The following is a 50,653-nucleotide window of genomic DNA, read 5'->3' as shown; positions in this document are numbered from 1 at the left end:
GATTATGCCGACTCATATCTATGTCGAGCCCGCCAGTGAAGCGTGGGCGGTTCTCAGCGACCTCAGTGACAACCCGATGATCTTCGCTACCGGCGCGAGCGCCGAGCAGGCCGCGCGTGCGCTCGCCCATCGCCTGGCTGACGCCGGCGAACCTGTCGTCCTGGAAATCAAGCTGCGTGACGGCGCCACTGCGGGGCGGTTCTTCTTTCCGCCACGTTCCATGGACGACGACATCGCCGCCTGACGAGCGGGTTATGTCGGCGCCAAGGCCATTCTTGGATGAGGCGCCGCACGGGGGCCTGGACTTGGGCCGCGGTGGCGATCGGGCGCGGGGGGCTCAGCTCCGAGCCGCGGCTTGGGACAGTTCGAACCGCTTCGGCGGGGCCCAGTCGTGATCGAAACCGGTCCGAAGTTCAAAGCCACGCGCCTTCAGGCGCTCCAGGGTTTCGTCGTCAACATCGCTGAGCCACAGCAAGTCCTCCCACGCGCGAAAAGGACCCCAGAACATCAATTGGCGCGCGATGTGCGCCTCTATGCCCGTGGCGGTGATGTCTTCGAGGCTGGCGCGGTTCAGATCGCTCATGGCGAGGAAGCGGCCTGCCAAGGCAAAGGTTCCCTCGAAGCCGCCGTTGTGGACCCGTTCCAGCGGCACATTTTCCGGTCCGGAGAAACCTTGGCTTTAGCTCGTGAGTTAAAAGGCCGTGCAAAGCCCTTGAGGCGCTTGCCGATAAGTCCGAGACCCCGTGCCAGGAGCGCCTATGCAGATTGATCCGACCGCCAGCCAGTCCGAGCCGCGTGTGGCCACCGGGGTCCCTGGCCTGGATGAAATCCTGGGCGGGGGGCTGACGCGCGATCGCATCTATCTGATCGAAGGCACGCCGGGCTCGGGCAAGACCACCCTGGCCCTGCAGTTCCTACTCAAAGGCCGCGAGCTGGGCGAAAGCGGGCTCTACATCACCCTGTCGGAAACCGAGACCGAGCTGCGGGCCGCCGCGGCCAGTCACGGCTGGTTGCTCGACGGCATCGACCTCTTCGAGCTGGTCAGCGAAGAGGGCTTGGATCCCGACAGCGAACAATCGGTGCTGCATCCTTCCGACGTCGAGCTGGGCGAGACTACGCGCGGCGTTATGCGTCAGGTCGAGGAGACCAAGCCGCTGCGGGTGGTCTTCGACAGCCTGTCGGAAATGCGGCTGCTGGCGCAGAACCCGCTGCGCCATCGCCGACAGATCCTGGCGCTCAAGCACTTCTTCGCCACCCGTAAGTGCACGGTGCTGCTGTTGGATGACATGACCGCCGAAGATGGCGACCTTCAGCTCCACAGCATCGCCCATGGCGTCATCAGCCTGCAGCGCACCCCTCAGGAGTACGGCTCGCAGCGTCGGCGCCTGGAAGTGGTCAAGATGCGCGGCGTCAAGTATCGCGGCGGCTTCCACGACTTCGAGCTGGACACCGGCGGCGTCACCGTCTTCGAGCGGCTGGTGGCGGCCCATCATCATGCTGACTTCACGCACGAAGTCGTGTCGACCGGCACGCCGGGCCTGGACGCCCTGGTCGGCGGCGGCCTGTCGCGCGGCACCAACACCCTGATCAGCGGGCCCTCGGGCGTCGGCAAGACGACCACGGCGGTGCGCTGCGCTCTGGCCGCCCTGGAGCGCGGAGAGAGGGTCGCGTATTACCTGTTTGACGAGGGCCTGCCGACCTTGCTGGCGCGTTCAAAGTCGCTGGGAATGGATCTGCAGCCCTTCCTCGACAACGGCCAGCTGCTGATCCGCGCCATCGATCCGGCCGAGCTGTCGCCAGGCGAGTTCGCCTTCCACGTCCGCGACGCGGTCGAGCAGGTCGGCGCGACCCTGATCGTCATCGACAGCCTCAACGCCTATCTGCAGGCCATGCCGGGACAGAAGTTCCTGCTGCTGCAGATGCACGAGCTGCTGACCTATCTGAACCAGCAGGGCGTGGTCACGCTGTTGATCCTCGGTCAGCACGGCTTCATCGGCGAAGTTCGCAGCGATATCGATCTGAGCTATCTGTCAGACAGCATCCTGCTGTTCCGCTTCTTCGAGGCGGCCGGCGCGATCCGCACGGCCATCTCGGCGGTCAAGAGCCGCACCACTGAGCATGAGAAGACCATCCGCGAGATCCGCCTGACCCATGATGGCATCGAGGTGGGCGAAGCCCTGACCGACTTCCAGGGCGTGATGTCGGGCCTGCCGTCCTACGAAGGCAAGGTGCCCATGCTCGGCCAAGGCGACGAGCCGCGCGCGCATGGATGAACGTATCCTGATCCTGGCGCCGCGAGGCAGGGACGCGCCGGTGATCGCCGAGACCTTGGCCAATCTGGGCCACCGAACGCTGATTTGTCCCAACCTGTCGGCGCTTACGCAGGCGCTGCGGGAGGACGCAGGGGCGGCCGTCCTGACCGAGGAGGCATTGGCCGCCGACGCCACCGATACCTTGACCGCGTGGCTCGCCGCGCAACCGGCATGGTCGGACTTTCCGTTTATTGTCCTGGTTACCAAGCAGCCGGGCAAGCGCACCCAGGCCGATGCGGCGCGGTTGAGCGCGATCGGCAACATCGTGCTGCTCGAGCGGCCGATCAACGCCGAGACGCTGATCAGCGCGGCGGCCTCGGCGGTGCGTGCGCGTCGACGCCAGTACGTGGCCCGGGATCACTTGGTCGAGCAGGCCAAAGCCGAAGAGAAGCTTCGTTTTGCTCTGGACGCCGGTCAGCTCGGCGCCTGGGACCTCGACCTCGACAGTCGCCAGATCGCGGTGTCGCCCATGACCAAGGCCCACTTTGGGCGTAGCCTCGATGCCGAACTGACCCTGGCGCAGGTTGAGGCCGCGGTTCATCCCGATGACGCGGAACGGCGTCAGGGCGGGCTGGACGCCTCGATCAACCGGGGCGAGGACTACGGCGTTGAATATCGCGTCGTCTGGCCCGACGGCTCCGTTCACTGGCTTCAGGTTCGCGGCCGCCCAGCCCCAGGCTTGCCAAGGCGCCTGTCGGGCGTGACGCTCGACATCACCGAGCGCAAGGCCGCCGAGGCGGCCTTGATGGCGATGAACGAAACCTTGGAAAAGCGGGTCGCCGAGAGCGTCCATGAGCTGCAGCGCTCCAATGCGCGGCTGCTCAACGAGATCGGCGAGCGCGAGCAGGCCCAGGCCGCCCTGGTCCAGGCCCAGAAGATGGACGCTATCGGCCAGTTGACCGGCGGCATCGCCCACGACTTCAACAACCTCCTGACCGCTATCGTCGGCAATATCGATATGATCGAGCGGCGCAGCGACGACGAGCGGATCAAGCGCATGGCCGCCAACGCCCGCGAGGGCGTGGAACGGGCCACCAAGCTGACGGCCCAACTCCTGGCCTTCTCCCGTAGCCAGCAGTTGGATCTGCAGCCCGTCGAGGTCGATGCGCTCATCCTGGGGATGGACGACCTTCTGACCCGCACCCTGGGGCATACGGTCGAGGTTAGAACGAATCTGCGCGCTGGAATGACGCGCGCCAACGCCGACCCCAATCAGTTGGAACTGGCGATCCTCAACTTGGCGATCAACGCCCGCGACGCGATGGGGGAGGGCGGAACGGTGACGGTGTCCACCCGCTTGGCCGACGACTGGCACGAGGGCCTGCAGCCGGGCCATCATGTGGTCATCGCCGTCAAAGACACGGGGCATGGCATTCCGGCCGAGCTTTTGGCCAAGGTCTTCGACCCCTTCTTCACCACAAAGAGCGTGGGCAAGGGCACGGGCCTTGGCCTCAGCCAGGTCTACGGCATCGCCACCCAGTCTGGGGGCACTGTGCGGATCGACAGCACCGTGGGCACGGGCACGACCATCGAGATCTGGCTGCCGGTCAGTGACGCGGCCGAGCGCCTTAAGCCTAGTGAAATCCCCGCCGCGGAGACGCCGCTCAGCCAGGGCGAGCGAGTCTTGGTGGTGGATGATGATCCCGGTGTGCGGCGGTTCATCGTTCAATGCCTCAAATCGCTAGGCTACCACGTCACCGAAGCGTCCGGCGGCCAGGCCGGTCTGGATCGCATCGCCGAGGACCGCCCCGACCTGATGGTGGTGGATTTCGCGATGCCGGGCGTCAACGGCGCCCAGGTTGCGGTCCAGGCGCGTCAGGTCCTTCCCGCGCTCGCCGTCCTCCTGGTCACCGGCTACGCGGATGCGCAGGCGATCAAGGACTTGGTTCGTTCTGAGGCGGTGCTTCGCAAGCCGTTCAAGGTCAGCGACCTGGCGCTCGCCGTTCGACGCACGCTCGAGGAAAGCGAGCGCCATTCCGCATAGGTCATTTGCTCGATCGCCAGGCTCGTCTAGCGCCTTTGGAATGTCAGGTCTCAGCAGTGAGTCGGGAGTCCGCTGTTGGCGCCATGTTACCTTCACAAGCGGCGGCTGCGTTGCGTTGCCCACTTTGTTTGACGGAAACCTGCTCGCCGTGCATCGCTTCAGAAAAGACCCAAAGCCAGGCGAGGAAACCGGTTGCAGGATGGACGTGGGCGCATTGTTGCGTGGCTGGGGCGGGAGATTCTGCCCCATGAAGCCGACGTGCGCGCATGGCTTCGGCGATCCCTGGCCGCGGCGGGCGACGCCGACGACGTGATCCAGGAAGCCTATTGTCGGCTGGCCAACCTCGCCTCGATCGACCACATCGAGAATCCGCGGGCCTATTTCTTCCAGGCCGCGCGGAGCGTCGCCCTGGAGCAGATCCGGCGGGCGCGGGTGGTCCGCATCGAGACGGTGACGCAAATCGACGCGCTGAACGTCGAACTGGATGAGCCTTCGCCCGAGCGGATCGCCGGTGGGCGGCGGGAACTGGCCCGGGTGCAGCGCCTGATCGCGGCCTTGCCCGAACGGTGCCGACGCATCTTCGAGATGCGCAAGATCGAAGGCTTGCCGCAGCGCGAGATCGCCCGCCGCATGGGCGTGACCGAGCACGTGGTCGAGAATGAATCCGTGAGGGGGCTGCGCGCCATCCTCGCCGCCCTCGCCGAGGGCGAAACCAACCAAGACGCTGTCCCAAGGAGGTCGAGCTCTCATGATCGAACGCGAAAGCGCCGCTGACATCGAGGCGCAAGCCGTCCGATGGGTGGTTCGCGCCGATCAGGGCGAGCTGACCCTGGCGGAGCGAACCGAACTGGACGCCTGGCTGACGGGCGATCCTCGCCGCCAGGGCGCCCATGTGCGGGCCGAGGCCGCCTGGTTGATGCTGGACCGGGCGAAGGCGCTGGGCGGCGCCCCGGCGGAACGCTCGTTGTCCGAACGCGGACGGATGGGGCGCCGTCGCCTGCTGGCCGGACTGGGCGTGGCGGCGGCGGCCTGCGCGGCGATCGTCATCGCGCCTCGACTGCTGTCGGCGCGCTACGGCACCGCGCTGGGCGAAATCCGCCGGGTGCCGCTGTCGGACGGCTCGATGGCCGCGATCAACACCGACACCGTCCTGGACGTGACCATGCGGCCTCGGCTGCGGCAGGTGAAGCTGGACAAGGGCGAGGCCTGGTTCCAGGTCGCCAAGGACCCGCAGCGTCCCTTCGTGGTCGAGAGCGGGCCGGTGCGGGTGCGGGCCGTGGGCACGGCCTTTTCGGTGCGCCGCCGCGAAGGCGGATGCGATGTCCTCGTGACCGAAGGCGTGGTCGAGGCCTGGTCGCAGGACGTCGGCGGCGCGCCCCGCCGCGTCGGGGCCGGCGAGCGGATCTTCGTCAGCGACGAGGTCGGGCCCGCCAACCCCGCCGTCGCGCCGATCGACATCACCCGCAACCTGGCCTGGCGGGAAGGGCAGATCGTGCTGGACGGCGAAGCCTTCGCCACCGCCGCCGCCGAATTCAACCGCTACAACGCGCGCAAGATCGTCATCGCCGATGACTCGATGGCCGACGAAAAGCTGGTCGGCTGGTTCCGCACCAACGAGCCGGAAAGCTTCGCCCGGGCGGCCGCCAGCAGCTTCGGCGGCAAGGTGACGGTGCGCGGCGACGTGATCCTGGTCGAGGCCGGCGAATAATTTTTTTGCCGGTGTCTGACGGAAACCGGTTTCCGCCGCATCGCTCAAGACAGGTGCTCCAAGAGGCGCCGTCGGAAAAACAGATCATAGGGAGGGCGCCGCATGGGTCATTCGCGGTACGAGTACACCAGAACATCCTTGATGCTGGCCGCGGGCGCGACTGCCCTGCTGGTCGCCAGCCAGGCGCAGGCGCAAGCGCAAGCGCGCAAGTTCGACGTGCCGGCCCAATCGGCGGCCACCGGCATTCCCCAGTTCGGCAAGCAGGCGGACCTGCAGATTCTGGCGCCGCAGGCCGTGGTCCAGGGCAAGCGCGTGAACGCCGTGCGGGGCGCCTATTCAGTGCCGGACGGCCTGACCCGTCTGCTGCAAGGCGGCGATCTCGTCGTGGTCTCCAATGACGGCCGCACCGCGGTGCTGGGGCAGAAAGCCAGCGTCCAACTGGCCTCGACGGCTCCCGTCGCGCTGCCGCAGGACGCCGCTCCCGCGTCGGCCCCGGTCGCCGACGACCAGAGCTCCGAGGTCGAGGAAGTGGTGGTCACCGGCTTCCGCGCCAGCCTGGGCAGCGCCCTCAGCGTCAAGCGCCACGCCAACGGCGTCGTCGACGTCATCAAGGCCGAGGACATCGCCGATTTCCCCGACGCCAACCTGGCCGAGTCCATCCAGCGCGTGCCGGGCGTCTCGATCGCCCGCGACGCCGGCGAAGGGCGTCAGATCACCGTCCGCGGCCTGGGCCCCCAGTTCACCCGTGTGCGCATCAACGGCGTCGAGGGGCAGAGCACGACCAGCGGCACCGACAGCTCGGGCGGCGCGAACCGTAACCGCTCGTTCGACTTCAACGTCTTTGCCTCGGAGCTGTTCAACAGCATCACCGTGCGCAAGACCGCCTCGGCCCAGACCGAGGAAGGCTCGCTGGGCGCGACGGTCGACCTGCAGACCGGTCGCCCGTTCGACTACAAGGGCAGGACTTTCGTGGTCTCGGCCCAGGAGGGCTACAACGACCTGTCCAAGTCCTGGGACCCGCGTCTGGCGGTCCTGGCGTCCGACACCTGGTTCGACGGCAAGCTGGGCGCGCTGGTCTCGGTGGCCTACACCGAGCGCAACCTGCTTGAGGAAGGCCACGGATCGGGCGGCTGGCTGAACGGCACGGAAGTGGGCGGCTACAGCCCCGCCTCGACCTTCACCCAGGCCAGCCAGGCCAACGTCTTCTCGCCGCGCTTCCCGCGCTACGGACGCCTGACCCATGACCAGAAGCGCCTGGGCGTGACCACCTCGGTGCAGTTCCGCCCCGACGAGAACACCCTGATCAGCGCCGACTTCCTTTATTCGGACTTCAAGGCGACGCGCGAGGAGAACTGGCTGGAGGCGCTGTCCTTCGCCCGTAACGCTTCACAGGGCGGCCGGCCCGAGATCATCGTCCGCGACGGCGCCGTCAACGCCAAGGGCGACATGGTCTACGGCCTGTTCGACGACGTCGACATCGAGAGCGAAAGCCGTTTCGACAAGCTGGACACTAAGTACACCCAGGCCACTTTCAACGTCGAACATCAGTTCGGCGAACGGCTGAAAGTCACCGGCCTGGTCGGGTTCTCCAAGTCCGACATGGACAATCCCGTCCAGACCACGGTGATCATGAACCGCGAGAACTCCGATGGGTTCTCGTACGACTACCGTCCCGATTCCAACCTGCCGCTGATCAACTACGGCTTCGACGTCAACGATCCGCTGGCCTACAACTTCGGCGCGGCGCGCTCGGAAATCCGCCTGCGCCCGCAAGGCGTGGTCAACAAGATCGGCACCGCCCAGCTCGACGGCGACTATCGCCTGAACGACAGCCTGCACCTGAAGGTCGGCGTCAACTTCAAGGACTACAACTTCGATTCCTGGGCCATGGCCCGGGTCAACGAGTCGGTGGTCCCGACCCTGCCGGCCGGCGTCACCCTGGCCAGCCTGACCAAGACGGTCTCGGGCTTCGGCAAGAACCTGGGCGCGCCGTCTGGCGTGCCGACCTCGTGGTCCGCCCCGGACCTGAACGCGTTCGCCAAGCTGTTCAACATCTATAACGGCCAGGGCCTGTTCGAGCTGAGCGGCGCCAGCAACGCCAACGCTCGCGGCAACATCCGCAGCGTCGAGGAGAAGGACTCCGCGGCCTACGCGCAGCTGGACTTCAACAGCGACCGCTTCGCCTGGCCGATCCGCGGCGACGTCGGCGTGCGCTACGTCAAGACCGAGCAGAGCTCGACCGGTTACCAGCTGGTGGCTGGCGCGGCCCAGCAGGCCACCGTCGATCGCGAGTACGACGACTGGCTGCCGGCCCTGAACGTCACGGCCGAGGTCACGCCCGACTTCCTGCTGCGCTTCGGCGCGGCCAAGGTGATGACCCGTCCGAACCTGGGCAGCCTGACGCCGGGCGGCAGCCTCAGCACGGTGGGTGTGTTCAGCGTAAGCTCGGGCAATCCGAACCTCGAGCCGATCCGGGCTACGACCTACGACCTGTCGGCCGAATGGTATTTCGCCAAGGACGCCCTGCTGTCGGTCGGCCTGTTCTACAAGGACATCGACACCTACATCCAGACGTCGCGGATATCGCAGCCGTTCAGCGCTTCGGGGCTGCCGGCCAGCCTGCTCGACGGCCTGGGCGTCTCGGTCAACGACACCTTCCTGTTCAGCCAGCCGGTCAACACCAAGGGCGGCCCGCTGAAGGGGATCGAGATCAGCTACCAGCAGCCCTTCACCTTCCTGCCGGGCTTCCTGACCCACACCGGGGCGATCTTCAATGTCACCGTGGTCGATTCCAAGATCGACTACATCTCGTCGCGCTCGCCGACGGGCTTCGTGCAGGACGACCTGGTCGGCCTGTCGAAGAACGCCTTCAACGCGACGATCTACTACGAGGATGATCGGTTCAGCGCGCGGGTGTCTGGCGCCTATCGCGACAAGTATCTGACGGCGGTGCCCAGCGGGACCAGCACCAACGACGTCGACGGGGTGCGCGACACGTTCACCGTCGACGCCTCGGTCAGCTACGCGATCAACAAGCGCCTGAAGCTGACGTTCGAGGGGCTGAACCTGACCGACGCGTTCAACGACCAGTACACCGACAGCCAGCGGGACAGTGTCTACGTCTACTCGCACACCGGTCGGCAGTACAATTTCGGTCTGCGATACGCGTTCTAGGCTTCCTCCTCCCGAGGAATGGGCGTCGGCCGCTTGTCCCGGTCGGCGCCCGCCTTTTTACCTTTGAGGCTCTAATGCGAACTGTTCCTGTGACGCGACGCGGGCTTCTGGCGGGGGCGGCCCTGGCCGTCACGCCGAGCCTGGCCCTGGCTGGGCCGCGCTATGACGCGGTGCTCAAGCGCGCCGACGATCCCCGCCGGTTTTCAACTCCGACCTTCGCCAAGCTCTCGGAGGCGGTCGCCGCGGCGCCGGCCGACGGGACGCGGCCCTTCCAGATCCTGGTCACGCGCGGGCTTTGGGACGAGCAGGTCGTGATCGACAAGCCGTTCGTCCATCTGATCGGCGAGGACCGCAAGGGCTCCGTCATCAGCCACCTGGCCGCGTCCGGCCTGACCGCGCCCGACGGCAAGCGCTGGGGCACCTTCCGGACGCCGACCCTGTTCGTGCGCGCGCCGGACTTCGTGGCGCGTAGTCTGACCATCCAGAACACCTTCGACGGCCTGGCCGAGATGAGCAAGCCGGGCGGTCTGCATTCGCACGACGGCGCGGGGCCGCAGGCCGTGGCGCTGATGCTGGACAAGGGCAGCGACCGGGCACGCCTGACCGAGGTCGACATCCTCGGCTATCAGGACACCTTGTTCCCCGACGCTGGCCGCAGCCTGTTCGAGCGCTGCCTGATCGCCGGCAGCTACGACTTCATCTTCGGCGCGGGCCGGGCCTGGTTCGAGCAATGCGAGATCCGCTCGCGCCCTCGGCCGGTCGATCCTGTCGACGGCTACATCGTCGCGCCCAGTACGCCGATCGAGCAACCCTTCGGCTTCGTCTTCCATCGCTGCCGGTTGACGGCGGACCCGGGCGTGAAGCGCCACAGTGTCTATCTGGGCCGGCCCTGGCGTCCCTCCGGCGTCTTCCCGGACGGCCGCTACGGCGACCCCCGCTTCGTGGGCGCGACGGCGTACCTCGACTGCTGGATGGACGACCACATCGCGCCGGAAGGCTGGACCGAGATGTGGTACACGGGCCGGGACGGCAATCCGCGTACGATGCTGCAGCCCGAGAGCGTTCGGTTCTCGCAGTTCGCCGCCCATGGCCCCGGCGCCGCCGCGCTCGGTCGGGGGCGCTGGCTGTCCCGCGGCGAGGCTCGCGCCTATCGGGTCGATACGGTGCTTTCGGGCTGGAGGTGAACGGCAGGATTGCGGCCGGATATTAGGGTCCGCTATTGGCGCTGCGCGGTCGGCAATGCAGACCTCCGGATCGGCGGAGATGGGTGGCTAGCGGAAGTTCACATTTGCCTGCCATGCGGCCCCATGAACGTCGGGCGTCAGCAACTCGCTCATGACGCTAAGCAGTTTCAATGGAGAGTAGGGCTTGCATAGGAAGCGCACTCCGGGCGGAAGATCGCTCGAGCGCGGCGTGTATCCGCCGCTGGTGACCACGATCTTAACCTCAGGCCTGCGATTGGCGACCTGACGCGCCAAGCCTAGGCCGTTGAGCGTCCCGGGCATGTCGACGTCGGTGAGGATGGCGCCGATATCCGGCTTGGCCATTAGAAGCTCCAAGGCTTCCTGTGCATTTGCGGCCTCCAGGCTGGAGAAGCCGCCAACCTCAAGAAAGTCGCAAGCAAGCAGGCGTGCGAGCGCCTCGTCTTCTACAACGAGGACGGAGACCGTCGCCCTGGCCGGGCCGACTGCATCGGTTGTCATGATAGCGCCCCGCCGACAATGACTTGGAATTCCAAACGCAAAGAGTCGGATACCCGACAAACTCCCGTATTGGCTTTTGGTTGCGGCGGATTTCAAATGGTCGGGCGAGACGTCGCTGGGCCAACGCGCAACTAACCAGCGATGCGGACGCCCGCAATGGGTCGATCTCGCCCATGCGTCTGGGGCGCTGAATGTCCGGTTGCTGGAGGTGCATCAACGTCAGCAACTGGCGCCAAGCGAGCAGAGGGCGGCCAGCGCTGGCCGCCCCCAATTCCCAGCTGCACCTAAGCCTGCTTCATCTCAGCCGCCAATTCGAGGGCGAAATCGCGATAGCTGTACAGCGGGCGGCCCAGGATCGCGGTCAGGCGCTCGATGTCGCCGTTCTCCGGGATCATGCCGTCGCTGACGAAGCGTTCGGCCATCAGGCGCATCTCGTAGGCCATCCACTTGGGCATGAAGGCCGCCGCGTTCTGCTCGAAGCCGCTGGGATCGTCACCGCCGTAGACGACCGGCCGGCCCAGTACGTCCGACCAGATCGCCGCCACGGCCGCCCCCGTCAGCGTGTCGGGCCCGACGAGGTTCAGGGTTTCGACCGGCAGCCTGCTCGGCGACTGGTCGTGGCGGATCAGCTCGATCGCGGCGACCTCGGCGATGTCTCGCGCGTCGGCCATGGCGACGCCCTTGGCCCCGATCGGCATCGGATAGACGCCGTGGTTCAGGACCACGTCCTTGATCGTCAGGTCGTTGTCGATGAAGTAGGCCGGCCGCAGGATCGTGGCGGAAAAGCCCATCTGCTGGATCATCCGCTCGGCGCCGAACTTCACGGCGAAGTGCGGCACGTCCACGAACCGGTCGGCGTGCAGCACCGACAGGTAGACGACCCGCTCGACGCCGCACTCGCGAGCGATGTTCAGGGTGATCAGCGCCTGGGTGAATTCGTCGCCCGCCACGGCGTTGAGCAGGAACAGGGTGCGTACGCCCTTGAAGGCGGACCGCAGGGCGTCGATGTCGAGCAGATCGCCCTTGGCGATCTCTACGCGGGTGTCGAAGTCGGCCTTAGCGGGATCGCGGACCAGGACGCGGACCTTGGCGTCGCGCTGGATCAGTTGCTGAACGACTTGTCGGCCGACACGGCCGGTGGCGCCCGTAACGAGGATGGTCATGGGAAATCTCCGGGTTGGGGTGGGTGGACACCCGGAAAATGATCGATCCACCCGGAAGCCAATAGTCGCTAGATTTGGACAAACCGTCTCACTGGTGGAACACATGGACCTGCTCGCCCTCGCTGATTTCAACTTGGTCGCTAGGCATGGCGGCTTCGGCCGCGCTGCCCGCGAAACAGGCCGCCCCAAGGCCACGCTGTCACGGCGGGTCTCCGAGCTGGAAGCCAGGCTGGACCTGCGCCTGTTGGAGCGCGGCGGGCGGACGTTGAAGCTCACCGAGGAAGGCCGAGCGCTCTTCGCTCGTACGGGCGCTCTGCTGGCCGAGTTGGACGAAGCCGCCGCCGCGATCGCTTTCGGCGGCGGGACGCCGCGCGGCCGCCTGCGGATCAGCGCGCCGCTGCTGTTCTCTCAAACAGCCATGGGCCGCCTGGCCGCCGCGTTCGCCCTGGCGTTCCCCGAGGTGCGACTGGAAGTGACGACCGACGACCGCGCGGTGGATATGGTCGAGGAGGGCTATGACTTGGTGATCCGGGTGAACCCGAACCCGGACGCGGGCCTGATCGGCCGCTTCTTCCTGCGCGATCGCCTGGTCGTTGTGGCTAGCCCGGACATGGCGCGACCGGTGGACGGTTCATCCGTACGGGCCGTCGTCCGTGGCGCGGGAGCTGACGCCGAGACCTGGGATGTAACGACCTCGGACGGTCCTTCCAGGATCGCGGTCGAGCCCGTCTTGCGCCTGTCGTCGCTGATCATGGTCCGCGACGCGGTGCGGGCCGGCGTCGGGATCGCCCGCCTGCCGATTTCGCTGGTCAGTCACGACCTGGACGCCGGCCGACTGGTCACCTGGGGTGGCGTCGTTGGATCGGAGATCGCGCTGTGGGCGCTCTATCCGTCCCGTCGACTGCTCAGTGCGCGTGTCTCCGCCTTTCTGGATCATCTCAAGGCCGCGTTTCCAACCGGCGCGCCTGAAGAGCTCGCGAGGTACGTCGAGATAGGCTGAAGCTTGCGGGAAGAGGATCAACCAATCACTCTGGCGCCGAGTAGCAGGTCGGCTTTTAGAGCGGAGCGCAATGTCCGCTCGTGGCACCTTGCCGGCCGGCAGATGGTTCAGCGAGGTCCTCATCTTGGGTCCGTGCGAGGCGACCATCAGGCTTGCTCCAGGGCCGCAGCGGCCGTGGCGGTGAGCAGGAAAAGGCGGCTCGGCTGTGAGGGGAATGGGCGACAGCCGCAAGCTTAGCCGTCGCTAGAAAATGGACGATGTCGCGGGCGAAGCGCTCGGTCACCACTGATATCGCTCGGGTGCGCGGCATCCAAGGCTACCAGCCGCCCAAGTGGCTGACGCTGATTACCGTCGACATCGGCGCTGAGGTGACAGCTAGCATCGCCGCCACCGACGGCTCACCCGACTTGGTGCTGCGCGCGCCCGCGCCGATGTTCCATGACGTGCCCTCCCAATCCCGCCTGGGCTCCAACGCCTCGGACCGAGAAAGGATTCCGTGGACGACGACGGTGGACGCTCGCCCTGGCCATCGACGGCGCGTATCATCGTCCGGTGCAAGACCATCTCGACCTACAAGGCGCGTCCGGCGCGACCTACCGCTTCCGGCTCATCCCTGAGCCGGGCCAACTGCCGGCAACCTCGGGGAATTTCGCCTACGTACGCTGGCGCGGCGCGACGCCCCAGGTGTTTTGCCTCGGCGCGGTCAACAACCTCGGTTCAGCCGGCCGCGATTGGGACGAAGCGGTTCGCGCCCACGGGGCGTCGGGCCTCTATGTCCGGCTGAACGTGGCGCGCGCGGTCCGTGACGAGGAGCATGCCGACCTTTTCGAGAAGCACCGGCCGCCCATGGTCTCGCGCGCTGAGGCCTAGGTCAGCGTCGCGGGCCGGAACGCGGTTGAGAAGGCACGGTGCGGAACGTCACCGAATAACGCAGCGCCTCGACCTCGGGGATGCTGTGCTGCCAGTCGCTGCGCGAAGGTCCGCTCATCAGGTAGGCCGAGCGGGGCGCGGCGATGATCGAGGCGCGGTCCCACTTGTCGCCGGCCTTGCGGCGCAGGCGGAAGGTGCAGGGAGACAGTAGCGAGACGCCGGCGATGGCCACGGCGGGCGGGCGGTCGCGATGCCAGCCGATGCCGGCGCCGGGCGCGTATTCGGTGACCAGGGCGTGGCGGAAGCTTCCAGCGGACAGGCCCGTGAACGCCGCGACCTTGTCCAGCAGAGGCGTGAGGAAATCCGGAACGCCTTCGCCGGTCTCGACCATGGCGCCGTCGGCGCCGCGTCGCCAGCCAAACGCGGCCACGCGGCGATTGCCCAGATAACCCAGGTGTTCGTAGGGCTCGAAGTCGAGGTGTTCGAACTGGCGAACCAGGGCGCTCTCCTCGTCGGCCGTGATCAGGTGTGGCTGATAGCGGAACCCGTCTGGAAGGGGGCGACGCGGGGCCAGCGGCAGGTCGAATAGTGCGGGCTGCAGGTCCATGGGCGTTCCGTCAGCGGGTGGGTTGTGCGGCCGGCGTCCAGCCGTAGCCGTAGTCGGTGGGGTTCAAGCCTGTATCGAGCAGCAGGGAGATGGTGGCCCAACGGCGGCGTTCGGCGTCACCGGGGTCTATTACTCCCGACATCGTCATGATCGGCATGCGGCCGGGACATCGTGGGCAGGCAGACGGGCCTGGATCTCGGTCATGGTGCAATTAAGATAACGCCGCGCCCGGCCCAGCATCGTGTCCCGACGCCAGGTCTTGCCCGTCCCGCAGTACTGGCAGCGAAAGCCGATCTCCCAGCCGCGTTCGAGCGCGTCGATCAGCCGGGCGCCGGCGAAGGCCGGATCGAGCTGCGCGGCCTTGCGGCGATCGGCGTCGCTGGGCTCAGGCATGGGGCGGCGGATCCACGCGCCGGATGGCGCGCCAATACGACCAGGGCTTGGCCCTGATCCGCTCCATCTCGAACCAGCCTTCCTCGCCTTCGAACGCCGGCACGTGCTCGGGCGAGACGAAGCCGATCTCCCGGGCGCGGCTGAGGCCCATCGATGGATAAGCGCCGAACTTCTTTCGGCTGCGTCCGCCGTCGCGCCACTGCTGCGCCATCCAATCGGCTGTCACACGTGTGGGCATGGGCCGGATCACTAGGATGAGCCGACCTGTGCCGTGTCCTTCGCCATCGGCGAGGGCGATTGGCTTCTGGCTGACTTCGACTTCTTTGATGGCGCGACGGATCGCGCCGTCCGTGAGGCTGGGCATAAGACTCTCCCGAGGGCTGGCGAGTGGGATGTCAAAGCCGCTTACTGGGTCCGGTAATTGATGCTGTAAGCGGCTGAAACAGCCCCAATTAACAGCCCCAGCATGCCGAACTGCCGGTTGCCTGAAAAGCCAAAAAAGTGCATAAAATCAATGTGGTAATGCGTGAGTTTACGTGGGTGAAAATGGGGTAGTCGGATGGTTGTGCAGCAGGATGATGTTGCTGCTCGACAGCTCCAGCGCCCGGCGCATCACTTCGCGCGGATAGACCGGCGCGTGGTCGACCGTGCCGCGGTTCATCACCTCGTCGGCGATCAGCTGGTTCTTGTTGTCGAGGAACAGCACGCGGAACTGTTCGCGCGGCTCGTTGGCCAGGGCGACGCGGACATAGCCCAAGAGGGCCGTCCAGGACGAGATCACCGGCCGCTTGGCGATCTTGTCGCGGCCGGCCCGCAGGGCGGCCTCGTGCAGCAGCTTGATGTCGATCGCCGCCGACTCGCCGACGCCGGGCACGGTCTTCAGCTCCTCGATCGAGGCCGAGATCGTCGCCCCGAACGAACCGAACCGCGCCAGCAGGGCCTTGGCCCTGGGCTTCACGTCGCCGCGCGCGAAGGTGCGGAAGAGATAGAGCTCCAGCAGTTCGTAGTCGGGCAGGGCCGACAGGCCGCCGGCCTTGGCGCGCTCGCGAAGGCGTTCGCGGTGGCCCAGCTGATGGGCGGCCGGGGCGGCGCGCTCGGCCACGCCCGTCGCCGGCGACGCGGGTTCGCTTGCCCTGAGTGACTTGCCGCTGACCATCGCGCCCCCGCCTGCGAACAGGCAGTAGGCCGCAACATCTCAGGATTGTCCATGGTCGAGGTTCGCGTCTTCGGTGTGCTCTAGGCGCGAGCCCGGCGGGATCAACCGCCCAGGATGGCCGGCTGGAACAGACCGGCGGGCGAGGCGGTGAACACCTCGTAGCCGTCTTCCGTCACGCCGATCGAGTGCTCGCACTGGGCCGACAGCGACTTGTCGCGGGTCACGGCCGTCCAGCCGTCGCCCAGCACCTTCACGGCCGGCTTGCCCAGGTTCACCATCGGCTCGACGGTGAAGAACATGCCCGGCTTCAGCACCGCGCCCTGGCCGGGACGGCCGAAGTGCAGGATGTTCGGGGCGTCGTGGAACACCTTGCCCAGGCCGTGGCCGCAGAAGTCGCGCACGACGCTGCAGCGCTGGGCTTCCACATACGACTGGATGGCGTAGCCGATGTCGCCGAGCGTGGCGCCGGGCTTCACCGCGTCCAGGCCGCGCTTCATGCCTTCGTAGGTGATCTCGACCAGGCGGCGGGCGCGCGGGCCCACTTCGCCGACGCCGTACATCCGCGAGGTGTCGCCGTGCCAGCCGTCGACGATCACGGTGACGTCGATGTTGACGATGTCGCCTTCGCGCAGCGCCCACTCGCCGGGGATGCCGTGGCAGACCACGTGGTTGCGCGAGATGCAGACCGTCTTGGGATAGCCGCGATAGAACAGGCAGGCGGGCAGGGCGCCGTGGTCGAGGATGAACTCGCGGGCCAGGGTGTCCAGGTAGTCGGACGACACGCCCGGCTTCACGTGCGGGACCAGCATGTCCAGGCACTCGGCCGCCAGCTTGCCGGCCTTGCGCATGCCTTCGAAGTCGGCGGGCTGGTGGATCTTGATCGCGCCGGTGCGGGTTTCGGCGGCGATCTCGACGGTGTCTTCGAGGGTCATGGCGGTGGTCTCAAAACTGGCGGCGCCGCCCACGCGATGGGGCGCCGAAATCACGGATCGGTTCGGGCTTATGTCGCAACGATAGCACAGAACTTCAACGTTCGCTTCCGGGAGAAGAGCGATCTCGCGTTTCATGCTATCTTGGGTTTCATTATTCCCTGGAGATCGTGATGGGCGAGTTCGAAACTTCGGGCGGCGCGGCCGGTCGGCGGCGCGGGCCGTCCAGGCCGCTCGTGGCCGGCGGCGTGCTGCTGGCGCTGCTGGTGTTGGTCCTGCTCGGCTGGGCGGCGGCCTCGCCCTATCGCTACGGCGACGCCGTGCGGGACGCCGCCCAGGCCGGCGATCGCCAGCGGCTGGAGGCCCTGGTCGACTTCCCGGCGGTGCGGGACCAGATGGCCACCGATTTCAAGGCCACGCTACTGAAGCCCACGCCGGCCGAGTCGGAAGACTACGAGGGCGGCGGGTTCGAGGCGGTGGCCGGATCGTTTCTCGATCTGTTCATCACCGCCCTGATCGACCAGGTCGTGACCCCGGCGGGGCTGGAGAAGGCGGCGACCGGCAAGCCGGTCCTGGTCGAGGCGATCGGCGCGTCCACCGATCCGGTCGCCTCGGCCTTTCCCAAGGACGGCCAGGGGCGGCGGTTCCGCGTGGAGACGCGCTATCTGGCGGTCGACCGCTTCCGCTACACCCTGGTCAACGACGCCCGCAAAAGCCGCATCGACATCGACCTGCGCCGCCAGGGCCTGTTCGGCTGGCGCGCGGTGCGGGTGACGCCCCGCATGGACCTCCTGGACCTGGTGGGGCAGCACGACGACGAGACCGCCCTGGCGGCGGACGCGGCCCCGCCGCCGGCCGACGCCGCGCCGGCCGCCGAGCAGATGACCCGCCTCTCCGGCGAGGTGGACGCGGCCCACGCCGAGGCCTTCCTCTCCAAGGTGGCCGATCATCTCGACGGGATCGTCGGCGTGCAGGTGTGGATCGAGCCGAGCGAGGGACCCGAGGCGACCTACCAGGTCGGCCAGGACGACGACCGCCTGGTGATCTCGAACGAGACCTACGAGCTCCTGGCGCCCAAGGGCGCCTGGCGATGGGAGCACGGTCGCTATGTGGTCGACGGCTTCTTCCTGGTGAAGAACGGAGGCGTCCACCAGGGCGTGTCGTCCCTGGGGCTGGAGGCGGTGTCCGAAAGCGCCGTGCGGCTCAAGCCCAACCTGACCGTGGTTGACGCCGGCTTCTAGGCGCCCGGCTGATCCAGCCAGGGGATGCGGCGGGCGACGCGGATGGCGTCGGTCCCCATCTCGCACGCATAGACCAGCACCTCGACCCCCGCCTCGGCCGCCCGGGTCAGCCCGGCGGCGAAGGCCGGGTCCAGCTCGGCGCAGGCCCTGAAGCCCTCGCAGTCCTCGCGCTGGACCACGAACAGGGCCACGGCGCGGTGGCCTTCCTTCACCTGGGCGGCCAAGTCCTCGAGGTGGCGGGTCGAGCGGGCGGCCTTGCAGTCGGGGAACTCGGCCAGGCCCGGCGTGCGCGACAGGTGGACGTTCTTGACCTCCAGCCAGCACGGCGGGCGGTCGGGATCGGTCAGCAGGAAGTCGACGCGGCTGGCGGCGGCGTACTTCACCTCCGGGCGGATCGAGGCGTAGCCGGTCAGTTCCGGGATCACCCCGCCGACCAGGGCCTCGGCGACCAGCTTGTTGGGCAGGTGGGTGTTGACGCCCACCAAGCCCTTGCCGTCGGGACCGGCGGCCTCGACCAGCTGCAGCGTCGCGGCCAGCTTGCGTTTGGGGTCGTCCGACCACGACACCCACGCCCCCTGGCCCGGCAGGTTCACGCCCAGCATGGCGCCGGAGTTGGGGCAATGGGCGGTGATCTCGCGCCCGTCGTCCAACACCAGGTCGGCGAAGAAGCGCTTGTAGCGCTGGACAAGAACGCCGCGCGTCATCGGTTGCGGGAGGAGCATCAGTCGTCGGTCTCGCGAGGTTCCAGGCCGGTGGTGTAGACGAAATCGTCCGGATCGCTCTCGTAGGGCGCCGGGTCTTCAACCTCGAGAGCGCACTGAAGTGCTCGAAGGGCTGATAGCGGGAAGCCGCGATCTCCCATCCAGAGGGTGCTGTATTCGTCGGCGCCGTGTCGATCCCACACGGCCTGGGCCGCGTCGGCAACCGCCCGCGCCATCGTCTCGACCCTCGCCGTCGCCTCCAGCAGGGCGCGACCGGGCCTCTGGGGAAGGCCGTCGAGTTCCTCGAGCTCGAGCACGGTGACCGAGCAGGACCCGCCCAGCCCGCTGCTTCGGTTGGCGCGCTGGAAGATCAGCCACTGCTGGTCAGGTTCCAGGTCCAGCCGAACTTCGGCGCGATCGGCGCCCGTGGCCATGGCCAGGGCGGCGCGCACCAGATCGCCGAGCGCATCGGTGCAGTAGCTGAAGGCGCCGACCTTGGTGCTCCTGTCCCCGACCGTCAGGGTGAACTTGGACCAGCCGCTCCGACCCAGATCGTAATCGATGGAGATTGAGGCGCTGGTCATCGAGTCCGGTCTCCGCGAGCCGAGAGGCCGATTACAGGATGGCGTTGCCGTACGCCACTCGTCAGCTTAAGTGCGAAGGGTGATCGAACAGGAGCAAGGCCATGGCGGTAGGCGGCGAGCGCGTGACGGCGGCGGTTCTGATCATCGGCGACGAGATCCTGTCGGGCCGCACCCAGGACGTGAACCTCAACGCCATCGCCAAGTACCTGGCCACCTACGGCGTCGACCTGTGCGAGGCCCGCGTGGTGCCAGACGTCGAGCAGGAGATCGTCGACGCGGTCAACGCCCTGCGGACCAAGTACGACTACGTGGTCACCACCGGCGGCATCGGCCCCACCCACGACGACATCACCGCCGATTCGGTGGCCAAGGCCTTCGGGGTCACCGCGCCCGAGCATCCCGAGATCATGGCCATGCTGCGCGAGCGCTGGGGCGAGCCCAACGCCGCCCGCCGCCGCATGGCCCACGTGCCGGAAGGCGGCGTGCTGGTGAAGAACCCCGTCCAGGGGCCGCCCGGCTTCCAGAAGGAGAACGTCTTCGTCCTGGCCGGCGTGCCGGCGATCATGCGCGGCATGCTCGACGACGTCGGCCCGCGCCTGCGCACCGGGGCGGTGGTGATCAGCAAGACCGTGCGGGTCACCGGCACCGGCGAGGGCACGATCGCCGCGCCGCTGGAGGCCGTGGCCAAGGCCCATCCGGACCTGTCGATCGGCAGCTATCCGTTCTTCGCCCCGCCCGACGTCTACGGCGCCAGCCTGGTGATCCGCGGCCGCGACCCGGCCGAGGTCGACGCGGCGGTGGAAGAGCTGGTGGCGGCCCTGACCGAGGCGGGCGTGAGGGGCATCGAGCGGCTGGAGGCCGGCGCTCAATAACCCGCTCATCCCGGCGAATGCCGGGACCCGGATGGAATGGCGACGTGGCCGACGCCAAAGGCGCTGAGTTCTTCCAATCAGCTTCCCAGCTTTAGGATCTGGGTCCCGACATTCGCGGGATGATCGGAATCTTTTCTAGGCCACGTCCGCCGTCTCGTCCGGCTCGACCAGGGTCTTGGCCACGGTCAGGATGGTCTTGCGGCCCTTCGGCGTGGCCTGGCTGTAGGCCCGCAGCAGGTCGATCGCGCCGGGCGTCGAAAGCGCCGTCAGCATGGCCACGTCCTGCTCGGCCAGGACGTCCTCGCCCACCAGGCTGCCGACCGTGGTCTGGAGCTTGGCGGCGATCCGCACCAGCATCGAGGCCGAGACCCGATTGGTGCCCCGCTCGTACTTCTGGACCTGCTGGAAGGTGAGGCCGAGGACCTGGGCCAGGTCGTCCTGGCTGATCTTCATGTGCCGCCGCTGGACCCGGATGCGGGTGCCTACCGCGACGTCGATGGGGTCCGGGCTGGTCGGCGTGTTCAAGGCGCGTCCCACACAGAGATGAGGATGCGGAACTATCGGCTTGGCCTTGGCCGGCTGCAATGCATTCTTGCACCGTACGCGGCGCGTCGGGCGCGGGCGTGATCGGCGTCGGGCGTGATGGACAGGTCTTCGGCCAATATCGAGCTGCTCACCCAGCGGGAGCGGGAAGCCCTGCGCTGGGTCGCCGAGCACAGGCTGTCCAAGGAAATCGGCCCCTTGATGGGGGTGTCCAAGTCGCGCGCCGACGCCCTGGTCGAGAGCGCCTGCCGCAAGCTGGGCGTCAGCGGGCGGCGGGCCGCGGCCCGGGTGCTGACCGCCCATGAACAGCATGCTTCGGGCTATGGGACCCGATCCCACAGCGACTCAATGGGCCTGTCGTCCGCGCCGTCGCGGCCGTCTGCTGCCGTCTCGACATTCCACGAGGCGGACGATGACCGTGACCACGACCCCCAGCCCGGGCGCGACGAACGACAACCAGGAGACCCATTTGAGCGGCGCGCGGCTGGGCAAGGTGGTCCGCAAGGTGCTGCAGATCCGCGAGGCCGCGACGGCCTTCGAGCAGGACTGGCCGTCCTTGCCGAACCGGCCGCCGATGCCAGTCTTCGCCTGGACGGAACTGGAGCGGCAGTTGCTGAGCCTGGCGCCGGAGGACCTGGCGCCGATGGTCCGCGACCTGGTCTCGGCGATCCGCAAGGAGTCCGCTCCCAAGCCGCCGGAGATGGTGCTGCGCGAGGTCCTGATCGTCGCGGCGACGGTCCTGGACGAGACCTTCCACGAGAAATGGTCGGAGAGTACGGCCCAGTCGTGAGCCCCGCCGTGCGGGTGCTGGTCGTGCTCGCCATCGCCGCCGCCTGCAGCCTGCTGATCGGCGCGCTGCTGGGCACGCGGCAAGTAGCCCACTTCTTCCAACACCTGCGCTACGGCTGAGGCCTCGTGGCGGGCGCCGGGCGCCCGTCATCGGTTCAGCAACGCGCCCGCGGGCGCAAACGGGAGACCCCGCATGAAACGTCGCATCGTCGCCGAGCAGCTGGCCAGCCGCCTGTTCACCACCGAGGAGGCCGTGGACTCCACCCTGGCCCTGATGGGCGACCTGATCGCCGCCATGCCGCGCGCGCGGCTGGAGGCGGGTCTGGGCGCCGGGGTGGGGCAGCAGGCCGTCGATCGGGTGCTGGAGGCCGCCTCGGGCATGGCCCACGCCCGCCGCTCGCTGATCGCCGTCCACGAGGCCCTGGCGCAGGCCAAGGACCAGGTCGGGCTGCGGCGCGTCACGCTGGTGGGCGGCGGCGACAAGCCCGGCGACCCTCCCGCGCCGACCGGCCGTCTGCACGAGCTGCGCAGCGCCTAGGCCGCGCGAGGCGCTTGGCGCGGCGTCGTTTTCCGGGGAAACATGCCGCTCCTGACGCGGGGGCGGCATGTCTTTCTTCTCGGAGCTTTTCTCGATCCTGCCGACGCAGATCGCGGCCTGCGCCATGCTGGCGGTCTGCGTCCTGGCCCTGCTGGTGGGGCGACGCCTGGAACGCTGGCTGGCCGTGGCCACCGTCGCGGCCTGGGTCCTGTCGGCCGCCGTCCAGTCGCCCGATCCCGTCGGCGTGCAGTGGGGGATCTTCGCGGTCGACCTCGTCTACCTGGCGATACTGGTCAGCCTGTGCACGGTCGAGCGGCGGGTCTGGATTCTGTTCATGACCGCCTTCCAGCTGCTGGTCGTGCTGACCCACGTGGCCTTCATGATCGACCGCAGCCTGATGCAGTGGAGCTTCTTCTCCACCTACTACCTCTGGAGCGACGCCGAGCTGATCGCCTTCGCGGTCGGCGTGATCCAGGCGGGGTGGGGGCGGTGGAAGGCCCGGAAGGCCTGATCTCGACGACCTGTCGAATCTGGCTTTTCATTCATTCACGACTAAATTAATGAAAGCGCATCGCAGGTCGCGGCCCCGTTCGGACTGACCCCAGAGAAGGCGTCGAGGGCCGCCAGGGAGGCGTTTGGTTATGTCGCATGACGGTGTCGCACTCGGTTCCATCCTCGCCCATCACGCGCGGCGGTCGCCCGCCCGGCCGGCGCTGATCGTCGACGACGTCGCCGTCACCTACGACGAGCTGGACGCGCGTTCGAACCAGCGGGCGCGGATGCTGGCCGCGCGGGGTGTGGGCCAGGGCGACTTCGTCACCGTGGCCCTGCCCAACGGCCAGGCGTTCTACGAGACCACCTTCGCGCTGTGGAAGCTGGGCGCGATTCCTAACGTCGTCGCCGCCAAGCTGCCGCGCCTGGAGATGGAGGCGATCCTCGACATCGTGCGGCCCAAGCTGTTCGTCGGCGCGCCGCCCGGCCCCGGCGTCCCCGCCTTGGCCGCCCAGCCGGAGGGGCTGGAGGGTTACTCCACCGAAGCCCTGCCCGAGGCGGTGTCGCCGCACTGGAAGGCGATGACCAGCGGCGGCTCGACAGGCCGGCCCAAGGTGATCGTCGACGCCATGCCGGCGCGATGGAATCCGCAGGAGGGCTTCCTGGGCCAGAGGCCCGGCGACGTGATCCTCAATCCGGGCCCCCTCTATCACAACGCCCCGTTCCACTGCATCCACATGGGCCTGTTCGTCGGCGCCACGATCGTCGAGATGGGCAAGTTCGACGCGCTGAAGTCGCTGGAGCTGATCGAGGCGCACGGGGTGAACTGGGTGACGATGGTGCCGACCATGATGCACCGCATCTGGCGCCTGGGCCCCGACGTCCTCTCGCGCTTCGGCCTGCCTACCCTGCGGATGATGCTGCACATGGCCGCCCCGTGCCCCGCCTGGCTGAAGGAGGCCTGGATCGGCTGGCTGGGGAGCGAGCGGATCTGGGAATATTACGGCACGACCGAGGGCACGGGCTCGACGATGATCTCGGGCGCGGACTGGCTGGCCCATCCCGGCTCGGTCGGTCGGGTCCGCGACGGCTACGCGCTGAAAATCCTCGACGAGGCGGGGAACGAGCGTCCGGTCGGCGAGGTGGGCGAGGTCTTCTTCCGTCCCCAGGGCGGGGCGGGATCGACTTATCATTATCTGGGCAGCTCGGCCCGGCGGGTGGGCGAGTGGGAAACCCCGGGCGACCTGGGGCGGGTCGACGAAGAGGGCTATCTCTATCTGGCCGACCGCCGCAACGACCTGATCATCTCGGGCGGCGCCAACATCTATCCGGCCGAGGTCGAGGCGGCGATCGACGCCCACCCGGCGGTGAGGACCAGCGCCGTGATCGGCCTGCCGGACGAGGAGTGGGGCGCGCGCGTCCACGCCATCGTCCAGGCGATCGAGGGCAGCGGGCTGGAGGACGCCGAGTTGCTGGACTTCGTCGCCGACCGCCTGGCCCGCTTCAAGCTGCCCAAGAGCGTGGAGTTCACCAGCGAGCCGCTGCGGGACGAGGCCGGCAAGGTGCGCCGGGCGGCGTTGCGGGAGGCGCGGCTGGCGCCTTCGACCTGAGGACCGGCGGCGGGCTCAGCCCGCCTCCGCCTTGCGGCGCTTGTAGAGCGCGTCGAAACCGCCGGCCATGAAGGTCACGAACCGCTCGCGCACCGCCTCGAAGTCGTCGGACCTGCACAGATTGTTCGACAGGCGATCGATACGGCCGGTGCGCGACAGGATCAGCGAATAGGCTCCCGAGGTGAACTGGAAGCTCCAGAACAGGTCTTCGGCCTGGGCGTCGGGCAGGGCCTGCTGCAGCAGGTCGACCAGGCGCAGCACCAGCGGGTCGAAATAGGTGTCCATCTTCTCGGCCCCGTAGCCGGGGGCGTTGTTCACCTGGGCGAAGATGCGGCCGAAGTTGCGCCAGCCCTCGTCGCCGTTGATGTAGACGTCGAACGCGCTGTCGTAATAGCAGCGCAGCGCGCCCTCGACGGTGGGGCGGCCCGCGGCCTCGGCGGCGTAGGCGTCCAGCCCGGCCGTCCGCGCGGCGACGGCGTACTCCACGCGGCGCTCGAACACCGCGTCGAACAGCGCCTTCTTGCCATCGAAATAGTAGTGGATCAGCGCCGGATGGATGCCCATCCGGTCGGCCACGTCCTTGATGGTCACCCCGAAATAACCGAGCTGGGCGAACAGGTCCTCGCTGGTGTCGAGGATCGTCTTCACGGTGGAGGCGCGCTGCTCCGCCCGCGTTCGGCGTCCCTCCACTTTGGTCGCTGCCGCCATGCCCTCCAGCCTTCCCGATGGTGCGTCGCCCAGGCCACGCACCCGATCCCTCAGAAGGGGGACGATGGGGTGACCCTCCCGCCCGGTCAAGCGACGCCGCGCATATATTTCATTTAGCACTAAATGAATGAACTTGACGGGCGCCGCCTCCCTGGGCTACCCGGTTGGTCAAGCAAGAACACAATTGGGGAGGGTTGAATGGCTAGGACCTGGAACGCCGCGCGGCGGATCGCGCTGTCGGGCGCATCGCTCGCGGCCATTCTGCTGGCGGCCGGAAACGGGCTGGCGCAGACGTCGGACGCGGCGCCGAAAGCGGCGGCCGCCGACGACACCGTGCTGGAAGAGCTGGTCGTCACCGGCTCGAGCATCCGGGGCGTGCCGCCGGTCGGCTCGAACCTGATCAGCGTCACCCGCGAGGACATCCAGGCCATCGGCGCGGTCAGCACGCCCGACCTCCTGGCCACCGTCCCCCAGCTGAACAGTTTCAACACCGCGCCCCAGGCCAGCCTGGGCGGGATGGGGTCCTACGCGCCGGGCATGCGGGGCCTGCCGGCCAGCGCCACCCTGCCGCTGATGAACGGCCACCGCCTGGTCGCCGCGGCGGCCAACGAGACCAACCCCGACTATCCGCTGATCCCCGGCCTGGCGATCGAGCGCGTCGAGATCGTCGCGGACGGCGCCTCGTCGATCTACGGCTCGGACGCCGTCGCCGGCGTCGTGAACTTCATCACCCGCAAGCGCTTCTCGGGCGTCGAGCTGAACGCCAGCTACGGCGCGGCCGACGACTACGTCGCCGGTTATGTGGGCGCCCTGGTCGGCAAGGACTGGGGCTCCGGCTCGATCCTGGCGGCCTACCAGTACGCCGAGAACGGCAACGTCACCGGCGGCGACCGCGACTATCGCGTCCAGGACTTCCGCCCCCAGGGCGGCATCGACACCCGCGCGACCTCGTGTCCTTCGCCCAACGTGCTGGCCAGCACGACCCTCTGGTCGATCTACCAGGCGGCCCCGGCGTTCGGCCTGAACACGGTGAACTATTGCGACAGCGGCGCGGTGGCCGACCTGCTGCCGAAGTCGCGCACCCACAGCCTGTTCGTGTCGGGCCGCCAGGACCTCAGCGACCGCGCCACCCTGTGGGGCGAGCTGCTGTACTCCGACCGCCACGACGAGATCCGCGCGGCGGCGCCGGCCCAGACGGTGTTCATCACCAGCGCCAACCCCTTCTTCCAGGGACCGGCGGGCGCCACCAGCGAGTATGTCTTGTTCCGTCCCGACAACCTGATCGGCTCGGACCACTTCACCAACACCGACGACCGGCGCGCGGGCAACTCTTCCGTCGGGGTCGACTACAAGCTGCCGCGCGACCTGAACCTGACGGTCTACGGCTCGTACGACTGGGCCGAGAACGACGCCTTCATCCCGCAGATCAACACCGCGGCGATCACGGCCGCCGCCGCCGGGACCACCACGGCCACTGCCCTGGACCCGTTCGGGACCGGCACCTCGCCGACGGTGCGCGCCGCGATCCTCAATTCCTCGACCGACGTCGACATCAAGCAGACCACCAAGCTGGCGGCCGCCAAGCTGGACGGGCCGCTGATGGACCTGCCGGGCGGGACGCTGCGGTTCGCGGTCGGCGCCGAGGTCCGACGCGAGACGTTCCAGCAGCGGGGCGTCGTCGGTGCGACGGCCGTTCCCGAGGACCTGAAGCGCGACGTCAAATCGATCTATGGCGAGCTCTTCGTGCCGATCATCGGCGCGGGCAATTCGGCGCCGTTGTTCCGCAGCCTCTCGCTGTCGCTGTCGGGTCGATACGACGACTACAGCGACTTCGGATCGACGACCAACCCGAAGGTGGGCGTCAACTGGGAGCCGGTCGAGGGCGTCACCCTGCGCGGCTCCTACGGCACCTCGTTCCGGGCGCCGGGCCTGCGCCAGGTCGGTGCGACCGTCGGCTCGTATTATCTGAGCGCCGCCCAGGCGGTCACCTTCGCCAACGACCCGACCCGGGGCGCGATCCAGGTCAACACCGTCTACCTGCTGGGCGGCAATCGCGACCTGAAGCCCGAGGAGGCGAAGACCTATTCGTTCGGCGTGGACGTGAACCCCAAGACCCTGCCGGCCCTGCGCGCCAGCCTGACCTACTACAACATCGAATACACCGGCGTGATCGGCACGCCGTCGGTGCCCTACGTCTTCACCGACCCGACCTTCGCGGGCCAGGTCTATCGCAACCCGACGCCGACCCAGCTGAACGCGCTGCTGGCGCTGGCCACGCCGGTCAACCTGCCTTCGCCCCTGCCGGCGATCGGCAACGTGCTGGACCTGCGGCTCAACAACTTCGGGGTCCGCAAGACCGACGGCCTGGACTTCGACACCAACTACCGGTGGACCACGAGCTTCGGCTCGGTGTTCGCCGATCTGGCCGGCAACTACATCCTCAACTTCGACACCCAGTTCTCGCCGGGAGCGCCGGTCTCCGACAGCCTGAAGCTGGGCGTGCCGCGCTGGACCGCGCGGGCGACCCTGGGCGCCGTGGCGGGCCCGGTCTCGGTCATCGGCTACGTGAACCATCGCGACGGGATCACGAACAACTTCACGACGCCGACCGGGGTCGGTTCGTACGAGGCCGACGGCTACACGACGGTCGACCTGCGCGTGATCTGGACCCTGCCGGACAAGGATTGGACGAAGGGGACGGTGCTGGCCCTGCAGGTCAACGACCTGTTCGACGAGACGCCGCCGTTCTTCCCCGCGACGGACGGCATCGGCGGCGCCTACAACCCGATCGGGCGCTTCGTGGCCGTCAACCTGCGCAAGTCCTTCTGACGATCCAAGCGGCGACCGGGTGGGGTCGCCGAACGCGCCGCGGGCGGGAGCACGACCTCCCCCGTCCCCTCCCGCGGCGCGGCAGTGACCCTTACGAGGCCGGAGCGCCCCTCTTGATGACCCGTGACGTTTTCGGCCCCGCTCGAGGCTTCGACCTCGCCAAGCTCGCCACGGTGAGACCGGCGCTCCAGGCGTTCGTCGATCGCGGCGAGCTGGCGGGCGCGGTGACCCTGACGTCCCAGGGCGGCCAGGTCGTCCAGAGCGAGGCGGTCGGCTGGAGCGACCTGGAAACCCGCACGCCGATGCGGTCGGACACCCTGTTCCGCATCGCCTCGATGACCAAGCCGATCACCTCGGCGGCGGCCCTGATGCTGGTCGAGGAGGGCCGGATCGCCCTGGACGATCCGATCGCGCGCTGGATCCCGGAACTGGCCGACCCGCTGGTGCTGCGCGACGCGGCGGGGCCGCTGCGCGACGTGACGCCGGCCCGGCGTCCGATCACCGTCGAGGACCTGCTGACCCACCGCGCGGGGATCGCCTACGGCTTCTTCTCGGAGGGGCCGCTGAAGGCGGCCTACGAGCGGGCGCTGGGCGATCCGGCCATGACCCGCCTCACCGTCGACGAATGGCTGGCGGCCCTGGGCGGCCTGCCCCTGGCCTACCAGCCGGGCGAGCGCTTCCACTACGGCCACTCGACCGACGTGCTGGGCTTCCTGGTCGGCCGCGTCGAGGGCAAGCCGCTGCGCCAGGTCCTGCGGGAGCGCATCTTCGCGCCGCTGGGCATGGACGACACCGACTTCTGGCTGCCGCGCGACCAGCGCCGTCGCCTGGCCAGCCTCTACGCCTATGACGAGACGTCGGGCGGCCTCGCGAAGGTCGAGCCCGAGGTGTACGACGAACCGCCGGCCTATACGCCGGGCGGTGGCGGGCTGATCTCGACGGCGGGCGACTATCACCGGTTCGCGCGCATGATCCTGGGCGAGGGGACGCTCGACGGCGTCCGCCTGCTGCGGCCCGAGACCGTCGCCCTGATGCGGACCAACCGCTTGACGCAGGCCCAGCGCGAGGTGCCGTTCGCGGGCATGCCGCTGTGGCGCAAGTCCGGCTTCGGGCTGGGGCTGTCGGTGGCCGAGGACGTCGTCGACAATCCCTATGCCTGCGGAGCGCCGGGCGCGATGACCTGGCCGGGCATCTTCGGCACCTGGTGGCAGGCCGACCCGGCCAACGACCTGGTCATGATCTATCTGGTCCAGCACCGGGTGCCGGTCTCGGCCGGCTCGGGCGCGACCATCGCCAAGGGGCAGGGGGCGGCCGGCCGCCGCGCCTTGCCCGTCTACCAGCAGGCCGTCTATGCCGCCTTGCGGGACGCGTGAACCGACTATCCCATCCTGAACGCCCATCCTGAACGCCCATCCTGAACGATAGACGAGCCCCAAGGCTCGCGGTCCGAGGAAACGATGATGAGCAACGCCGAAGCCGTCCCCGTCGCGACCGCGCCGCCCCTTGTCGAAGGCGGGACCGCCGAGGCCCGCGCGCCCGACGCCAGGGCCTGGGTCGCCCTCGGCTGCCTGTGGTTCATCTACGTCCTGAACTTCCTGGACCGGCAGCTGCTGTCGATCCTGGCCAAGCCGATCCAGGACACCCTGCACATCACCGACAGCCAGTTGGGCCTGCTGGGCGGGCTCTATTTCGCGGCCTTCTATTGCTTCATCGCCATCCCGGTGGGCTGGCTGGCGGACCGGACCAACCGGGTGGCGGTGCTGGCCATCGCCTGCGGCATCTGGAGCGCGGCGACCATGGCCTGCGGCGTGGCCAAGACCTATGGCGGCTTCGCCGTGGCGCGGATGACGGTGGGCTTCGGCGAGGCGGGCGGCGTGCCGCCGTCCTACGCCATCATCACCGACTATTTCCCGCCGGGCCGGCGGGGCAGGGCCCTGGGCCTCTACAATCTGGGTCCGCCGGTGGGGGCGGCCCTGGGCATCGCGTTCGGCGCGTCGGTGGCGGCGGCGTTCAGCTGGCGCGACGCCTTCCTGGTGACCGGCGGCGTCGGCCTGGTCGCGGCCCTGGCCCTGACCTTCATCGTCCGCGAGCCCAAGCGCGGCGGACTGGACCGGGCGGCCGACGCGCCGGCTCCGCCCAAGGCGGGCTTCGGCGAGACCCTGCGCATGTTCGTCTGCCATCCCGCCCTGATGCTGGCCGCCCTGGGCGGCGGCGCGACCCAGTTCATCACCTACGGCCTGGGCAACTTCGCCACCCTGTTCCTGATGCGCGAGAAGGGCATGACCCTGCAGGAGGTCGCCCTCTGGTACGCGCTGGTCGTGGGCGTCGGCATGAGCGTGGGCATCTTCGGCTCGGGCTGGTTGATCGACCGGTTCACGCGGGTGTCCAAGCGCGCCTACGGCCTGGCGCCGGCCATCGGCCTGATCCTGGCCGTACCGTTCTTCCTGGCCTTCGTCTGGGCGCCGAGCTGGCCGCTGGCGATCGGCCTGCTGATCTTCCCGATGTGCCTGAACCACTTCTACCTGTCGCCCGCCGTCGCCCTGGTCCAGACCGAGGTCCGGCCCAATCAAAGAGTGATGTCGGGCGCCCTGCTGCTGCTGGTGATGAACTTCATCGGCCTGGGCCTGGGCCCGACCTATGTGGGCGCGGCCAGCGACTTCTTCCGCGCCGACCACCCGACAAACTCGCTGCAGATGGCGCTCTTCACCCTGGCCCCGTTCTACGCCCTGGCCATCGGCCTGTTCCTGGCGCTGGCGCGGCTGCTGGGCAAGGCCCCCAAGACCGGAGCCGTCCAATGACGAATTTCTTGAAGCCCCTTTTCGGCCTCGCGGGCGCCGTCGCCCTGCTGGCGGGTCCCGACCAGGCCTTCGCCGAGTCCGCGCGGCCGGTGGTCGTTGCGCCCGCGGGGACGGTGGAGGGCGTGGTCGACGGCGGCCTGCTGGCCTTCAAGGGCCTGCCCTACGCCGCCCCGCCGGTGGGCGCCGGCCGCTGGCGTCCGCCCGCGCCGGCCACGTTCTGGACAGGGACCCGCGACGCCGGCCAGTTCGGCGCCGCCTGCATCCAGCCCACGCCCGGCCCGGCGTCGGTCTATTCGACCGCCGAGGTCCCGACCAGCGAGGACTGCCTGACCCTGAACCTCTGGACCCCATCGACGACGGGCAAGGCCCCCGTGCTGGTCTGGATCCACGGCGGCTCCCTGACCTCGGGGACGGGCCGGTCCAACGGCTACAACGGCGCCAAGCTGGCGGCGACCGGCACGGTCGTCGTGACGATCAACTACCGGCTTGGCGCGCTGGGCTACCTGTCCCATCCCGAGCTCAGCAAGGAGTCGCCCGACGGCGTCTCGGGCAACTACGGCCTGCTGGACCAGATCGCGGCCCTGCAGTGGGTCCAGCACAACATCGCCGCGTTCGGCGGCGACCCCGCCAACGTCACCATCGCCGGGGAGTCGGCCGGGGCGCTCAGCGTCATGTACCTGATGGCCTCGCCTCGGGCGCGGGGGCTGTTCCACAAGGCGATCGCCCAGAGCGCCTACATGATCTCGACGCCCGAGCTGAAGACCGCCCGCTACGGCATGCCGTCGGGCGAGGGGGCGGGGGCCTATGTGGCCGGGGCGCTGAACGCGCCGAACCTGGCGGCCCTGCGCGCCATGGACCCGCAGGCGGTGACCGACGGCGCGGCCAAGGCCGGCTTCCTGCCCTTCGGGGTCGTGGACGGCAAGGTGCTGCCCCGCCAGCTGGTCGACACCTTCGATCGCGGCGAGCAGGCGCCCGCGCCGATCCTGGCCGGCTTCAACAGCGGCGAGATCCGCGCCCTGCGCTTCCTGGCCCCGCCGACGCCCAAGGGCGCGGCGGAGTACGAGAAGACGATCCGCGAACGTTACCGCGACCTGGCCGATGATTTCCTGGCGCTCTATCCGGCGACGAACCTGGAGGAGAGCGTCCTGGCCACCACCCGCGACGCCATGTACGGCTGGACGGCCGAGCGGTTGGTCCGGTCGCAGGCCAAGGCCGGCCATCCCTCGTTCCTCTATCTGTGGGACCACGGCTATCCGGCCATGGACCAGGCGGGCATCCACGCGTTCCACGCCAGCGAGATTCCGTTCATGTTCGGGAACATGGACCGCACCTCGCCGCGCTGGCCCAAGTCGCCGGACACGCCGGAGGAACGGGGACTTTCCCGGGCCATGATCGGCTACTGGACCAGCTTCGCGCGGACCGGTCGGCCCCAGGCCGCTGGTGCTGCTGATTGGCCGGCCTATGCGCCGGGTGGCGGCTACATGGCCTTTCGCGACAAGCCGACGGCCGCCGCCGACCTGATGCCGGGCATGTTCGCGCTGAACGAGCGGGTCATGTGCCGGCGGCGGGCCAGTGGCGACCAGGCCTGGAACTGGAACGTCGGCCTGGTGTCCCCGGTCATGCCCGGCCCGACGCCCGCCTGTCCCTGAGGGCTAGCGGGCGAAGGGGAAGGGGGACAGCGACTTGCTGTTCTCCTCGACCAGCAGGGTCCGATTGATCGGCGCCGCCGCGCGCTGCGGGCAGGCCGGACGCTCGCAGATCCGGCACGAGGGGCCGATCTCGATGGTGATCGGGTTGGCCATGTCCAGCCCGCGCGCCTGGACCAGCTTGCCCGCATATTTCAGCTCGCAGCCCAGGCCGACGACCAGCTCGTCCTCCAGCCCCGCCTGCAGGCCCGACACCCGCCGCACGGTGCGCGACAGGGTGAAGTAGCGCTCGCTGTCGGGCGTCTCGATCACCTGGGTGACGATGCGGCCGGGGGTCTTGAAGCTGTCGTGGACGTTCCAGCGCGGACAGGCGCCGCCGAACCGCGAGAACGGGAACGGCCCTGCCGCGAAGCGCTTGGAGATGTTCCCCGCCGCGTCCAGCCGCATCATGAAGAACGGCACCCCGCGCGAGCCCGGACGGCCCAGGGTGGTCAGGCGCTGGGCGGCCTGCTCGTAGCTGACGCCGAAGCGCGGCCGCACCCGCTCGATGTCGTAGCCGGTGGACTCCATGGCCGCCAGGAACGGCTCGTAGGGCATCATGATCGCCGCGGCCAGGTAGCCGTCCAGGAACACCTTCAGCAGCTGGCGGGTGGCGCGGTCGGGGGCGTTGAAGCGGTCGGTCAGGTCGGTCAGAACCTGGCCGCCCTCCATCAGCCCCAGCTGGTAGCACATGCCGAAGATGCGGCTGGCCGGGGCCAGGGTCTCCGACAGCATCAGGCGCTTGCGGTGGTGGTCGTAGCGGCGCAGCGAGCCGGTCATCACCTCCACCGGCATGACGCGGCACTGGACGCCGTACTCGCGCAGCAGCCGCTCGCGCACGGCGGGGCCCAGGTCCTGCGGGTCGGCCTTCAGCTTGGCCAGGATCGTCTCGGCCAGGGTCTCCAGTTCGGCGAAGTGGTTGCGCTGGGCGCCGACGAGGTCGCGGACCCAGTCGGTCGGCGACTGGCCCGAGACCGGCCCCGCGCCGTCCGGCCGCTCGAAGGCGCCCAGGTCGATCAGCCGTCCCCGGTCCAGATAGGCGCGATAGAGCCGGGTCATGGCCTCGGCCAGGCCGGGCGACAGCTCGGCCACCTCGGCGACCTCGTGGCGACCGACGCCCAGGTCGGCGAACATCTTGTCGGCCAGCACCTCCTCCAGCCCCGCCCCGCCGCCGGGATCGTCGGCCGACAGGCTGCGCAGGTCCAGGTCGTAGGCGTCGGCCAGGCGCAGCAGCAGTTGGGCGGTGACCGGCCGCTGGTTGCGCTCGAGGAGGTTCAGATAGCTGGGCGAGACGCCCAGCTCCTCGGCCATCCGCGCCTGGGTCACGCCCAGGTCGCGCCGCAGCCGCTTCAGCCGTCCCCCCAGGAAAAGCTTCTTGTCGCCTTGTTTCTTATCGAGCGTCGCCATTCAGTCAATTTGTCACGACTTTACAGAAATTACAAAGTCGATCTTTGACAATTTGCCCTCAATAGGTTCGACCGTTCCGGCGGCGCGGCGTTAGGTCCCCAACGACAAGTTTTCCTTGGCCCGCAAGGCTTACCGCCCCGGGCTCCGAAGTTGGGACCGAACGACCATGACGCAGCGCAAGACCTATGCCGACCACCGCGACGCCCTGCTGGCGCGCTATCCGAACGGCGTCGCGCCGGGCGGGGTCGACATCGACGCCATCATCCAGCTGAAGCTGCAGAACACCTTCAACACCCACCTCGACATCGCCCGCGCCATGGCCCCGGTCATGCGTGCCGACATGGCCGCCTACGACGCCGACAGCGCCAAGTTCACCCAGTCGCTGGGCTGCTGGTCGGGCTTCCACGCCCAGCAGATGATCAAGTCGGTCAAGCGCCTGCGCGGCACGACCAAGGGCGCTTATGTCTATCTGTCCGGCTGGATGGTCGCGGGCCTGCGCAACCGCTTCGGCCACCTGCCCGACCAGTCGATGCACGAGAAGACCTCGGTCGTCGACCTGATCGAGGAGATCTACGTCTCGCTGCGCCAGGCCGACGAAGTGGCCATCAACGACCTGTTCAAGGCCCTGAGCACCGCCCGTGAGGCCGGCGACCAGGTCGCCGAGCAGGCCGCGATCAAGGCCATCGACAACTTCGAGACCCACGTGGTGCCGATCATCGCCGATATCGACGCCGGCTTCGGCAACGAGCACGCGACCTATCTGCTGGCCAAGGAGATGATCAAGGCCGGCGCCTGCTGCCTGCAGATCGAGAACCAGGTCAGCGACGCCAAGCAGTGCGGCCACCAGGACGGCAAGGTCACCGTGCCGCGCGAGGACTTCATCGAGAAGCTGCGCGCCTGCCGCCTGGCCTTCGAGGAGCTGGGCGTCGACGAGGGCGTGATCGTCGCCCGCACCGACAGCCTGGGCGCCGGCCTGACCCAGAAGATCCCGGTCAGCCAGGAGCCGGGCGACCTGGCCAGCGACTACATCAAGTGGCTGAAGACCGAGCCCGTCACGGCGCAGAACCCGCTGAAGGACGGCGAGTTGGCGATCATGAAGGACGGCGCGTTCGTGAAGCCCGTGCGCATGCCCAACGGCCTGTTCGCCTTCCAGGACGGCACCGGCCGCCAGCGCGTCATCGAGGACTGCATCGCCAACCTCACCCAGGGCGGCGCCGACCTGCTGTGGATCGAGACCGACACCCCTAATGTCGACGAGATCGCCTCGATGGTGGCCGAGATCCGCAAGGTCGTTCCGAACGCCAAGCTGACCTACAACAACTCGCCGTCGTTCAACTGGACCCTGAACCTGCGCAAGCAGGTCCGCGACCAGTGGATCGCCGAGGGCAAGATCCACAAGGACAGCTATCCCGAAGGTAATTCGCTGATGTCGGCCGAGTACGACAAGAGCGACCTGGGCCGCGAGGCCGACGAGCGCCTGGCCCGCTTCCAGGTCGACATCTCGGCCCGCGCCGGGGTGTTCCACAACCTGATCACCCTGCCGACCTTTCACCTGACGGCCAAGAGCGTGGACGAGCTGTCGCGCGGCTACTTCGGCGAGGACCGCATGCAGGCCTACGTCAACACCGTGCAGCGCGAGGAGATCCGCCGCGGGGTGTCGGCCGTGAAGCACCAGCACGAGGTCGGCTCGGACCTGGGCGACACCTTCAAGGAGATGGTCGCCGGCGAGCGCGCCCTGAAGGCCGGCGGCCACGCCAACACCATGAACCAGTTCGCCGCCGAATAGCGGCGAACCTTCAACCTCCCCTTCCACCCGATCGAGGATTCATCCCATGACCGCCACGCAATTCGCTCCCGCCGCCATGCCGAACTCCAGCGACCAGCAACGGGCGGTCGACCGGGTGGCCGAGGCCGCGCACCGTCTCAACGAGGCGGTGCAGCGGGCCATCGCGGCCGGCTATTCGGTCGAACTGGTGCGCACCTCGCGTCACCACGACGGCGCCGGCAACTGGGGCGACCAGATCGTCCCGACCGTCCGGGGCGGAGGGCAGAACGGCGCCGCCTAAGAGCGCCGGGCCCTCAACAAGACGTACGCTTCATCTAGTATCCATGCGGCTTCCCGGGGCGAGGGTCCCGGGAAGCCCTCACGACCACGGGAATTCCTCATGCCGCTCGACGTCGCCGCCCATATCCAAGTCACCGGCCCGGTCGAGGGTCGCGCGGTGGAAGTGCTCACCCCCGAGGCCCTGGCCTTCGTGGCCGACCTGCACCGTCGCTTCGACGCCCGTCGCCGCCAGCTGCTGGAAGCCCGCCAGATGCGCCAGGCCCGCTTCGACGCCGGCGAGCTGCCCGACTTCCTAGCCGAGACCTCGCACGTCCGCGCCGCCGACTGGGCCGTCGCCCCGGTCCCGGCCGACCTGCTGGACCGCCGCGTCGAGATCACCGGCCCGGTCGACCGCAAGATGATCATCAACGCCCTGAACTGCGGGGCCAAGGTGTTCATGGCCGACTTCGAGGACGCCACCGCCCCCACCTGGGCCAATGTCATCGAGGGCCAGGTCAATCTGAAGGATCGCTGGCAGGGCGAGCTGACCCACGTCGACCCGAAGTCCGGCAAGGCGTACGCCATGGGCCCGACCCCGGCGGTGCTGAAGGTGCGCCCGCGCGGCTGGCACCTGATGGAGCGCCACCTGGAGGTCGACGGCCAGGCCGTGGCCGGGGCGCTGTTCGACTTCGGCCTCTACGCCTTCCACAACGCCAAGGCGGCGATCGCCAAGGGTTCGGGTCCGTACTTCTACCTGCCCAAGCTGGAAAGCCACCTGGAGGCCCGCCTCTGGAACGACGTGTTCGTCCGCGCCCAGGAGGCCCTTGGCCTGCCGGTCGGGACGATCAAGGCCACCGTGCTGATCGAGACGATCCCGGCCGCCTTCGAGATGGACGAGATCCTGTTCGAGCTGAAGGACCACATCGTCGGCCTCAACTGCGGACGCTGGGACTACATCTTCTCGTTCATCAAGCGCCTGGGCCGTCGCGCCGAGTTCCTGACGCCGGACCGCTCGGCCATGGTCATGGGCAAGGCCTTCCTGGGCGCCTATTCGCTGAAGCTGATCCAGACCTGTCACCGCCGCGGCGCCTTCGCCATGGGCGGCATGGCGGCCCAGATCCCGGTCAAGGGCGACGACGCCGCCAACCAGGCCGCCTTCGCCAAGGTCAAGGCCGACAAGGAGCGCGAGGCCGGGGCCGGCCACGACGGCACCTGGGTCGCCCACCCCGACCTGGTCCCCGTGGCGATGGAGGTCTTCGACCGCCTGATGCCGACGCCGAACCAGCGCGACAAGACCCTGGCCGACCTCGACATCACCCAGCCCCAGATGCTGGAGCTGCACGAGGGCGTCCGCACCGAGGCCGGCGTGCGCGAGAACATCCGCGTCGGCGTGCGCTACACCCAGGCCTGGCTGGAAGGCCGCGGGGCCGTGCCGCTCTACAACCTGATGGAGGACGCCGCGACCGCCGAGATCTGCCGCACCCAGCTGTGGCAGTGGGTGCGCCTGGGCGCGGCCCTGGACGACGGGCGGGTGCTGAGCTCGGAACTGTTCGTCAGCCTGTTCACCCAGGAGATGGCCGACCTGCGCCGCGACTTCGGCTCGCCGCGCCTGGAGGAGGCCGCGCACATGTTCACGCGCATGGTCCTTTCCGACACCCTCGAGGAGTTCCTGACCATTCCGGCCTACGAACTGCTCTGAACTCCGGACGACGGGCGCGGGGGCGTTGACCTCGGCGCCCGTCGATGGGATTTCGGCTCCGAGGATGCTTGGCCGTGACGGACACGGCGGCGCGCGCGAGAACCGAACCCGATGCACGACTTCCCCGACGACATCTTCACCGAGCCGGAAGATGTGGATCCCGACACCCTGGCCAATCTGGGTCCGCTGCGGCGGCTGGCCGGCGTGTGGGAAGGCCGCAAGGGCGTCGACCTGAACCCCAAGGCCGAGGGGCCGGAGCGGCGCGACTATCTCGAGCGCATCGAGATGCAGCCGATCGATCCCCAGGCCAACGGACCCCAACTGCTCTACGGCCTGCGCTACCACGTCCACATCGTCGCCTCGGACGAGGACACGACCTTCCACGACCAGGTCGGCTACTGGCTGTGGGAGCCCGCGACGGGGCTGATCATGCAGACCCTGGCGATCCCGCGCGGCCAGACGGCCCTGGCCAAGGGCCAGGCCGCGCCGGACGGCTCGGGCCTGATCGTAAGGGCGGATCGCGGCGGGCCGGGCTACGGCATCTGCTCGACCGACTTCCTGGAGTGGGCGTTCCGGACCGATTCCTACGAGCTGGACGTGAAGTTCGACGCCGACGGCGGCTGGTCGTACGTCTCCACCACCATGCTGCAGGTCCGCGGCCGCACCGCGCCCTTCCGCCATGTCGACCGCAACACCCTGCGCAAGGTGGCCGAGCCCCGGCCCAACCCCTCCGCGCGCGTGGCGGCCGGCAAGGCGAACCGGACCGAAGCGCACGGCTTCGCCGTCGGTGGAGCCTTGGACGTTCCGGTCGTCGAATAGGAGAGGTGGTGCGGGCGGCCGGGGTCGAACCGGCATAGCCTTGCGGCTGACGGATTTTAAGTCCGCTGCGTCTACCAGTTTCGCCACGCCCGCGCTGGTCCTGCCCGTATAGGCTGGGGGGAGAGTCCCGCCAAGGGCGAGCGCGGCCTTCGCGGGCGCCCTCGTTCTTGGCACGGGCGCGAAACGTGGCCGTTACGGCTCGACGTCCCTTCGGCGCGTGATAGCGTCGCCGTTCTGGATCGCCCGGAAAGAGGGCGGGGACGGGGATAAGTGATCATGCAGCGTCAACTGGCCGCTCTGGCCTTCATCGCGGCGGCGGCCGTCGCGCCGCTGGCCCCCACTGTGGCCCAGGCGGCCGACATCAAGGTGGTGCGCGCCGCGCGGCTGCTGGACGTGGCCACCGGCAAGTATGTCGACAATCCGCAGGTGGTGATCATCGACGGTCGGATCACCGCGGTGGGCAAGGCGGGCGACGCCACGCCGCTGGGCGCGGTGGTGACCGACCTGCCGGGCGCGACCCTGCTGCCCGGCCTGATCGACATGCACACCCACATCAGCGCCGTGGCCGAGATCGGCGGCTACAACAGCCTGGAATTCAGCGACGCCTTCTGGAGCGTGGTCCAGACCGCCAACGCCAAGAAGACCCTGGAGGCGGGCTTCACCACCATCCGCAACGTCGGCTCGGACCGGTTCGACGACGTGGGCCTGCGCGAGGCGATCGACGGAGGCTATGTGGACGGGCCGCGCATCGTCACGGCCACCTACGCCATCGGCGCCACGGGCGGCCACTGCGACTCGACCTTCTTCCCGCCGTCGATGGACCAGAAGAGCCCCTACAACGTCGACAGCCCCGACGAGGGCCGCAAGGTGGTGCGCACGCTGAAGAAGTACGGCGCCCAGGTGATCAAGATCTGCGCGACGGGCGGGGTGTTCTCGCACGGCGACGAGCCGGGCCAGCAGCAGCTGACCCTGGCCGAGATGACCGCCATCGTCGACGAGGCCCACATGGCCGGGCTGAAGGTCGCCGCCCACGCCCACGGCGCGGCGGGGATCAAGGACGCCATCCGCGCCGGCGTCGACACCATCGAGCACGCCAGCCTGGTCGACGACGAGGGCATCAAGCTGGCCGTCCAGAAGGGCGCCTACTTCTCGATGGACATCTACAACACCGACTACACCCAGGCCGAGGGCGCCCGGAACGGCGTGCTGGAGGACAACCTGCGCAAGGACCGCGACATCGGCGAGCTGCAGCGCGAGAACTTCCGCAAGGCCCTGAAGGCCGGGGTGAAGATGATCTTCGGCACCGACGCCGGGGTCTATCCGCACGGGACCAACGCCAAGCAGTTCGCCGTGATGGTCCGCTATGGCGCCACGCCCCTGCAGGCGATCCAGGCCGCGACGATCACCGCCTCCCAGGCGCTGGGCCGCGAGAAGGACGTCGGCCAGGTGGCCGTGGGCCGCTACGGCGACCTGATCGCGGTGGACGACGACCCCCTGACCGACGTCACGACGCTGGAGCGGCCGGTGTTCGTGATGAAGGGCGGGGCGGTGGTGAAGCGGCCCTGACGGGCTCGCCTCTCGCCAAATGGAGCGGCAGCGCCTAAATGCAGCGGCTCCATAACGCCCGGGCCCGATCGTGATCACCTTCCAAGACGTCTCCAAGACCTATGCCGGGGGCGGCGCCAAAGACGATGGGCGCGCCGCTCTGAGCGGGGTCGACCTGTCGGTCGCGCCCGGCGAGGTGTTCGGCGTGATCGGCGCCTCGGGCGCGGGCAAGTCCACCCTGATCCGGTTGATCAACGGCCTGGAGAAGCCGTCGGGCGGCAAGGTCGTGGTCGACGGCGACGACGTGGCGGCCCTGGGCGTCGAAGGGCTGCGGTCCCTGCGTCGTCGGGTCGGGATGATCTTCCAGCACTTCAACCTGCTGTCGTCCAAGACCGTGGCCGGCAACGTCGCCTTCCCGCTGAAGCTGGCCGGCAAGCCCGACGCCGAGGTCAAGGCGCGCACCGCCGAGCTGCTGGCGCGGGTGGGGCTGAGCGACTTCGCGAACAAGTATCCGGCCCAGCTGTCGGGCGGCCAGAAGCAGCGCGTCGGCATCGCCCGCGCCCTGGCGACCGGCCCCAAGGTGCTGCTGTGCGACGAGGCCACCAGCGCGCTGGATCCCGAGACCACCGAACAGATCCTGGAGCTGATCTCCAACCTCAACCGCGAGCTGGGCCTGACCATCGTGCTGATCACCCACGAGATGGACGTGGTCCGCCGCGTCTGCGACCGGGTGGCGGTGCTGGAGGGCGGCCGGGTGGTCGAGAGCGGCCCGGTCGAGCAGGTGTTCCTGCATCCGGCCAGCGCCACGGCCCGGCGGTTCGTCACCGAGGCGGAAGGCGAGCCGGGCGAGGGGGCCGTCGTCGGCGGCCGCGTGGTGCGCCTGACCTTCAAGGGCGAGGCCACCTACAAGCCGATCCTGGGCGCGGTGGCCCGCGAGACCGGCGTCGACTACTCGATCCTGGGCGGCCGCATCCACCGCCTGCGCGAGACGCCCTACGGCCAGCTGACCCTGTCCCTGACCGGCGGCGACGTCGAGGCGGCGATCCGGCGGTTCCAGGCCGACGGCGTCCGGGTGGACCTGGTCGGGGAGGCCGGCCGATGAGCGGCTTCATGGACAACATCGACTGGTCGGAGATCGGCCAGGCGACGCTCGACACCCTGTCGATGCTGGGCGGCTCCATGGCCCTGACCGTGGTGCTGGGCCTGCCGCTGGGCGTGATCCTGTTCCTGACCGGCAAGGGCCAGATGCTGCAGAACCGCGTCGCCAACGGCGTGCTGTCGCTGGTGATCAACATCCTGCGCTCGGTGCCGTTCGTGATCCTGCTGATCGTGATGATCCCCCTGACCGTGGCCCTGGTCGGCACCTCGCTGGGCGTGGCCGGAGCGATCCCGCCGCTGGTGGCCGGCGCCGCGCCGTTCTTCGCCCGCCTGGTCGAGACGGCCCTGCGCGAAGTGGACAAGGGCGTGATCGAGGCCAGCTTCGCCATGGGCGCCAAGCGGCGGCAGGTGGTGCTGGGCGCCCTGCTGCCGGAAGCCATGCCGGGCCTGATCGCCGCGGCCACCGTCACCGCCATCGCCCTGGTGTCCTACACCGCCATGGCCGGCGTGGTGGGCGCGGGCGGCCTGGGCGACCTGGCCATCCGCTTCGGTTACCAGCGCTTCCAGACCGACGTGATGGTGGTGACCGTGGTGCTGCTGCTGGTGCTGGTCCAGGCGCTGCAGATGGTCGGCGACGCGGTGGTGCGCCGCGTCTCGCACCGCTAGGACGATCCCATGACCGACGACATCCCCATCCTCTCCGCCCCGCCGCCCGAACACTGGGACGAGGGCTTCGCCCAGGGCCTGGTCGGCAAGACCATGCTGGTGAACCTGACCTTCCTCGACGCCGAGGGCGAGGTGGAGGGCCGCGAGGCCTTCTACGGCGTGGTGATCACCGCCGACGCGGAGGAGGGCGTCCTGCTCGACCTGCTGGGTCCGCAGGACGGCGACACCACGACCCTGCCGCCCCAGACCTCGAACATCCGCCCCGCCGAGCCGGGCCTCTATCCGCTGACCGGCGGCGAGAGCGTCGAGAACCCCGACTTCCTGTCCAGCTGGACGATCGCCGGGCCGGAAGAGCCGGCGAACGACGAGGAATAGGCCCTAGGCCTGGTCGAACGGGAACGGCAGCCGGCCGGCCTTGAACAGGATCACCGGGTTCTCGTCATAGTCGCCCAGCTCGACGTCGGCCGAGGCGGCGAAGGCCACGACGCCCTCGCGCAGCGGGGCCAGGCGCTCGGCCTTGCGGCGGGCTTCCTCGGCGTCCTTGCAGCCGACCTGCTGCTCGGCCTTCAGCCCCTTGCCGCGGCCGGCCTTGTAGGCTTGGACGATGTAGACGGTTTCTCGGGCCATCCCCATCCAGGCGACCTGTTCGCGGGTCGGGTCAAGGCGCGATCGTGAAATGATCCAAGACTCTGCGCCCCGGTTCAGGAAAACTGATTTCCCGGTCCAGTCGGAAACGGGCAATACCCGACCCGTCTAATCGCCTTTACGGAGCCGTTCATGGTCGCCCGCCGCGCCCTTCTCGTCAGCCTCGCCGTCCTGTCGCTCGCCGCGTGCGCCAAGAAGCCCGCCGCCAGCGCCGGCGACACCCTGACGGTCGCCGCCACGGCCATCCCGCACGCCGAGGTGCTGGAGTTCATCAAGCCGAAGCTGGCGGCGCAGGGGCTGAAGATCGAGGTCAAGGTCTTCAACGACTACGTCCAGCCCAACATCCAGGTCGCCGAGAAGCGCATGGACGTCTCCTATTTCGAGACCCTGCCGTACCTGGAGACCTTCAATCGCGACAAGGGCACCAATCTGGTGCCGGTGATCGGCGTGCACATCGAGCCGATCGGCGCCTATTCGCACCGCTACAAGTCGATCGCCGAGCTGCCCCAGGGCGCGACGGTGGCCATCCCCAACGACGCCTCGACCGAGGACCGCACCCTGCGGCTGCTGGCCAAGAACAACGTCATCGGGCTGGACCTCGGCAAGGCCGGCCTGAGCCTCAAGGACATCGCCAGCAACCCCAAGGGCCTGAAGTTCAAGGAGCTGGAGGGCGCGACCCTGCCGCGCACCCTGGACCAGGTGGACCTGGCGGTGATCAACACCAACTACGCCCTCGACGCCAAGCTGGACCCGGCCAAGGACGCCCTGCTGATCGAGGACAAGAACAGCCCCTATGTGAACTATCTGGTCGGCCGGCCCGACAACAAGGACGACCCGCGCGTCCAGAAGCTGGCCAAGGCCCTGACTTCGCCCGAGGTGAAGGCCTTCATGGAGCAGAAGTATCACGGCGCGGTGGTGCCGGCCTTCTAGGCAATCTCAGGATGCGCGCCCTTACGGGCGCGCCCGCCCTGGCGCGGCCTGACATTTCACCGTACATATCAGGGCTTACTGCCTTCGGAGCCCCGCCTTGCGACAGTTCATGGCCCCTGACGACGCCTCGGCCGGGGGCGGCCGCGACCGGATGCTGGTGCTGGACGTCTGCTCGTCCTCGGGCCTGGAGGACTGGTCGCCCGACCTGCAGAAGGCCAAGGTCTACGAGCGCATCCTGCTGGACCTGATCCTGGGCCGCCTGGCGCCCGGCGCGCGGCTGGACGAGCAGTCGCTGGCGGCGCGCTACGACGCGGGCCTGGCCGGCGTGCGCGACGCCCTGGGCCGCCTGGCCCTGGAAGGCCTGGTGATCCGCCGCGCCCGCTCCGGCACCACGGTGGCGCCGCTGGACCTGGTCGAGCTGCGCCAGGGCTACGAGGCCCGGGCCCTGATCGAGCCGCACTGCGCCGGCCTGGCGGCCCGCAACGCCAGTAAGGCCGAGGCCGAGGCGATCCGCGCGGCCTTCGACGACGGCGAACGGGCGGCCCGCGACCGCGACCTGCCGTCCCTGGTGGCCATGGACCAGCGCTTCCACGCCGCCGTGGCCCGCGCCGGCGGCAACATGGCCCTGGCCCGCATCCTGATCCCCCTGCAGCACAAGGCCGCCCGCTACTGGGTGTTCTCGTTCGGCGCGGCCACCGAAGCCGAGCTGATCGCCGACGTCGAGCAGCACCGGGCCGTTGCCGACGTGATCGCCAGCGGCGACGTCGAAGGCGCCAAGCTGGCGATGATGCGCGTGCTCAACATCATGCCCGAAGCCACTCGGCCGATGGTCGAAGGGTAGGCGGCGCCGATGAACCCGACGCGCGCGGCGATGTTTTGGGGATCCGCCATCGCGGCGGGTATGGTCTTCACGCTCTTCGTTCACGGCCTGTTTCCCAGCGGAAGATGGGTGGCGGCGACGATCGGTGGCGCGGTCGCGCTGACCAGCCTTGGAATCCTGATCTCCTCGAAACTGAAGCGTTAGTCGCGGGCCCGGGACGCGCCTTTCTCTAACAGCGCCACCAATATATTTCATTCTGAAATTTCACATAACGTTTTGACGAACGTTGCGTAAGGTCCCATTTGCTAGCTTCGCCGCCGCTCCCCCGGCGGGCCTGGAGCTTTCGAGATGCCGATCCGCGCCTATCTGCTCGCTTCCGCCATGGCTGTCGGCGTGTTCGCGTCGGGCCAGGCCTTCGCGCGCGAAGGGGGCGAGGACGCGCCGCAGAACATCGCGGGGGGCGACGCCGTCGACGCGGTGATCGTCCAGGCGCGCGACAAGGCCGGCCTTCTGGAGAAGCAGCCCAGCACCACCGTGTTCGGCCTGGAGAAGCCGCTGCTGGAGACCCCGCGCTCGGCCAGCTTCGTCAGCGACACCACCCTGACCCGCTACGGCATCGAGACCATCGACGGCCTGACCTCGGTCTCGCCGGGGACCTACACCGCCAGCTTCTACGGCGTGCCGGGCGCGCTCAATATCCGCGGCACCCTGGCCGAGAACTACTTCCGCGGCTTCAAGCGGGTCGAGAACCGCGGCACCTATTCCACCCCCATCGGCGGTGCGGCCCAGATCGAGATCGTGCGCGGCCCGCCGGCCCCGATCTACGGCTCGGGCAAGGTCGGCGGCATGCTGAACTTCATCCCCAAGTCGGCGCGCGACGAGGGCCGGTTCCTGACCGATCCCAAGGGCGAGATCACCGCCACGCTCGGCGCCTACGACAAGAAGAACCTGACCGGCCAGGTCGCCCTGCCGGTCAAGCTGGGCGCGGCCGACGGCGGGATCTACGCCTATGGCGAGCTGGATGATTCCAAGAGCTTCTATCGCGGCCTGCACCCCAAGCGGCAGCTGGCCGAGATTTCGGCCGACTTCGACTTGAACAACGGCTGGAGCACGGCCTTCGGCGGCATGGTCTATCACTCGACCGGCGACATCCAGACGCCCGGCTGGAACCGCCTGACCCAGGACCTGATCGACCACCAGACCTACATCACCGGCCGCGACACCAGCCTGGTCGACGCCGACGGCAACGGCCGGATCACCCCGAACGAGGTGGGCCCCTATCCGTTCGGCAGCGCGCTCTACATCCCGTACTACGGCTTCCCCGCCAGCGACGCCAACCACACCCTGGACACCGGCGTGGGGACCACTAAGCTGGACCCGCGCACGGTCTATGTCAGCGCCGCCGACTTCTCCAAGACCCGCACCAACACCCTCTATTTCGACCTGGCCAAGCGGTTCGACGACGACAGCGTGCTGAAGCTGCAGCTGTTCTACGACGACCAGGAGAACAAGCGCTTCGTCAGCTACGGCTATCCGGCCTGGTTCGACAGCCATGTCTGGGAGGCGCGGGCCAGCTATGCGTTCAAGCGCGAGTTCGGATCGGTCAGCACGACCACCATCGTCGGCGCCGGCTATCGGGAGTTCGAGGGACACCGCCGCGAGAGCTTCAACAGCGGCCTGATCGCCATTGACCGCCGCGACCTCTCGGTCGGCGCCCAGCCCAACGACATCATCGACAGCCCGTTCAGCACCGAGCCGGCCGGTGTCCAGGGGCTGGAATGGGAGAACGACAACCGGGGCACGTGGAGCCAGACGGGCCTGTTCTTCACCAGCGACGTCAAGTTCGGCCAACGCCTGACCCTGACCCTGGGCGGGCGCTACGACTGGTACGACGTCGCCGCCCAGGACACCGGCTTCCTGACCTTCGCCCCCACGGGCCGCCAGGCCGACAGCCGGGGGAAGGGGACCTACAGCGCCAGCCTGACCTACCAGACCCCGGTCGGCCTGATGCCCTACATCAGCTACGCCAAGGCCTCGGCGCTCGAGGTCAGCCAGGCGGGCGAGGTGGCCCCGAACCTGGTCGCCGACGGCTCGTGGCTGTCGGACAGCGACCTGGCCGAGGCCGGCGTGAAGTTCCAGCTGCTGAAGGGGACCCTGGTCGGCTCGCTGGCCGCCTATCGCCAGAACCGCACCCAGCTGTCGGGCCTGACGCCGGTGGTGCAGGGCACGCGGGCCAAGGGCGTGGAGCTGGAGGTCCGCTGGCTGGCGTCCGAGCACCTCAGCTTCACGGCCACGGCCAACGCCCAGCACACCACGGTGAAGGGGCCGGACAACTCGTTCCAGTACATCCCGGCCTATACGGCGGGCGTGCCCGGCGCCCAGGGCTATGGCGGCTCCTATGTGGTCTGGACGTTCAGCAGCCTGGCGGGCCGGGCGGGCGACTACGACTACACCCTGATCCCCAAGTCGGTGGTCAGCCTGTACGGCGCCTACACCAGCGACAGGCACGACTGGGGGCAGGCCGGGGCGACCCTGGGCGTCACCCACGTGACCAAGACCTCAGGCCTGGTGCAGGACGCGGTGACCTATCCCGCCTACGCCGTGGTCAACGCCTCGGCCTATGTGACGCGCGGGCCGTACACCGCCGAGCTCAACGTCGATAATCTGTTCGACAAGCTCTATTTCACCCCCGACGCCGACACCTATGCCAATCTCGGGGCCTTGCCCGGCAAGGGGCGGGAATGGCGCGTGACCCTGAAGCGGACGTTCTGATGACCGACCTGTCGATTCCCCGGACCGCGAGCGCCTTCCGGCCCTGGCTGCTGGTCGCCGTCTTCAGCCTGCTGCTGTTCCTGATCACCGCCGCGACCTATTCCTCGCTGGGCGTGGTGATCCCGGCCATGGTGCCGGAGCTGGGCTGGAGCTGGGAGCACGCCTTCCTGGGTTTCACGATCCTGGGGGTCTTCACCGGCCTGTCGTCCTGGTTGCCAGCCATGCTGATCCGCGGGATGGGCGTGCGCGGCGCGATCCTGGTCGGGGTGGCGGTGATGGCGGGCGGGCTGTTCTGCCTGTCGCGGGTCCACGCCCTGCCGATCTACTTCTTCGGGACGGCCCTGTGCGGGATCGGCTTCCAGATGGCGGCCCTGATTCCCGGCACCCACGTGCTGTCGGCGATCTTCAAGGAACGCGCCCTGCCGTTCGGGATCTACTTCACCTTCGGCGCCCTGGGCGGGGTGGCCGGGCCGTGGATGGTGGTCAGCGCGCTCACCGCGACCCACAACGACTGGCGGCTCTACTGGGCCCTGCAGGCCCTGGCGGTCGGCCTGGTCGGCCTGCTGTGCGCCGTGGCGGTGGGCGGGCCGCGCTGGCTGGAGCAGGCGGGCGCCGCGCTGGACCGCGAGCTGGACGCCGAGGCCAAAGCCGGCGTCACGCCGACAGGCGTCTATCACACCGACCACGAATGGAGCGTCCGCGACGCGGTGCGCACGCCGCAGTTCTACGTGCTGCTGGCCGCCTATTTCAGCCACCTGCTGGCCGGCATCAGCGCCGCCAGCCTGACCCAGGCCCACCTGACCCAGCTGGGCGTGGCCGGCGCGGTGGCGGCGGGCATGCTCAGCCTGGAGGGCGGCATGCAGGTGGTCGCCCGCCTGGGCGGCGGCGCGATCGGCGACCGGGTGGACCCGCGCTGGCTGCTGGTCTTCGCCCAGGGACTGCTGGTGGTCGGCCTGCTGGCCCTGTCGCAGGCTACGACGCCGCTGCTGCTGACGCTGTACGCGGTAGGCGTGGGCGTCGGGTTCGGCCTGACCGTGCTGGCCGTCAGCCTGCTGCTGCTGAACTATTTCGGCCGCCGCAACAATGTCGAGCTGTTCTCCCTGACCTGCCTGATCGGGGCGGTGTCGGCGGCCGGGCCGTTCATCGGCGGCGCGATCCGCGACCGCGTCGGCTCGTTCACCCCGGCCTTCGAGCTGTTCGCGGCCCTGACGGCGGTGGTGTTCGTGGCGGCGCTGTTCATGCGCCCGCCGTCCGCGCCCAAGGCCTAGGGCGGGGCTCCGGCCAAAGAAAAGGCCGCCTCGACAGTGTCGAGGCGGCCCGTTCCTGACTTCTGGAGCGCGTGGCTTAGAAGGCGACCTTCAGCGAGGCGGTGACCGTCGCGTGATAGATCTTGCCGTAGTCGCTCTTGTTGGTGTCCGAGTAGCGGAAGTCGGCGCTGATGTGATCGTTGATCGCGGCGGTGACGCCGGCGTTCCAGGTCACGTAGCTGGTCGTCTGGCCGCCGAAGTAGTTCTCGGCGTCGACGTCCTGACGGCCAACGGCGCCGCTCAGGGTCAGCTTTTCTTCCAGCGGGATCGAGCCGTTCAGCTCGTAGTACAGGGCTTCGCCGCCCTTGCCCGGGAATTCCGGCGAGTAGTACAGCGCGGCGCCGACGGTGGCCGGACCGGCCGGGATCGAACCCGCGGCCTTGACTTCGAAGTAGCTGAACGAGCCCGGGGCGCCGTTCTTGTCCTTGTCGTAGCCGTAGTAGATGACGCCGAAGTCCAGCGAAGCCGGGCCGACCGTCGGACGCACGCCGGCGTACAGGTCGATTTCGGTGTCGGGGTTCGGGGTGCCGAAGTCGACGTTCGAGGCCCAGACGCCCGCGTAGCCGATGCCGTAGGTGGCGTCGACGCCGCCGAAGACTTGGCCGTTGGTGTTGGTGTTGCTGATGCCGCGGAAGATGTAGTTGCTGGCGATGCCGGCGTTGTACGAGAGCTTCAGCTCTTCAGCCATCGCGGCGCCGCCCATGGCGACCGAAGCGGCGGCGGCGACCAGCGCCAGTTTCATGAACTTCATGTGTTCTATCCCCTTATTTCGTTTTGCCGACCGAAGGGTTTGGAGCCTTCGCCGTCCAGCGACGCCTGCAAGCGTGTTGTGGCACAACTGGAATAGTCGTGGACTACACCCTAGTTGCAATCGCGATGGTTAAATCGCCAGCAGAAACGGCGCCCCGAGCACAAGGAATAAGCGAAGTGTGACGATTTTGCTGCAGAAGTGGCGTGGGGCGCCACAGTGTCGGGGACGCGGTTGTTTGAGCTTTACCTGCGGCCTCAGCGCATCGTCAGGCTGGCGCCGCCCAGGTGCAGGCCCGCGTCCACCAGCAGGGTTTCGCCCGTGACGTGTTTTGATGCGGGCGAGGCCAGGAACACGGCGGACCCCGCGATGTCCTCGGCGGTGGAGGCGACCTTCAGCGGCGTGGCGGCCGCCGCGCCGGCGCGCAGCCGGTCGACCCGCTCGGCGTCCATGGCCTTGCCGAACCAGGGCGTGTCGATGAAGCCGGGGCAGACGGCGTTGACGCGGATGCGCGGCGCCAGGGCCCGGGCCAGCGACAGGGTCATGGTGGTCAGGGCCCCCTTGGAGGCGGCGTAGGGCACCGACGAGCCGTTGCCGACCACTCCGGCGATCGAGGCGGTGTTGACCACGGCCCCGGGCTGGGGCGCGGCCTCCAGCAGGCTGCGCGCGGCGCGGACCATCTGGAAGGCGCCCACAACGTTGACCGCGTAGAGGCGCAGGAAGTCGTCGGCGTCGACCGCGTCGAGATCGGCGTGGTTGGGCGCGAACTTGGTGATCCCGGCGTTGTTGAACAGCGCGTCGATGCGGCCCGTGCCCGCCGCGGCCTGGGCGATTCGGCGGCAGTCGGCGTCCTGGGCCACGTCGCCCCGGACCAGGACGGCCTTGGCGCCCTCGGCCTCGACCAGCCGGGCGGTCTCCTCGGCCTCGGCGGCGCTGCTGGCGAAGTTGACGACCACCAGGCCGGCGCCGCGCCGGGCGGTCTCCACCGCCATGGCCCGGCCCAGGCCCGTGGAGGCGCCGGTGACCACCACCGTGAAACCGTCGAAATCCCGTCCGCTCATGGTGTTTCCTCGTCCCAACGCTTGTTTGGCGCGACGATAGCGACACCGCGCGCGCTTGTCTCGCGGGGGCGCGGGGCCTAGATGACCGGCCATGACCGAACTTCATGTGACCCAGCTGGGCCAGGTGGTGGAGCCCGCCGCCAGCCCCGACCAGGCCGTCCTCGAGCGCGTGCCCAACCCGCAGAGCGACGTGACCTATCTGGCCCGCTTCGTGGCCCCCGAATTCACCTCGCTGTGCCCGGTGACCGGCCAGCCCGACTTCGCGCACCTGGTGATCGACTACGCGCCCGGCGACTGGCTGATCGAGAGCAAGTCGCTGAAGCTGTATCTGACCAGCTTCCGCAACCACGGCTCGTTCCACGAGGACTGCACGGTCAAGATCGGCCGCAAGATCGTCGAGATCGCCCAGCCGCGCTGGCTGCGCATCGGCGGCTACTGGTATCCGCGCGGCGGCATCCCCATCGACGTGTTCTGGCAGACCGGTCCGGCGCCGGAAGGGCTGTGGGTGCCCGACCAGGGCGTGGCGCCGTATCGCGGCCGGGGCTGATACCGACCGCCAGATAATAAAGAGAAGGGGGGGGGGGGGGGGGGGGGGGGGGGGTGGTGGGGGGGGGGGGGGGGGGGGGGGGGGGGGGGGGGGTGGGGGGGGTGGGGGGGGGGGGGGGGGGGGGGGGGGGGGGGGGGGGGGGGGGGGGGGGGGGGG

Annotated in this window: 49 protein-coding genes, 1 tRNA gene and 1 pseudogene; 34 read left to right on the top strand and 17 right to left on the bottom strand. The window is 68.7% G+C overall.

The annotated features are described in order from the left end of the window. On the top strand, nt 1-244 hold a 244-nt coding region (locus WAE60_RS22520; protein ID WP_337688938.1), incomplete at its 5' end, for a hypothetical protein. Between the two features lie 93 nt (nt 245-337). Here WAE60_RS22520 and WAE60_RS22515 read toward each other — a convergent pair. After that, nucleotides 338-652 (bottom strand): hypothetical protein, encoded by a 315-nt coding sequence (locus tag WAE60_RS22515; protein ID WP_337688937.1) that lies wholly within the window; start codon nt 650-652, stop codon nt 338-340. A 106-nt stretch (nt 653-758) separates the two neighbouring features. Here WAE60_RS22515 and WAE60_RS22510 point away from each other — a divergent pair, with 106 nt between their 5' ends. The 6 genes from WAE60_RS22510 to WAE60_RS22485 all read left to right on the top strand — a co-directional run bounded on the left by WAE60_RS22510 (nt 759) and on the right by WAE60_RS22485 (nt 10,362). After that, nucleotides 759-2,273: an ATPase domain-containing protein gene (locus WAE60_RS22510; RefSeq protein ID WP_337688936.1), complete on the top strand. Its 1,515-nt coding sequence runs from the start codon at nt 759-761 to the stop codon at nt 2,271-2,273. After that, nucleotides 2,266-4,296: an ATP-binding protein gene (locus WAE60_RS22505; protein WP_337688934.1), complete on the top strand. Its 2,031-nt coding sequence runs from the start codon at nt 2,266-2,268 to the stop codon at nt 4,294-4,296. Before WAE60_RS22510 ends, WAE60_RS22505 begins: the two co-directional genes overlap by 8 nt. A gap of 192 nt (nt 4,297-4,488) precedes the next feature. Then, complete coding sequence (locus tag WAE60_RS22500; RefSeq protein ID WP_029907471.1) at nt 4,489-5,070, top strand: RNA polymerase sigma factor; 582 nt, start codon at nt 4,489-4,491, stop codon at nt 5,068-5,070. Next, a complete protein-coding gene (locus WAE60_RS22495; RefSeq protein ID WP_337688932.1) occupies nt 5,045-6,004 on the top strand; it encodes a FecR domain-containing protein in 960 nt (319 codons plus the stop codon). The genes WAE60_RS22500 and WAE60_RS22495 overlap by 26 nt, the downstream gene beginning before the upstream one ends. A 102-nt stretch (nt 6,005-6,106) precedes the next feature. Continuing rightward, entirely contained in the window at nt 6,107-9,178 is a 3,072-nt protein-coding gene (locus tag WAE60_RS22490; RefSeq protein WP_337688930.1) for a TonB-dependent receptor, read from the top strand. A 74-nt stretch (nt 9,179-9,252) separates the two neighbouring features. After that, the gene (locus tag WAE60_RS22485) at nt 9,253-10,362 is read left to right on the top strand and encodes a pectinesterase family protein (protein WP_081916472.1); all 1,110 of its coding nucleotides are present in this window, start codon (nt 9,253-9,255) and stop codon (nt 10,360-10,362) included. 87 nt (nt 10,363-10,449) lie between these two features. On the opposite strand, the gene WAE60_RS22480 is transcribed toward WAE60_RS22485, so the two are convergent. Together WAE60_RS22480 and WAE60_RS22475 are read right to left on the bottom strand one after the other, a co-directional pair. Further along, nucleotides 10,450-10,881, bottom strand: a complete 432-nt coding sequence (locus tag WAE60_RS22480; protein ID WP_337688929.1) for a response regulator — start codon at nt 10,879-10,881, stop codon at nt 10,450-10,452. Between the two features lie 284 nt (nt 10,882-11,165). Then, entirely contained in the window at nt 11,166-12,044 is an 879-nt protein-coding gene (locus WAE60_RS22475) for an NmrA family NAD(P)-binding protein (RefSeq protein WP_029907466.1), read from the bottom strand. A gap of 103 nt (nt 12,045-12,147) precedes the next feature. Between WAE60_RS22475 and WAE60_RS22470 the strand changes: the two genes are divergently transcribed. Further along, nucleotides 12,148-13,044 (top strand): LysR family transcriptional regulator, encoded by an 897-nt coding sequence (locus WAE60_RS22470; RefSeq protein WP_029907465.1) that lies wholly within the window; start codon nt 12,148-12,150, stop codon nt 13,042-13,044. Nucleotides 13,045-13,596: 552 nt separating this feature from the next. Next, nucleotides 13,597-13,914 (top strand): hypothetical protein, encoded by a 318-nt coding sequence (locus tag WAE60_RS22465; RefSeq protein WP_029907464.1) that lies wholly within the window; start codon nt 13,597-13,599, stop codon nt 13,912-13,914. Between the two features lies 1 nt (nt 13,915). On the opposite strand, the gene WAE60_RS22460 is transcribed toward WAE60_RS22465, so the two are convergent. From WAE60_RS22460 to map, 5 genes and pseudogenes are all read right to left on the bottom strand, one after another. Then, nucleotides 13,916-14,521 (bottom strand): alpha-ketoglutarate-dependent dioxygenase AlkB, encoded by a 606-nt coding sequence (locus tag WAE60_RS22460; RefSeq protein WP_029907463.1) that lies wholly within the window; start codon nt 14,519-14,521, stop codon nt 13,916-13,918. A gap of 144 nt (nt 14,522-14,665) precedes the next feature. After that, nucleotides 14,666-14,914 carry a hypothetical protein gene (locus WAE60_RS22455; protein ID WP_337688926.1) on the bottom strand — a complete coding sequence of 83 codons (249 nt, stop codon included), beginning with the start codon at nt 14,912-14,914 and terminating at the stop codon, nt 14,666-14,668. 124 nt (nt 14,915-15,038) lie between these two features. Then, nucleotides 15,039-15,278: pseudogene (locus WAE60_RS22450) on the bottom strand (site-specific integrase); the annotation flags it as partial. Nucleotides 15,279-15,446: 168 nt separating this feature from the next. Next, nucleotides 15,447-16,070, bottom strand: a complete 624-nt coding sequence (gene radC / locus WAE60_RS22445; protein ID WP_029907430.1) for a DNA repair protein RadC — start codon at nt 16,068-16,070, stop codon at nt 15,447-15,449. Between the two features lie 101 nt (nt 16,071-16,171). After that, a complete protein-coding gene (gene map, locus WAE60_RS22440; RefSeq protein ID WP_029907429.1) occupies nt 16,172-17,002 on the bottom strand; it encodes a type I methionyl aminopeptidase in 831 nt (276 codons plus the stop codon). Nucleotides 17,003-17,172: 170 nt separating this feature from the next. Between map and WAE60_RS22435 the strand changes: the two genes are divergently transcribed. Continuing rightward, nucleotides 17,173-18,240: a DUF2939 domain-containing protein gene (locus WAE60_RS22435; RefSeq protein WP_337688923.1), complete on the top strand. Its 1,068-nt coding sequence runs from the start codon at nt 17,173-17,175 to the stop codon at nt 18,238-18,240. Here the strand turns inward: WAE60_RS22435 and sfsA are convergent. Next, nucleotides 18,237-18,962 (bottom strand): DNA/RNA nuclease SfsA, encoded by a 726-nt coding sequence (gene sfsA / locus WAE60_RS22430; RefSeq protein WP_029907427.1) that lies wholly within the window; start codon nt 18,960-18,962, stop codon nt 18,237-18,239. The two genes, WAE60_RS22435 and sfsA, sit on opposite strands and share 4 nt — an antisense overlap. Continuing rightward, entirely contained in the window at nt 18,962-19,525 is a 564-nt protein-coding gene (locus tag WAE60_RS22425) for a hypothetical protein (RefSeq protein WP_337688921.1), read from the bottom strand. The genes sfsA and WAE60_RS22425 overlap by 1 nt, the downstream gene beginning before the upstream one ends. 101 nt (nt 19,526-19,626) lie before the next feature. Here WAE60_RS22425 and WAE60_RS22420 point away from each other — a divergent pair, with 101 nt between their 5' ends. Beyond that, nucleotides 19,627-20,397, top strand: coding sequence for a competence/damage-inducible protein A (locus tag WAE60_RS22420; RefSeq protein ID WP_337688919.1), 771 nt, complete (start codon nt 19,627-19,629; stop codon nt 20,395-20,397). A 135-nt stretch (nt 20,398-20,532) separates the two neighbouring features. Here the strand turns inward: WAE60_RS22420 and WAE60_RS22415 are convergent, their stop codons facing one another. Then, nucleotides 20,533-20,922, bottom strand: a complete 390-nt coding sequence (locus WAE60_RS22415; RefSeq protein WP_029907425.1) for a helix-turn-helix transcriptional regulator — start codon at nt 20,920-20,922, stop codon at nt 20,533-20,535. Between the two features lie 430 nt (nt 20,923-21,352). Between WAE60_RS22415 and WAE60_RS22410 the strand changes: the two genes are divergently transcribed. The 5 genes from WAE60_RS22410 (at nt 21,353) to WAE60_RS22390 (ending at nt 24,369) form a co-directional block, all read left to right on the top strand. Continuing rightward, nucleotides 21,353-21,730, top strand: a complete 378-nt coding sequence (locus tag WAE60_RS22410; RefSeq protein WP_337688917.1) for a hypothetical protein — start codon at nt 21,353-21,355, stop codon at nt 21,728-21,730. Then, nucleotides 21,703-21,849, top strand: coding sequence for a hypothetical protein (locus tag WAE60_RS22405; protein ID WP_337688915.1), 147 nt, complete (start codon nt 21,703-21,705; stop codon nt 21,847-21,849). The genes WAE60_RS22410 and WAE60_RS22405 overlap by 28 nt, the downstream gene beginning before the upstream one ends. Nucleotides 21,850-21,922: 73 nt before the next feature. Beyond that, nucleotides 21,923-22,267, top strand: a complete 345-nt coding sequence (locus tag WAE60_RS22400; RefSeq protein ID WP_029907423.1) for a hypothetical protein — start codon at nt 21,923-21,925, stop codon at nt 22,265-22,267. Between the two features lie 67 nt (nt 22,268-22,334). Further along, on the top strand, nt 22,335-22,778 hold the full coding sequence (locus WAE60_RS22395) for a hypothetical protein (protein WP_337688912.1): 444 nt from the start codon (nt 22,335-22,337) through the stop codon (nt 22,776-22,778). A gap of 130 nt (nt 22,779-22,908) precedes the next feature. Beyond that, a complete protein-coding gene (locus tag WAE60_RS22390) occupies nt 22,909-24,369 on the top strand; it encodes an AMP-binding protein (RefSeq protein ID WP_337688910.1) in 1,461 nt (486 codons plus the stop codon). A 15-nt stretch (nt 24,370-24,384) separates the two neighbouring features. Here the strand turns inward: WAE60_RS22390 and WAE60_RS22385 are convergent, their stop codons facing one another. Continuing rightward, nucleotides 24,385-25,017, bottom strand: a complete 633-nt coding sequence (locus WAE60_RS22385) for a TetR/AcrR family transcriptional regulator (RefSeq protein WP_337688909.1) — start codon at nt 25,015-25,017, stop codon at nt 24,385-24,387. Nucleotides 25,018-25,275: 258 nt separating this feature from the next. On the opposite strand from WAE60_RS22385, the gene WAE60_RS22380 reads away from it, so the two are divergent. The 4 genes from WAE60_RS22380 (at nt 25,276) to WAE60_RS22365 (ending at nt 32,353) form a co-directional block, all read left to right on the top strand. Beyond that, nucleotides 25,276-27,906, top strand: a complete 2,631-nt coding sequence (locus WAE60_RS22380) for a TonB-dependent receptor (protein ID WP_337688907.1) — start codon at nt 25,276-25,278, stop codon at nt 27,904-27,906. A gap of 116 nt (nt 27,907-28,022) precedes the next feature. Then, on the top strand, nt 28,023-29,279 hold the full coding sequence (locus WAE60_RS22375; RefSeq protein WP_337688905.1) for a serine hydrolase domain-containing protein: 1,257 nt from the start codon (nt 28,023-28,025) through the stop codon (nt 29,277-29,279). Between the two features lie 84 nt (nt 29,280-29,363). Then, the gene (locus tag WAE60_RS22370) at nt 29,364-30,704 is read left to right on the top strand and encodes an MFS transporter (protein WP_029907417.1); all 1,341 of its coding nucleotides are present in this window, start codon (nt 29,364-29,366) and stop codon (nt 30,702-30,704) included. Then, nucleotides 30,701-32,353 (top strand): carboxylesterase family protein, encoded by a 1,653-nt coding sequence (locus WAE60_RS22365; RefSeq protein WP_337688903.1) that lies wholly within the window; start codon nt 30,701-30,703, stop codon nt 32,351-32,353. The genes WAE60_RS22370 and WAE60_RS22365 overlap by 4 nt, the downstream gene beginning before the upstream one ends. 3 nt (nt 32,354-32,356) lie before the next feature. On the opposite strand, the gene WAE60_RS22360 is transcribed toward WAE60_RS22365, so the two are convergent. Further along, complete coding sequence (locus WAE60_RS22360; protein ID WP_029907415.1) at nt 32,357-33,796, bottom strand: XRE family transcriptional regulator; 1,440 nt, start codon at nt 33,794-33,796, stop codon at nt 32,357-32,359. Between the two features lie 166 nt (nt 33,797-33,962). Between WAE60_RS22360 and WAE60_RS22355 the strand changes: the two genes are divergently transcribed. The 4 genes from WAE60_RS22355 to WAE60_RS22340 all read left to right on the top strand — a co-directional run bounded on the left by WAE60_RS22355 (nt 33,963) and on the right by WAE60_RS22340 (nt 38,358). Then, nucleotides 33,963-35,582 (top strand): isocitrate lyase, encoded by a 1,620-nt coding sequence (locus tag WAE60_RS22355; protein WP_337688901.1) that lies wholly within the window; start codon nt 33,963-33,965, stop codon nt 35,580-35,582. A 46-nt stretch (nt 35,583-35,628) separates the two neighbouring features. Further along, a complete protein-coding gene (locus WAE60_RS22350) occupies nt 35,629-35,862 on the top strand; it encodes a hypothetical protein (protein WP_029907413.1) in 234 nt (77 codons plus the stop codon). 99 nt (nt 35,863-35,961) lie between these two features. After that, nucleotides 35,962-37,539 (top strand): malate synthase A, encoded by a 1,578-nt coding sequence (aceB, locus tag WAE60_RS22345; protein ID WP_337688898.1) that lies wholly within the window; start codon nt 35,962-35,964, stop codon nt 37,537-37,539. A 111-nt stretch (nt 37,540-37,650) separates the two neighbouring features. Continuing rightward, nucleotides 37,651-38,358: a heme-binding beta-barrel domain-containing protein gene (locus tag WAE60_RS22340; RefSeq protein ID WP_337688896.1), complete on the top strand. Its 708-nt coding sequence runs from the start codon at nt 37,651-37,653 to the stop codon at nt 38,356-38,358. Between the two features lie 6 nt (nt 38,359-38,364). On the opposite strand, the gene WAE60_RS22335 is transcribed toward WAE60_RS22340, so the two are convergent. Continuing rightward, a tRNA-Leu gene (locus tag WAE60_RS22335) sits at nt 38,365-38,451 on the bottom strand. 183 nt (nt 38,452-38,634) lie between these two features. Between WAE60_RS22335 and WAE60_RS22330 the strand changes: the two genes are divergently transcribed. The 4 genes from WAE60_RS22330 to WAE60_RS22315 all read left to right on the top strand — a co-directional run bounded on the left by WAE60_RS22330 (nt 38,635) and on the right by WAE60_RS22315 (nt 42,042). Beyond that, nucleotides 38,635-39,924 (top strand): amidohydrolase family protein, encoded by a 1,290-nt coding sequence (locus WAE60_RS22330; RefSeq protein WP_337688894.1) that lies wholly within the window; start codon nt 38,635-38,637, stop codon nt 39,922-39,924. Between the two features lie 70 nt (nt 39,925-39,994). Next, nucleotides 39,995-41,005, top strand: coding sequence for a methionine ABC transporter ATP-binding protein (locus WAE60_RS22325; protein WP_337688892.1), 1,011 nt, complete (start codon nt 39,995-39,997; stop codon nt 41,003-41,005). After that, a complete protein-coding gene (locus WAE60_RS22320) occupies nt 41,002-41,667 on the top strand; it encodes a methionine ABC transporter permease (RefSeq protein WP_029907408.1) in 666 nt (221 codons plus the stop codon). The genes WAE60_RS22325 and WAE60_RS22320 overlap by 4 nt, the downstream gene beginning before the upstream one ends. Before the next feature lie 9 nt (nt 41,668-41,676). Continuing rightward, nucleotides 41,677-42,042: a hypothetical protein gene (locus WAE60_RS22315; RefSeq protein WP_337688890.1), complete on the top strand. Its 366-nt coding sequence runs from the start codon at nt 41,677-41,679 to the stop codon at nt 42,040-42,042. A gap of 3 nt (nt 42,043-42,045) precedes the next feature. Here WAE60_RS22315 and WAE60_RS22310 read toward each other — a convergent pair whose 3' ends face one another. Next, on the bottom strand, nt 42,046-42,294 hold the full coding sequence (locus tag WAE60_RS22310; RefSeq protein ID WP_029907406.1) for a hypothetical protein: 249 nt from the start codon (nt 42,292-42,294) through the stop codon (nt 42,046-42,048). A gap of 150 nt (nt 42,295-42,444) precedes the next feature. Between WAE60_RS22310 and WAE60_RS22305 the strand changes: the two genes are divergently transcribed. The 5 genes from WAE60_RS22305 to WAE60_RS22285 all read left to right on the top strand — a co-directional run bounded on the left by WAE60_RS22305 (nt 42,445) and on the right by WAE60_RS22285 (nt 48,102). Continuing rightward, a complete protein-coding gene (locus tag WAE60_RS22305) occupies nt 42,445-43,242 on the top strand; it encodes a MetQ/NlpA family ABC transporter substrate-binding protein (protein WP_337688888.1) in 798 nt (265 codons plus the stop codon). A 109-nt stretch (nt 43,243-43,351) separates the two neighbouring features. Then, nucleotides 43,352-44,083, top strand: a complete 732-nt coding sequence (locus WAE60_RS22300) for a GntR family transcriptional regulator (protein WP_035018122.1) — start codon at nt 43,352-43,354, stop codon at nt 44,081-44,083. Between the two features lie 9 nt (nt 44,084-44,092). Beyond that, nucleotides 44,093-44,266 (top strand): hypothetical protein, encoded by a 174-nt coding sequence (locus WAE60_RS22295; protein WP_337688886.1) that lies wholly within the window; start codon nt 44,093-44,095, stop codon nt 44,264-44,266. Nucleotides 44,267-44,410: 144 nt separating this feature from the next. Beyond that, nucleotides 44,411-46,834: a TonB-dependent receptor gene (locus tag WAE60_RS22290; protein ID WP_337688884.1), complete on the top strand. Its 2,424-nt coding sequence runs from the start codon at nt 44,411-44,413 to the stop codon at nt 46,832-46,834. Further along, nucleotides 46,834-48,102, top strand: a complete 1,269-nt coding sequence (locus WAE60_RS22285) for an MFS transporter (RefSeq protein WP_337688882.1) — start codon at nt 46,834-46,836, stop codon at nt 48,100-48,102. Before WAE60_RS22290 ends, WAE60_RS22285 begins: the two co-directional genes overlap by 1 nt. 76 nt (nt 48,103-48,178) lie before the next feature. On the opposite strand, the gene WAE60_RS22280 is transcribed toward WAE60_RS22285, so the two are convergent. Continuing rightward, nucleotides 48,179-48,892, bottom strand: a complete 714-nt coding sequence (locus WAE60_RS22280; RefSeq protein WP_029907401.1) for a TorF family putative porin — start codon at nt 48,890-48,892, stop codon at nt 48,179-48,181. Nucleotides 48,893-49,146: 254 nt separating this feature from the next. Further along, nucleotides 49,147-49,950, bottom strand: a complete 804-nt coding sequence (locus WAE60_RS22275; RefSeq protein WP_337688879.1) for an SDR family NAD(P)-dependent oxidoreductase — start codon at nt 49,948-49,950, stop codon at nt 49,147-49,149. A gap of 91 nt (nt 49,951-50,041) precedes the next feature. Here WAE60_RS22275 and queF point away from each other — a divergent pair, with 91 nt between their 5' ends. Beyond that, on the top strand, nt 50,042-50,497 hold the full coding sequence (gene queF / locus WAE60_RS22270) for a preQ(1) synthase (protein WP_029907399.1): 456 nt from the start codon (nt 50,042-50,044) through the stop codon (nt 50,495-50,497). Nucleotides 50,498-50,653: the final 156 nt, after the last annotated feature.

It is taken from the genome of Caulobacter sp. CCG-8 (genome assembly GCF_037402475.1).
Classification (GTDB): Bacteria; Pseudomonadota; Alphaproteobacteria; order Caulobacterales; family Caulobacteraceae; genus Caulobacter.
Note: the sequence above shows the minus strand (reverse complement) of the source record. Positions and strands in the feature narration are given on the sequence as shown.

Bases quoted from the DNA above. Each gene is read 5' to 3' on its own strand.
- WAE60_RS22375 (WP_337688905.1), top strand. From the start codon at position 28,023: ATGACCCGTGACGTTTTCGGCCCCGCTCGAGGCTTCGACCTCGCCAAG.
- WAE60_RS22305 (WP_337688888.1), top strand. From the start codon at position 42,445: ATGGTCGCCCGCCGCGCCCTTCTCGTCAGCCTCGCCGTCCTGTCGCTC.
- WAE60_RS22340 (WP_337688896.1), top strand. From the start codon at position 37,651: ATGCACGACTTCCCCGACGACATCTTCACCGAGCCGGAAGATGTGGAT.
- WAE60_RS22510 (WP_337688936.1), top strand. From the start codon at position 759: ATGCAGATTGATCCGACCGCCAGCCAGTCCGAGCCGCGTGTGGCCACC.
- WAE60_RS22425 (WP_337688921.1), bottom strand. From the start codon at position 19,525: ATGACCAGCGCCTCAATCTCCATCGATTACGATCTGGGTCGGAGCGGC.
- WAE60_RS22390 (WP_337688910.1), top strand. From the start codon at position 22,909: ATGTCGCATGACGGTGTCGCACTCGGTTCCATCCTCGCCCATCACGCG.
- WAE60_RS22505 (WP_337688934.1), top strand. From the start codon at position 2,266: ATGGATGAACGTATCCTGATCCTGGCGCCGCGAGGCAGGGACGCGCCG.
- WAE60_RS22320 (WP_029907408.1), top strand. From the start codon at position 41,002: ATGAGCGGCTTCATGGACAACATCGACTGGTCGGAGATCGGCCAGGCG.
- WAE60_RS22300 (WP_035018122.1), top strand. From the start codon at position 43,352: ATGGCCCCTGACGACGCCTCGGCCGGGGGCGGCCGCGACCGGATGCTG.
- WAE60_RS22420 (WP_337688919.1), top strand. From the start codon at position 19,627: ATGGCGGTAGGCGGCGAGCGCGTGACGGCGGCGGTTCTGATCATCGGC.
- WAE60_RS22360 (WP_029907415.1), bottom strand. From the start codon at position 33,796: ATGGCGACGCTCGATAAGAAACAAGGCGACAAGAAGCTTTTCCTGGGG.
- aceB (WP_337688898.1), top strand. From the start codon at position 35,962: ATGCCGCTCGACGTCGCCGCCCATATCCAAGTCACCGGCCCGGTCGAG.
- WAE60_RS22395 (WP_337688912.1), top strand. From the start codon at position 22,335: ATGTCTTTCTTCTCGGAGCTTTTCTCGATCCTGCCGACGCAGATCGCG.
- WAE60_RS22370 (WP_029907417.1), top strand. From the start codon at position 29,364: ATGATGAGCAACGCCGAAGCCGTCCCCGTCGCGACCGCGCCGCCCCTT.
- WAE60_RS22410 (WP_337688917.1), top strand. From the start codon at position 21,353: ATGACCGTGACCACGACCCCCAGCCCGGGCGCGACGAACGACAACCAG.
- map (WP_029907429.1), bottom strand. From the start codon at position 17,002: ATGACCCTCGAAGACACCGTCGAGATCGCCGCCGAAACCCGCACCGGC.
- WAE60_RS22290 (WP_337688884.1), top strand. From the start codon at position 44,411: ATGCCGATCCGCGCCTATCTGCTCGCTTCCGCCATGGCTGTCGGCGTG.
- WAE60_RS22365 (WP_337688903.1), top strand. From the start codon at position 30,701: ATGACGAATTTCTTGAAGCCCCTTTTCGGCCTCGCGGGCGCCGTCGCC.
- WAE60_RS22330 (WP_337688894.1), top strand. From the start codon at position 38,635: ATGCAGCGTCAACTGGCCGCTCTGGCCTTCATCGCGGCGGCGGCCGTC.
- WAE60_RS22355 (WP_337688901.1), top strand. From the start codon at position 33,963: ATGACGCAGCGCAAGACCTATGCCGACCACCGCGACGCCCTGCTGGCG.
- WAE60_RS22485 (WP_081916472.1), top strand. From the start codon at position 9,253: ATGCGAACTGTTCCTGTGACGCGACGCGGGCTTCTGGCGGGGGCGGCC.
- WAE60_RS22495 (WP_337688932.1), top strand. From the start codon at position 5,045: ATGATCGAACGCGAAAGCGCCGCTGACATCGAGGCGCAAGCCGTCCGA.
- WAE60_RS22490 (WP_337688930.1), top strand. From the start codon at position 6,107: ATGGGTCATTCGCGGTACGAGTACACCAGAACATCCTTGATGCTGGCC.
- WAE60_RS22400 (WP_029907423.1), top strand. From the start codon at position 21,923: ATGAAACGTCGCATCGTCGCCGAGCAGCTGGCCAGCCGCCTGTTCACC.
- WAE60_RS22295 (WP_337688886.1), top strand. From the start codon at position 44,093: ATGAACCCGACGCGCGCGGCGATGTTTTGGGGATCCGCCATCGCGGCG.
- WAE60_RS22470 (WP_029907465.1), top strand. From the start codon at position 12,148: ATGGACCTGCTCGCCCTCGCTGATTTCAACTTGGTCGCTAGGCATGGC.
- WAE60_RS22460 (WP_029907463.1), bottom strand. From the start codon at position 14,521: ATGGACCTGCAGCCCGCACTATTCGACCTGCCGCTGGCCCCGCGTCGC.
- WAE60_RS22455 (WP_337688926.1), bottom strand. From the start codon at position 14,914: ATGCCTGAGCCCAGCGACGCCGATCGCCGCAAGGCCGCGCAGCTCGAT.
- WAE60_RS22275 (WP_337688879.1), bottom strand. From the start codon at position 49,950: ATGAGCGGACGGGATTTCGACGGTTTCACGGTGGTGGTCACCGGCGCC.
- queF (WP_029907399.1), top strand. From the start codon at position 50,042: ATGACCGAACTTCATGTGACCCAGCTGGGCCAGGTGGTGGAGCCCGCC.
- WAE60_RS22405 (WP_337688915.1), top strand. From the start codon at position 21,703: ATGGTCGGAGAGTACGGCCCAGTCGTGAGCCCCGCCGTGCGGGTGCTG.
- WAE60_RS22480 (WP_337688929.1), bottom strand. From the start codon at position 10,881: ATGACAACCGATGCAGTCGGCCCGGCCAGGGCGACGGTCTCCGTCCTC.
- WAE60_RS22310 (WP_029907406.1), bottom strand. From the start codon at position 42,294: ATGGCCCGAGAAACCGTCTACATCGTCCAAGCCTACAAGGCCGGCCGC.
- sfsA (WP_029907427.1), bottom strand. From the start codon at position 18,962: ATGCTCCTCCCGCAACCGATGACGCGCGGCGTTCTTGTCCAGCGCTAC.
- WAE60_RS22280 (WP_029907401.1), bottom strand. From the start codon at position 48,892: ATGAAGTTCATGAAACTGGCGCTGGTCGCCGCCGCCGCTTCGGTCGCC.
- radC (WP_029907430.1), bottom strand. From the start codon at position 16,070: ATGGTCAGCGGCAAGTCACTCAGGGCAAGCGAACCCGCGTCGCCGGCG.
- WAE60_RS22285 (WP_337688882.1), top strand. From the start codon at position 46,834: ATGACCGACCTGTCGATTCCCCGGACCGCGAGCGCCTTCCGGCCCTGG.
- WAE60_RS22315 (WP_337688890.1), top strand. From the start codon at position 41,677: ATGACCGACGACATCCCCATCCTCTCCGCCCCGCCGCCCGAACACTGG.
- WAE60_RS22380 (WP_337688907.1), top strand. From the start codon at position 25,276: ATGGCTAGGACCTGGAACGCCGCGCGGCGGATCGCGCTGTCGGGCGCA.
- WAE60_RS22435 (WP_337688923.1), top strand. From the start codon at position 17,173: ATGGGCGAGTTCGAAACTTCGGGCGGCGCGGCCGGTCGGCGGCGCGGG.
- WAE60_RS22475 (WP_029907466.1), bottom strand. From the start codon at position 12,044: ATGACCATCCTCGTTACGGGCGCCACCGGCCGTGTCGGCCGACAAGTC.
- WAE60_RS22350 (WP_029907413.1), top strand. From the start codon at position 35,629: ATGACCGCCACGCAATTCGCTCCCGCCGCCATGCCGAACTCCAGCGAC.